Origin of the sequence: Bacillus sp. FSL R9-9492 (assembly GCF_038007365.1) — a bacterium.
GTDB classification, from domain to species: domain Bacteria; phylum Bacillota; class Bacilli; order Bacillales; family Bacillaceae_G; genus Bacillus_A; species Bacillus_A mycoides.
In genome coordinates this window covers 90001-147671 of the sequence record NZ_JBBOXC010000001.1, presented here as the reverse complement: position 1 = coordinate 147671, position 57671 = coordinate 90001, and the positions used below count along the sequence as shown (strand labels likewise).

Genomic DNA, 57671 nt, shown 5'->3' with positions numbered 1-57671 from the left:
GTCCAATACTAAGTAATCTAAATCACCCCACTCTACTTCTGTGAAAAAGTGATTTAACATTTTCCCAAGCATCGGTCCTCTCCAAATAACAGGTGCGTTATCTTCTACAAAGAATCCCATTGAGATTACTTTCACGCCTAGACGCTCCACTGGTATTATCTTATCACCTCTTACGATTGGACGTTTTTCTATACCCATCATATCCGGTACACTAAAACCGTAAATATCCGCGTCAATGATACCAACCTTTTTGCCTAAACGAGCTAAAGCAATTGCAAGGTTAACAGAAACAGTTGATTTCCCTACTCCACCTTTTCCACTTGCCACTGCTAAAAATGTTGTATTTGAGTTCGGTGATAATAAGGATTCACTTTTCTCTTCCTCTTGCGGTGGTGCAAACTGAGCTAATTCCTCTTCTGTAAATTCTGCAAAACGAAGTCCAACTGTTGTTGCTCCAAGTTCTTTTACTAACTTTACAATTCCAGACTGCAACTGCATTTGTTCCGCTGTACCCGTCTTTACAATTGCAATTTTAACACTTACATGTTCCTTCTCAGGCTTGACTGTCACCTCTTTAATTGCATTTGTTTCTTTTAACGTTTTATGTATAAACGGATCTACAATCCCTTCCAATGCTTCCACTACCTGCTCTTTTGTTACCATAATTAGCCCAGCCCCCTGTATGAAAAATAACGTATTGTTAATTAAATTTATCTCTCTTTATTTTTGAAATAAATGCGTTTACATTTCCAGTATAACATATTTTCGGAAAACTTCGTTAACGAGAGAAACTCGAAAAATCCTCCTTATTCTGGAGGATTTCCTTTTTCCGTAAAATAACGTAATATACCACGATATATTGCAGCAGCTACTTTTTGTTGGTATTTCTCCGAATTTAACATATATCTTTCATTCACATTCGATAAAAAGCCAGCCTCAATTAAAACACCTGGTGTTTTGGCATACTTCAATAAATACACGTGAGGAATTGTTTTAGCAGAACGATTCGTATTTTCTAAGCTTGTTCTCAATTCAGCTTGTATAAATTTCGCAGCCCGTTCATTTTCAATCGAAGAACGATAGTAGAACGTTTGTGCGCCCTTAGATCCACTACTAGTTAGGGCATTTAAATGAATACTCGCAAAAAAGTCTACATCAGGCTTATTAATGATCTCAACACGCTTTTTTAAATCCTCTGCTTTACGTCTACTATATGACTTTGTATCTTTATTAGCTAAATCATAATCTCCTTCACGCGTTAAAATAACTAAAGCACCTTGTTCTTGTAAATAATCTTGTACCTTTTTTGTAATCTCAAGTGTAATATCTTTTTCTACAATATCCTTTCCACCAACAGCCCCTCCGTCTGGCCCACCATGCCCAGCATCTAGTACAATCACTTTCCCTGATAAGGGTAAATTCCAAGCTCGCCACGATTTTGTAATTTGAAATTCTTGTTTAACTAAAAAAAACAAAACAACCGCAGCGAGCGCAAAAGAGATAATTCGAATTCTCTTCATACCTTTCCTCCTCCAGCTAGTCCCTCTAATTACTTATATGGGACAAGAGGAAAGTTTATGCTTGTCTTAGTGTAGCTTTAATCGATATCTTCTTTCGCCTTTTTCATAGCCTTCCTGCCACCACAAGCCGATAAACTGCTGGCAAGATTCAAAAAGCAATTCCTCGTCTTGCAACTTAATTTCACGTATAGTCATACTCGTTAAAAATTGAAATAACGTTTCAGTTAATTGTTGTTCTTCTTCTAAAGCCCTATATTTCACATCAAAGAATGATTCGCCATGATAACCAAATTTACTGTATCTCGCTCCTAATAAATAAGATTCTATCCCTAGTTCAATGCAATAATCTTCATACTGACGATGAAGTTCTTGCATTTGAAAGGCATCACGAATATTTAAACGCAATGTTTTTAATGATAATTCTCGCAGCATCTTCCGCTCGTATTTTAACTGCTTTTCTTTTTGTTTTTCTTGTAAGCTGACAATGACATTCATAGTACTTATAAACCTCCCTAATACGTATTAGTCTAAACTTCTAAAGAAGAAGCATACGTAGGACGGTAGCACTAAAATATTCCAAGCTAAAAAAATTACAATAGAGGAATTAAACATAAAAAAACCCCAACCAAAATGGTTGGGGTTTGTAGTTCGCAAAAATTAACGTTTTGAGAACTGAGGTGCACGACGTGCGCCTTTAAGACCGTATTTTTTACGCTCTTTCATACGTGCGTCACGAGTTAATAGACCCGCACGTTTTAATGTTAGACGGTATTCTGGATCAGCTTTTAATAAAGCGCGAGAAATACCGTGACGAATAGCACCAGCTTGACCAGTGTATCCACCACCATTTACGTTTACAAGTACATTGTAGTTACCTAAAGTTTCTGTTGCAACTAGAGGTTGTTTCACTACTTCACGTAATGCAGCAAATGGGATATAGTTTTCAAAATCACGACCGTTAATAATAACGCGTCCTTCGCCTGGAACTAGGCGTACGCGCGCTACTGAACTCTTACGACGTCCAGTGCCATAGTATTGAACCTGTGCCAAAGTAAGCCCTCCTTTAATTAATTATCCGCGAAGTTCGTAAACTTCTGGTTGTTGTGCTTGGTGTGGATGCTCTGCTCCAGCATACACGTTTAATTTCTTAGACACTTGACGTCCTAAACGTCCTTTTGGAAGCATGCCTTTAATTGCAAGCTCTAACATTTGTACAGGGTAGTTTGTACGCATTTCTAGAGCTGTTCTTTGCTTAAGTCCACCTGGGTGGTTAGTGTGACGGTAGTAAATTTTATCGTTTAATTTATTACCTGTTAAATGAATTTTCTCAGCGTTAATAATAATTACATGATCACCCGTGTCAACGTGTGGTGTAAATGTTGGTTTGTGTTTACCACGTAAAATGGATGCTACTTCAGTAGATAGGCGACCTAAAGTTTGACCTTCAGCATCAACCACATACCATTTACGCTCAACTTCGTTAGCTTTTGCCATAAAAGTCGTACGCATGTGTTTCCCTCCTCGTTATCTTTTCCATAGAAAAAATCTATTGTTTATCTTAAACACGATTTCCTTCCGGGGCTAATCGTGGTTTTAGAAACAATACCATATGTTATGATATACTTTTGAGTTTCTAATGTCAAGCAAATGTTACACCAGGATTAGTTGTTATAGTTTACCTGCCATAAGTAAAGTCCATGACCTGGAGCCATCTTTCCAGCAAACTGGCGATTTTGTTTCGCTAAAATCTCTGGAATACTATCCGGATCAAGCTTTCCTTGACCTACGCTAAGTAACGTACCAACAATAATTCTGACCATATTATATAAAAATCCATTACCTACAAAGCGAAAAATTAATTCATCGTCTTGCTCAATTAATTCGATTTCATAAATTGTTCGTACTTTATCTTTTTTGTCAGTTTTTGCCGAACAAAAAGAAGTAAAGTCATGCGTTCCAATAAAATAAGGAATCGCTTTTCTTATAGAGTTTATTTCGAGTGGATATGGATATTGATATACGTAATTTCTACGGAATACATCCGCAGTCTTTGATAATAATACACGATAGCGATATTCTTTTTTCTCGACACCGTAACGTGCATGAAATTCTTCTGTTTTCTTCTCTACCTGCCTGATAATAATATCATCCGGCAACATTGTATTTAAAGCATTACTCCATTGCCACTCTTCAAGAGACAAAGGTGTATCAAAGTGTATCACTTGTCCTTTGGCGTGAACGGTAGAATCCGTTCTGCCTGATGCCTGCACACGAACAAGTTCTCCTTTATGCAACTTCTGCAATGCTTTCTCTATTTCTTGTTGAACAGTCCGATGCTGTGGTTGAATTTGGTAACCACAAAAATGAATGCCATCATATGCAACTGTACATTTTATTCTTTCCATTTCTCTATTCTCCATTACGACCGCACCCATGCCAAAATACAAGCTAAACAAAGTAAGCTTACAATTGTTACTGTATCACTTATTTTCCAGCGTAGTTGCCTAAATTTAGTACGTCCTTCGCCACTTTTATATCCACGAGATTCCATCGCAATCGCTAAGTCCTCTGCACGCTTAAAAGCACTGATAAATAATGGAACGAGTAGTGAGATAATAGCTTTCATCCTATCTTTTATCGGTCCCCCGACGAAATCAATGCCACGTGACGCTTGTGCTTTCATAATTTTACTCGTTTCATCCATTAATGTCGGGATAAAACGTAGTGAAATTGACATCATTAATGCGATTTCATGAACAGGAACTTTTATACGCTTGAACGGCTTTAATAACGTCTCCAACCCATCTGTAATTTCAATAGGTGTCGTCGTTAACGTTAATAATGTCGTCATTAAAATAATAACGAAGAATCGTATAGAAATGTATATCCCTTGCTCTAATCCTTTTTCATGTATCGAAAACCAACCAAGCTGGAATAGTACTTCCCCTTCTTTATTTGTAAAAATATGCAGGAAAAATGTAAAAAGAAAAATCCACAGAATTGGTTTTAAGCCCGAAAGTACATAACGAATCGGCACTTTTGCAAAAAATAAAGCAATGAGTGCATATAAAAATAAAAATCCATATGAAATCGCATTATTTGCTAAGAAAACAACAAATACATATAAAAAGACAATCAACAGCTTCGTACGAGGATCAAGTTGATGAATGAGTGACTGACCTGGAATATATCTCCCAATAATCAACTGCTGCATGATTCATGACCACCTTTTCGTAACACCTGTACAACTTCATGAGTAAGATCCTCTAAAGATAAGGTAGCCTTCGAAATTGAAATACCAAACTTCTCTTCAATTGCACGTTTATACTTTAAAGACATTGGAAGATCCACACCGATTTGTTCTAATTCATCAGCATATGAAAATACTTCCTCTGCTCTTCCTTGCAAAAAGACCGTTCCTTTATGCATGACCACTATTTGATCTGCATACTTAGCGGCATCCTCCATATTATGGGTAACAAGAATGACTGTAAGCCCCTGTTCCTTATGCAAATTGTAAAACATCTCCATGAGCTCGTGCTGTCCTTTTGGATCAAGCCCTGCTGTAGGTTCATCTAATACAAGCACTTCGGGTTCCATCGCAAGTACGCCTGCTATTGCAACACGCCTCATTTGCCCACCGCTTAATTCAAACGGAGAACGTGCTAATAACTCTATGTCCAATCCAACAAGCTGGATTGCATCTTTCGCCTTTTGTTTTGCCTCTTCTTCAGATACACCAAAATTAGTCGGTCCAAAACAAATGTCCTTTTCAACTGTCTCTTCAAATAGTTGATGTTCTGGAAACTGAAAGACAACCCCTACTTTTTTTCGTAGCGGCTTAAGCTTTTTCTCTTTCTTCCCTGCTGAAATTAAATGTTCACCAATTTGAACCGTACCATTTGTCGGCTGCAATAAACCATTTAAATGTTGAATCATCGTCGACTTACCTGAACCAGTATGACCGATAATGGCATAATAGCCCCCACTTGGAAACGACACGTCTACATCATAAAGTGCGCGTCTTTCAAATGGAGTTTTATATTGATAACGATGTTCTACTTTTTGGAATGTAATCTCCAAAGTTCGTTCACCAAGCTTTCCATTGTAAGATGCGTATTTTGCAAGTGAATTTCATTTCTTTTTAATAATTCTGCTATTTTCACCGAAAAAGGTACATCTAATCCAATCTCTTGGAGCATATGAGAGGATTTGAAAATTTGCTCTGGAGTACCTTCCTCTAGTATTTCTCCCTTGTTCAAAATAATAATACGGTCTGACTGTGCCGCTTCTTCTAAATCGTGCGTAATCGATAATACCGTAATACCCTTTTGATCAACAAGTTGTCTGACCGTTTCTACTACTTCACGTCTCCCCTGAGGGTCTAACATTGAAGTTGCTTCATCTAGTATTAAAATAGATGGTTGAAGTGCTAGAACACCTGCTATTGCGACTCGCTGCTTTTGTCCACCAGATAACGAATGGGGTTCTTCATTTAAAAAATCTTCCATACGGACAAGTTGCAGAGCTTGTTCTAGTCTTTCTATCATCTGCTCCCTTGGCATTCCGATGTTCTCTAGGCCGAATACAACGTCATCTTGTACTGTCGTTCCAACAAATTGATTATCTGGATTTTGAAATACCATGCCAATTTGCTTTCGAACATCCCATACTGTTTCCTCTGATAAAATCATTGTATCATTTAAAGTAATTTTCCCTGATTCCGGTAAAAATAAGCCATTCAATAATTTTGCAAGTGTAGACTTCCCTGAACCATTTTGTCCAATAACAGATACCCATTCTCCTTCATATAAGGAAAACGAAACATCTTTTAATGCATAAGAGGCTGCCCCAGGATATTGAAATGATATATTTTCTGTCCGAAGTTTCTCTTTTTTCAATACAAGGCACCCTTTCTTTCGTCAAGTTAGCCTATTTTTATACTTAAAAAAAAAGGGCCATGACCAGTTACTTGAAAAGAACTGTCCTGCCCTTTTAATCATCATTATACTAACTCGATAATTACCATTGGTGCTGCGTCTCCGCGACGTGGACCAATTTTTGCAATACGAGTGTATCCGCCTTGGCGCTCAGCATAGCGTGGAGCTACATCAGCGAATAATTTTTGAAGTGCATCTTGACCAGTCTCAGCGTTAGCAACCTCATTACGGATGAAAGCTGCTGCTTGACGACGAGCATGAAGATCTCCGCGTTTACCTAAAGTGATCATTTTTTCCACTACAGAACGAAGTTCTTTTGCACGAGTTTCTGTCGTTTGGATGCGCTCGTTGATAATTAAATCAGTAGCTAAATCACGTAACATAGCTTTACGTTGCGCACTTGTACGGCCTAATTTTCTGTATGCCATTCGTAGTTCCCTCCTTTGTTGATGGGTTTAAATCCTCAGTCGTCTTTACGTAAACCTAAACCTAATTCCTCAAGTTTATGTTTAACTTCTTCTAAGGATTTACGTCCTAAGTTACGAACTTTCATCATATCTTCTTCTGTTTTGTTCGCAAGCTCTTGTACAGTATTAATTCCTGCACGTTTTAGGCAATTATAAGAACGAACAGAAAGATCTAGTTCTTCGATAGTCATCTCAAGAACTTTTTCTTTTTGATCTTCTTCCTTCTCGACCATAATCTCAGCATTTTGTGCTTCGTCAGTTAAACCAACAAAGATATTTAAATGCTCAGTTAAGATTTTGGCACCTAAAGAGATAGCTTCTTTTGGCCCGATGCTTCCATCCGTCCATACATCAAGCGTAAGCTTATCATAATTAGCCACTTGTCCGACACGTGTCTTTTCCACTTGGTAAGTCACACGTGATACTGGAGTATAAATAGAATCAATAGGAATTACTCCTATTGGTTGATCTTCGCTTTTATTTGCATCAGCTGGCGTATACCCACGGCCACGCTTTGCAGTTAAACGCATGCGGAAATGCGCATTTTTTGCTAACGTCGCAATGTGTAAATCTGGATTTAAGATTTCAACATCACTATCGTGAGTAATATCAGCAGCTGTGACAATACCTTCGCCCTGTACATCGATTTCCAACGTCTTCTCTTCTTCAGAGTAGATTTTAAGAGCTAACTTTTTCAAGTTTAAGATCATCGTCGTAACGTCTTCTACTACGCCCTCAACTGTTGAAAATTCGTGTAAAACGCCATCGATTTGGATAGCAGTTACAGCGGCACCAGGGAGTGAGGATAAAAGAATACGACGTAAGGAGTTACCCAAAGTAGTACCATATCCACGCTCAAGCGGTTCAATCACGAATTTGCCATACTTAGCATCTTCGTTAAGTTCAACCGTTTCGATTTTCGGTTTTTCGATTTCAATCATTAACTAAACCCTCCTTCAAAACGTCGAAACCCCGGTTAAACAAAGGAAGAACCTCTGTTTAACCGAAAGTCCCCCTTAGGCAGTTCCCGATTGTGCACAACAAGCGATGTTTCTGTACGAAATTTCTCGATAATGCATCATATCCATTATAGACAAAAGGGAAAATTCTATACAGAAAAATTACACACGACGACGTTTTGGTGGACGACATCCATTATGAGGAACTGGAGTAACATCTCTAATTGCTGTTACTTCTAGACCTGCCGCTTGAAGAGCACGAATTGCAGCTTCACGACCAGCACCAGGACCTTTAACAGTAACCTCTAAAGTTTTTAAACCATGCTCCATTGCAACTTTAGAAGCAGCTTCAGCAGCCATTTGCGCAGCGAATGGAGTAGATTTACGAGATCCACGGAAACCAAGTGCACCAGCACTAGACCAAGAAAGTGCGTTACCATGAGTATCTGTAAGTGTTACGATTGTGTTGTTGAAAGTAGAACGAATATGAGCTATACCAGCTTCAATATTCTTTTTCACACGTTTTTTACGAGTGTTTGTTTTACGTGCCATTGTTAGTTCAACCTCCTTTACTTATTATTTCTTTTTATTTGCTACTGTACGACGTGGACCTTTACGTGTACGAGCATTGTTTTTAGAGTTTTGACCACGAACTGGTAAACCACGACGGTGACGAAGACCACGGTAAGAACCGATCTCCATTAGACGTTTAATGTTAAGAGATACTTCACGACGAAGGTCTCCCTCAACTTTAATACGATCGATGATATCACGGATACGTCCTAATTCATCTTCCGATAAATCACGAACTCGTGTTTCCGAAGAAATACCAGCTTCTGTAAGAATTTTTTCAGCAGTTGTGCGACCAATGCCGAATACGTAAGTTAAAGAAATAACAACGCGCTTGTCACGAGGAATATCTACACCTGCGATACGTGCCATTTTGAATGCACCTCCTTCTGATTAACCTTGTTTTTGTTTATGTTTAGGGTTTTCACAAATAACCATTACTTTTCCACGTCTACGAATAACTTTACATTTTTCGCAGATTGGTTTAACTGACGGTCTTACTTTCATGTCTCGAACCTCCTTAAAGATTACGGAGTGCTATATTATTTAAAACGGTACGTAATACGACCACGATTTAAATCGTACGGAGATAATTCTACCGTAACTTTGTCTCCTGGTAAAATACGAATGAAGTTCATACGGATTTTACCAGAAACGTGAGCCAATACGACATGCCCATTCTCTAATTCTACTTTGAACATAGCATTTGGCAACGTTTCAAGAACGGTACCTTCGACTTCAATTACATCATCTTTAGCCATTCAATAGTTCTCCCTTCTTCAAATCAGTAACATTTTACACTGCTCTGAAATCCCGGAGAGCCAGCTACTTATAAAGTGGTAAGGATTTCGTATCCTGCTTCTGTAAGAGCAATCGTGTGCTCAAAATGGGCACACCATTTACCATCTACCGTTACCACTGTCCAGTCATCAGATAGTGTTTTTACATATCGTCTTCCTTGATTCACCATCGGCTCAACACAGATGACCATTCCCGGCTTTAATCTAGGGCCTCTATTTGGTGGACCATAGTGCGGGATTTGAGGGTCCTCATGTAAGTCTTGCCCGATTCCGTGACCAACATACTCCCTAACGATCGAGAACCCATTCTCTTCAGCATGTGTTTGAACCGCATGCGAGATATTTGATAATCTTTCGCCTGGTTTTACTTGTTCTAGACCAAGATACAACGATTTTTCTGTGACATCAAGTAGCTTTTGAACAGATTCAGAAATGTTTCCAACTGGATACGTCCATGCAGAATCACCATGGTACCCATTGTATTTCGCACCAATATCGATACTGATGATATCGCCCTCTTCGAGCTTACGCTTCCCTGGAATCCCGTGTACAAGCTCTTCATTTACAGAAGCACAAATGCTCCCCGGAAATCCGTTGTATCCTTTAAAAGATGGCGTAGCACCATATTTTCGAATCGTCTTTTCCGCTATTTGATCGAGCTCTTTCGTTGTAATTCCTGGAGTAATATGTTGTTTCAACTCTTGATGAGTTAAAGCAACGATCCTGCCAGCTTCTCGCATGATTTCTATCTCGCGAGGAGTTTTGCAGATGATCATTACGCTAAGTCTCCGATGAGAACATCGATATCAGCAAATACTTTATTGATATCTTGCTCACCATTAATGCTTTTTAAGTAGCCAAGCTCCTCGTAGAAATCAAGCAAAGGTTTTGTTTGCTTAATATTTACATCTAAACGATTTGCTACAGTTTCTTCATTGTCATCAGAGCGTTGATATAATTCGCCACCACATTTATCGCACACATCAGCTTTTGCTGGCGGATTGAATTCTAAGTGGTAAGTCGCACCGCATTCTTTACAAATGCGACGGCCTGTAAGGCGTTTTAATAACAACCCTGAATCCACATTAATGTTTAAAACATAGTCGATTTTTTTGCCAAGATCTTTCATAATCTCTTCAAGAGCTGATGCTTGTGCAACAGTTCGTGGGAAACCATCTAATAAGAAGCCTTTAATACAGTCTTCTTGGCTTAAACGTTCACGAACAATTCCAATTGTAACTTCATCTGGAACAAGCGCACCTTTATCAATAAAAGATTTTGCTTGTAAACCAAGTTCAGTTTCAGCCTTCATAGCTGCACGGAACATATCTCCTGTTGAGATGTGAGGGATGTTATACTTGGCAATAATCTGTTCGGCTTGTGTACCTTTACCAGCACCAGGAAGCCCCATTAAAATCAAGTTCATCCTTGTTCCCCCTCAGTACATGAGCATGTAGGGAAGACAGTTCTTCCCACTTACTCACTGCTTGATAAACCCTTTGTAATGGCGTTTTACCAATTGGCTTTCTAGCTGCTTCATTGTTTCTAAAGCAACGCCGACAACGATTAGCATACTCGTTCCACCAATCTGTGCAGATGGAGGAAGATTTCCCAATTTCGTAAAGATAACTGGTAAGATTGCAATCGCTGCTAGGAAAATTGATCCCACAAAGGTCAAACGATACAAGATTTTTGTTAGATATTGTTCTGTATTCTTACCCGGACGAATACCTGGAACATATCCACCTTGCTTGTTTAGATTCTCTGACATTTGCTCTGGATTAACCTGAACAAATGCATAGAAATATGTGAAGGCTACAATGAGCGCAACATATATGATCATTCCCACTGGGTGAGAATAGTTAAAGTTTGCAATAATCCACTGCGACACATCATGTTTCGGGAAGAACTGTGCAATAGTTGGAGGCGTAATTAAGAATGAAACAGCAAAAATGACTGGAATAACACCCGCACTATTTACCTTAAGTGGTAAATGAGTGTTTTGTGCTCCAGCATGATTCCCATTCCCTCCTGTTACACGCTTCGCGTATTGAATTGGGATCTTTCTAACAGCCTGTTGAATGAAAATAACACCAACAATAACCGCTAGCACAGCTAGTAAAATCAATGCAACTTTAACGATACTCATGAACAATTGATCTCCGATATTTTGAAACTGTTGTTGATACACTTGAGATATAACACTTGGGATCGCTGCGGCAATACCGCCAAAGATAAGAATGGAAATACCATTACCTACACCTTTAGCTGTAATCTGTTCACCTAACCACATTAAAAATGCAGTACCAGCAGTCAGTACCGTAGCAATGTATAAATAAGTGCTCCAACCTGGATTCAAAATTAATTGCCCACCTACCATACCGTTAAAACCGATTGACATACCAAACCCCTGAATAAACGCAAGAACAATTGTAAAGTAACGCGTGAATTGCGTTAGTTTACGACGGCCCATTTCGCCTTGCTTCGACCATTCCGAAAATTTAGGAACAACATCCATCTGCAATAATTGCACGATGATGGATGCTGTAATATACGGCATGATTCCCATCGCGAAGATGGAGAAGTTCTTCAAGGCGCCACCGCCAAATGTATTTAGGATACCTAAGGCATTTAATTGATCTTGTGCTTTCAGTACGTCTCCATTTGTAAATGGCACTGGGATAAACGTGCCAATCCTGAATACGACTAACATCGCTAAAGTGAATAATATTTTACGTCTTATCTCAGCAACGCGCATAAAGTTGGAGATTGTACGAAACATTAGATCACCTCAACTGATCCGCCAGCTGCTTCAATTGCTTCTTTAGCACTTGAAGAGAACTTGTGCGCTTTAACAGTTAATTTTTTCTCTACTGCTCCGCTTGCAAGAATTTTAACACCGTCGTTTAACTTGCTGATAACGCCAGTTTCCAGCAATAATTCAGGTGTTACTTCTGTACCATCTTCAAAACGATTTAACGTTGATAAGTTTACAATAGTAAACTCTTTACGGTTAATGTTTGTGAAGCCGCGTTTTGGTAAACGACGGAATAGTGGAGTTTGACCACCTTCGAAGCCAAGACGAACACCGCCGCCAGAACGTGCGTTTTGTCCTTTATGACCTCTACCAGCAGTTTTACCGTTACCAGAACCGATACCACGACCGACACGGTTACGTACTTTACGAGAACCTTCTGCAGGTTTTAATTCATGAAGTTTCATTCCCAGGCACCTCCTTATATTAATGAGTTATCCTTAAGCTTCTTTTACAGAGATAAGGTGAGAAACTTTGTTGATCATACCAAGAATAGCAGGAGTTTCTTCCTTAACTACAGTTGAATTCAACTTTTTAAGACCTAAAGCTTCTACCGTCGCACGTTGATCTTGTGGACGACCAATTACACTACGAGTGAGGGTAATTTCTAACTTTTTCGCCATTTGTTTTCCCTCCTTAACCTAGTAGCTCTTCTACAGATTTACCGCGTAATTTTGCAACATCTTCAGCGCGCTTAAGTTCGCTTAATCCGTTCACAGTAGCGCGAATCATGTTGATTGGTGTGTTAGAACCAAGAGATTTCGAAAGAATATCTTGTACACCAGCTAATTCTAGTACCGCACGAACAGGTCCACCAGCAATAACACCAGTACCCTCAGCAGCAGGTTTTAAGAATACTTCACCAGCTCCAAAATGACCGTTGATTGTATGAGGAATTGTTGTACCAACTAATGGTACAGCGATTAGGTTTTTCTTAGCGTCTTCGATAGCTTTACGGATTGCGTCTGGTACCTCTTGTGCTTTACCAGTACCGAATCCAACATGACCGTTTTTATCGCCAACTACAACTAGTGCAGCAAAGCGGAAACGACGACCACCCTTAACAACTTTCGCGACACGATTTATCGTAACTACACGTTCTTCAAGTTCTAATTTACTTGGGTCAATGCGTTGCATCAATTTTCCCTCCTTTGACCATTAAAATTGTAATCCAGCCTCACGAGCAGCTTCAGCTAGAGCTTTAACACGGCCATGGTATAAGTAACCACCGCGATCAAATACTACTTCTTTAACGCCTTTCTCTACAGCACGCTTAGCAACTGATTCTCCAACTTTCGTAGCAGCTTCAGTATTGCTAGTACCGTTAAGAGCAAGGTCTTTATCAAGAGTAGATGCACTTACTAATGTTACACCATTTACATCATCAATAACTTGAGCGTAAATATGTTGGTTAGAACGGTACACGTTTAAACGTGGACGTTCTGCAGTACCAGTAAGTTTAGCACGTACACGTGCATGTCTTTTCTTACGAGTCGCATTTTTAGCAGCTTTAGTGATCATTCTTGTCACTCCTTTCTTTCACCTAACGGGTTTACTTAGCAGTTTTACCTTCTTTACGACGAACAACTTCGCCTTCGTAACGAATACCTTTACCTTTATATGGTTCAGGAGCACGTACAGCGCGGATGTTAGCAGCAAATTCGCCAACACGTTGCTTGTCGATACCTTTAATTACGATTTTAGTTGGTACAGGTACTTCAACTTCAAGTCCTGCTTCTGGAGTCATTTCTACTGGATGAGAATAACCTACGCTTAAAACAAGTTTATCTCCTTGTTTTTGAGCACGGTAACCAACACCGACTAATTCAAGTCCGCGTACGAAACCTGTAGTTACACCTTCAACCATGTTTCCGATTAAAGCACGAGTTGTACCGTGTAATGCACGGTGTTCCTTCTGTTCAGATGGACGCTCAACTGTTAGTGTATTTTCTTCAATTTTGATAGACATATCAGTTTTGAAAGTACGAGTTAATTCACCTTTAGGGCCTTTTACTGTTACAGTATTGTCTTCTGCAACTGTAATAGTAACACCTGCAGGGATTTCAAGAATCTTTTTACCAATACGAGACATGTGGTCACACCTCCGTTCGTTTTAAATATATATTACCAAACGTATGCTACTACTTCTCCACCAGTTTGTAATTGACGAGCGTCTTTGTCTGTCATTACTCCCTTAGATGTAGAAACAAGAGCGATACCTAATCCGTTAAGTACACGTGGTACTTCATCAGCTTTTGCGTAAACGCGTAAGCCAGGTTTACTGATACGTTTTAATCCAGTGATTACACGTTCATTGTTTGCACCATATTTCAGGAAAATACGAAGGATACCTTGTTTGTTATCCCCAATGTATTCTACATCACGAATGAAACCTTCACGTTTTAAAAGTTCAGCGATCTCTTTTTTGATTTTAGAAGCAGGAACCTCTAATTTCTCATGACGTACCATGTTCGCATTACGGATGCGAGTAAGCATGTCTGCAATTGGATCTGTCATCACCATGTGTTTTACCTCCTTCCCATTTGTGGGTTTTACCAACTAGCTTTTTTAACACCAGGAATTTGACCTTTATATGCAAGTTCACGGAAACAAATACGGCAAAGCTTAAATTTGCGGTATACAGAATGCGGACGACCGCAGCGTTCGCAACGTGTATACTCTTGTACTTTAAACTTAGGAGTACGCTTTTGTTTCGCGATCATAGATTTTTTAGCCACGTTTTCGCCTCCTCTACTTAGCGTTGGCTTCCATTATTTTTGGAATGGCATACCGAATTGTGTTAAAAGTTCACGAGCTTCTTCATCAGTTTTCGCTGTAGTAACGATTACGATGTCCATACCGCGGACTTTACTTACTTTATCATAATCAATCTCAGGGAAAATTAGTTGCTCTTTAACACCTAATGTGTAGTTCCCACGACCATCGAATGATTTCTTAGAAACACCACGGAAATCACGTACACGTGGTAAAGAAACTGATACTAATTTGTCGAAGAACTCATACATTTGTTGTCCGCGTAAAGTTACTTTCGCACCGATTGGCATACCTTCACGAAGACGGAAACCAGCGATTGATTTTTTAGCGCGAGTTACAACAGGTTTTTGACCTGCGATTTGCGTTAATTCTTCTACTGCATTGTCTAAAGCTTTTGAGTTAGATACCGCGTCACCAACACCAGTGTTGATTACGATCTTTTCGATTTTCGGTACTTCCATCACAGATTTATAGTTAAACTTGCTCATTAGAGCAGGAGTAATTTCCTTTTGGAACTTCTCTTTAAGGCGATTCAATGAAGTGACCTCCTTTCTTAAGAAAATTATTTATCTAATAATTCACCAGATTTTTTTGCAATACGAACTTTTTTACCATCTTCTACTTTGAAGCCTACGCGAGTAGGTTCGCCTGTTTTCGGATCTAATACCATAACATTAGAAACGTGAATAGGTGCTTCTTTCGTAATAATTCCACCTTGTGGATTTAATTGAGATGGCTTAGAGTGTTTTTTAACGATGTTAACACCCTCAACGATAACACGGTTTTGCTTTGGGAAAGCCACAAGGATAACGCCTTGTTTTCCTTTGTCTTTACCAGTGATTACCTGAACTTTATCACCTTTTTTTACATGCATCTTAATTCTGCACCTCCTTAGCAAGGCAATACCTTAAATTATAGAACTTCTGGAGCTAAAGAAACGATCTTCATGAAGTTGCTATCACGTAATTCACGAGCTACTGGTCCGAAGATACGAGTACCACGTGGGCTCTTATCGTCTTTGATGATAACCGCTGCGTTTTCATCAAATTTAATATAAGAACCGTCCGGACGACGAGCTCCGCTCTTCGTACGTACCACTACTGCCTTAACAACGTCACCTTTTTTAACAACGCCACCTGGTGTTGCTTGTTTTACCGTAGCAACGATAATATCACCAATATTAGCATATTTACGACCAGAGCCGCCTAATACTTTAATTGTTAAAAGTTCACGTGCACCAGAGTTGTCAGCAACTTTCAAACGAGATTCTTGTTGGATCATGTTATGAAACCTCCCTTCGGACTAAAAATTCCGATTCGTCTATTTAGATAACAACCGCTTCTTCAACGATTTCAACTAAACGGAAACGCTTAGTAGCAGAAAGCGGGCGAGTTTCCATGATTTTAACGATATCGCCAAGTTTTGCTTGGTTTTGCTCATCATGGGCTTTGTACTTTTTAGAATACTTAACACGTTTTCCGTACAAGGAATGAGTTTTGTAAGTTTCAACTAAAACTGTAATCGTTTTGTCCATTTTATCAGACACAACACGACCAGTATAAACTTTGCGTTGGTTACGTTCGCTCACTATGCAAACCTCCCCTCAATTTATCGATTAATTCCGATCTCTCTTTCACAAACTACAGTTTTCATACGAGCAATCGCTTTACGCACTTCACGGATGCGAGTTGGATTCTCTAATTGTCCTGTAGCAAGTTGGAAGCGAAGATTGAACAATTCTTCCTTTAAAGCTTTAACTTTTGTTTCGATTTCGGCAGTGGTTAATTCACGAATATCATTAGTTTTCATTAGATTCACCACCATTTTCTTCACGTTTTACGAACTTACATTTCACAGGTAGTTTGTGAGCTGCAAGACGTAATGCTTCGCGTGCTACCTCTTCAGATACACCCGCGATTTCAAACATAATTTTCCCAGGTTTTACTACTGCTACCCAGCCTTCTGGTGCCCCTTTACCGGAACCCATACGTACTTCTAGAGGTTTTGCAGTGTAAGGTTTAGAAGGGAAAATTTTAATCCATACTTTACCGCCACGTTTCATGTAACGAGTCATTGCACGACGAGCAGCTTCGATTTGACGGTTTGTAATCCATGAAGCAGCTTGTGCTTGTAAACCGAATTCACCGAAAGCAATTTCAGTTCCACCTTTTGCACGACCACGCATTTTACCACGATGCTCTCTACGATATTTTACGCGTTTTGGCATTAACATATTATTTTCCTCCTTCCTCAGAAGCTTTCTTTTTTGTAGGAAGGACTTCTCCACGGTAGATCCATACTTTTACGCCTAATTTACCGTATGTTGTATCAGCTTCAACTGCTGCATAGTCAATATCAGCGCGAAGTGTATGAAGTGGAACAGTTCCTTCACTGTAAGATTCTGCACGAGCGATATCAGCCCCGCCAAGACGACCAGAAACCTGTGTTTTAATACCTTTTGCTCCTGCACGCATAGCACGTTGAATAACTTGCTTTTGTGCACGACGGAATGATACACGGTTTTCTAATTGACGAGCGATGTTTTCGCCCACTAATTTAGCGTTAAGATCAGCTCTCTTAACTTCTAAAATGTTAATGTGTACACGCTTGCCTGTTAATTGGTTAAGAGCTTTACGAAGTGCTTCAACTTCAGTACCACCTTTACCAATTACCATACCAGGTTTTGCAGTGTGAATTGTAACATTTACACGATTTGCTGCACGTTCGATTTCTACTTTAGCAACAGCAGAATCTTTTAAGCGTACAGTAATGTACTCACGGATTTTGATGTCTTCATGTAATAACGTAGCATAATCTTTCTCAGCGAACCAACGAGATTCCCAGTCGCGGATAATACCGACACGAAGACCAATTGGATTAACCTTCTGACCCATCGATTATCCCTCCTTCTTTTCTGATACCACAACTGTGATGTGGCTTGTGCGTTTGTTAATTTGGCTTGCACGACCCATTGCACGTGGACGGAAACGTTTCAACGTTGGACCTTCGTCAACGAAGACTTTTTCAACAACTAGGTTGTTAATATCCATCTCATAATTGTGCTCTGCATTTGCGATTGCAGATTTTAAAACTTTTTCTACAACTGGAGAAGCAGTTTTTGGTGTGTGGTTAAGGATAGCAATCGCTTCACCCACTTGCTTACCTCGGATTAAGTCTACTACTAAACGAACCTTACGAGGAGCAATACGAACTGTTCTCACTACTGCTTTAGCTTGCATTGAAGTGCCTCCTCTCATTATCTTCTAGTTTTCTTATCGTCAGCAAGGTGACCTTTATACGTACGAGTTGGTGCGAATTCACCTAACTTATGGCCAACCATATCCTCAGTGATGTACACAGGTACGTGTTTACGACCATCATATACAGCAATTGTATGTCCGATGAACTGAGGGAAGATTGTTGAACGGCGAGACCAAGTTTTAACAACTTGTTTTTGCTCAGATGCAACTAATTTTTCCATTTTGTTCATTAAGTGATCATCGACAAATGGTCCTTTTTTTAAGCTACGAGCCATTTTGGTGCCTCCCTTCGTGATTGGCGTACGGTTCTTGAAATGAACCGTACTACAATCCCATTATTTTTTACGACGACGAACGATAAATTTATCAGACGCTTTGTTTTTCTTACGAGTCTTGAATCCAAGAGTTGGTTTACCCCATGGAGACATTGGAGACTTACGTCCGATTGGAGAGCGTCCTTCACCACCACCGTGTGGGTGATCAACCGGGTTCATTACAGAACCACGAACTGTTGGGCGCTTGCCTAACCAGCGAGAGCGACCTGCTTTACCGATTTTGATAAGTTCGTGTTGTTCGTTACCAACTTGACCGATTGAAGCGCGACAAGCAGATAATACTAAACGTACTTCACCAGAAGTTAAACGTACAAGTACGTATTTTCCTTCTTTACCAAGTACTTGAGCAGAAGTACCAGCAGAACGGACTAATTGTCCTCCACGACCAGGCTTAAGCTCGATATTATGAACAACAGTACCTACTGGAATGTTGATTAATGGTAATGCGTTACCGATTTTAATGTCAGCTTCAGGGCCAGACATAACTTCCATACCTACTTCTAAAGTTTTAGGAGCAAGAATGTAACGTTTTTCACCGTCAACGTAGTTAATTAATGCGATATTCGCAGAGCGGTTTGGATCGTATTCGATCGTAGCAACGCGTCCTGGAATTCCATCTTTGTTACGCTTAAAGTCGATGATACGGTATTGACGCTTATGTCCGCCACCTTGATGACGTACAGTAATTTTACCTTGGTTATTACGACCAGCCTTTTTGCTTAAAGGAGCAAGTAAAGACTTTTCTGGTCTGTCGGTCGTGATTTCAGCGAAATCATTCGTAGTCATGTTACGACGACCGTTAGTAGTTGGATTATACTTTTTAATTCCCATCTCAATTTCCCTCCTTCTTTAGTAAGAATTAAACGCCTTGGAAGATTTCGATTTCTTTGCTGTCAGCAGTTAGCTTAACGATTGCTTTACGACGACGGCTAGTAAAACCAGCGTGACGACCAACACGTTTTGCTTTCGGCTTGTAGTTCATGATATTTACTTTGTCTACATTAACACCAAAGATCGCTTCTATAGCGTCTTTAACCTCTGTTTTATTAGATTTAACGTCCACGTCGAACGTGTATTTTTTTTCAGCCATCATTTCCATAGAACGTTCAGTGATAACTGGGCGCTTAATGATATCACGAGGATCTCTCATTATGCAAGCACCTCCTCTACTTTTTCCACTGCCGCTTTTGTCATGATTAGCTTATCATGATGAAGCACATCTAGCACGTTTACGCCATCAGCAGTGATTACTGTTACTCCAGGGATATTGCGAGCAGATAACTCTACAGATTCGTTTGCATCAGCAGTTACGATAAGAGCTTTCTTCTCAACAGTTAATCCTTTAAGTACTGCTACCATGTCTTTTGTTTTTGGTGCATTTAACACTAGGTCCTCAAGAACTACAATGTTGTTCTCAACTACTTTAGTAGCTAATGCAGATTTGATTGCTAAACGACGAACTTTCTTAGGAAGTTTGTACGCATAGCTTCTTGGTGTAGGTCCGAATACCGTACCACCACCACGCCATTGAGGAGAGCGGATAGAACCTTGACGAGCACGTCCAGTTCCTTTTTGACGCCATGGTTTACGACCACCACCACGAACTTCAGAACGAGTTTTTACTTTGTGTGTACCTTGACGTAAAGATGCACGTTGCATCATTACAGCTTCAAATAGTACAGCTTCATTTGGTTCGATACCGAAAATAGCTTCAGCTAATTCGATTTCACCAACCTGTGAACCAGTTTGGTTATATACAGTAACTTTTGGCATTGGAATTCCTCCTTCCTATTGTGAATTATTTGCTAACCTTCACAGCGCCTTGAACAACTACAAGAGATTTCTTAGCACCTGGAACGTTACCTTTTACTAGTAATAAGTTGCGCTCAGTGTCAACTTGAACGATTTCTAAGTTTTGGATAGTAACTTGGTCTCCACCCATACGTCCAGCAAGTTTTTTGCCTTTGAATACACGGTTCGGAGCAACTGGCCCCATTGAACCTGGACGACGGTGATAGCGAGAACCATGAGACATAGGTCCGCGAGATTGTCCGTGGCGTTTAATAACACCTTGGAAACCTTTACCTTTAGAAATTCCTGTTACGTCAACGATTTCACCTGCAGCGAAAACTTCAACTTTTACCTCTTGACCAACCTCTAATCCGTCCACGTCTGCATCGCGGATTTCGCGAATGAAGCGCTTAGGAGTTGTAGATGCTTTAGCAGTGTGGCCTTGTTCAGGTTTGTTAGTTAACTTTTCACGTTTATCTTCAAATCCTAACTGAATTGCGTTGTAGCCATCAGTTTCAGTTGTTTTCTTTTGAAGAACAACGTTTGGATTAGCAGCGATTACCGTTACTGGGATTAACTCACCGTTCTCAGCAAATACTTGAGTCATACCGATCTTTCTTCCTAAGATTCCTTTGGTCATGAGTTACACCTCCTACATTTTTAAGTTATATGAATTATAGTTTGATTTCGATATCTACACCAGATGGTAAATCTAAACGCATTAATGAATCTACTGTTTGCGGAGTAGGACTCACGATGTCGATTAGACGTTTGTGTGTGCGCATTTCGAATTGTTCACGAGAATCTTTGTACTTATGAACAGCACGAAGAATTGTGTAAATAGTCTTCTCAGTTGGTAATGGGATCGGACCAGAAACTGTTGCCCCAGAACGCTTAGCTGTTTCTACAATTTTCTCAGCTGATTGATCAAGAATACGGTGATCATAAGCTTTTAAACGGATACGAATTTTTTCTTTTGCCATTATTTTCCCTCCTTCGTTCGCCTATTTCTAAAATAGACCTTCTCCATGGAAATTTCCCCACACCATGCCATGGCAAAGCGGCCGGGTGTGTCAGCAACCTTCCACTTCATCGCAGTCAAAGACCAACATTGTCTATTATACAATGTTATTCGTCTAGATGCAAGCATCTTTTTGTTCGCATCTGCTTTTCTCTACTTTTGCTATTATACATGGCACTTTAAAGAATATCAAGTTTTCATCTACTCTTATTCAACTTACAGTTTTTGGGTGTTATTTTCGTTTTATATACTATAGAAGAAACTCATCCAAAAATAGAAAATACACCTCTTTCTTCTATAGTAATAAGCAATAAAAAAACTCAAGGGAGAATCCCTTGAGTTTTTAATAATCTAATTAAAGACTACTCAGCAACGATTGTAGCAACTACACCGTAACCTACTGTACGTCCACCTTCACGAATAGAGAATTTAGTTCCCTCTTCGATAGCGATTGGAGCGATAAGTTCGATAGTCATTTCGATGTTGTCACCAGGCATTACCATTTCAGTACCTTCTGGTAATTGGATGATTCCAGTTACGTCAGTTGTACGGAAGTAGAACTGTGGACGGTAGTTAGCGAAGAATGGAGTATGACGTCCACCTTCTTCTTTAGATAATACGAAAACCTCAGCTTTGAATTTAGCGTGTGCTTTTACAGAGCCAGTTTTAGCAAGAACTTGTCCACGTTGGATGTCTTCACGAGCAACCCCACGAAGTAGAGCACCGATGTTGTCTCCAGCTTGAGCTTGGTCAAGAAGCTTACGGAACATTTCTACACCAGTTACAGTTGTAGTAGCATTCTCTTCAGCAAGACCGATGATTTCTACTACGTCACCAACTTTAACGATTCCACGCTCAACACGACCAGTTGCAACTGTACCACGACCTGTGATAGAGAATACATCCTCGATAGGCATTAAGAATGGTTTGTCAGTTTCACGTTCTGGAGTTGGGATGTAAGCATCAACTTCAGTCATTAATTCGATGATTTTTTCTTCCCACTCAGCTTCTCCTTGAAGAGCTTTAAGAGCAGAACCTTTAATTACAGGAATATCGTCGCCTGGGAATCCGTATTCAGATAATAGGTCGCGAACTTCCATTTCTACTAATTCTAATAATTCTTCGTCATCTACCATGTCGCATTTGTTTAAGAATACAACGATGTAAGGAACACCTACTTGACGAGAAAGAAGGATGTGCTCACGTGTTTGAGGCATTGGACCATCAGCAGCAGATACTACTAAGATACCGCCGTCCATTTGAGCAGCACCAGTGATCATGTTTTTAACATAGTCAGCATGACCTGGGCAGTCAACGTGTGCATAGTGACGAGTTTCAGTTTCGTACTCAACGTGTGCAGTTGAGATTGTGATTCCGCGCTCTCTTTCTTCTGGAGCAGCGTCGATTTGATCGTATCCGCGTGCTTCAGCACCACCAGCTTTTGCAAGAACTGTAGTGATCGCAGCAGTTAATGTAGTTTTACCATGGTCAACGTGGCCGATTGTACCGATGTTAACATGGGGTTTAGAACGTTCGAATTTAGCTTTAGCCATTCTAAATTCCTCCTTAGTTTATATGGGTTATTTTATATTTAGACTAGAAAGTGAAACTTGCGTCTCACTTTCTAAGCTTACATAAGTAGTTATACTTGAACAATCGATAAAAATCAATTATTCACCTTTATTTTTTTTAATAATTTCTTCAGAAACAGACTTCGGTACTTCTTCATAATGATCAAATGTCATTGAGAATGTTCCGCGTCCTTGAGTGTTAGAACGTAATGCCGTTGCATAACCGAACATTTCAGAAAGTGGAACCATAGCGCGAACAACTTGAGCGTTACCGCGAGCTTCCATACCTTCTACACGTCCACGACGAGATGTTACGTCGCCCATAATGTCACCCATGTACTCTTCAGGAATTACAACTTCAACTTTCATCATTGGCTCAAGAATTACTGGGCTACATTTAGAAACCGCAGCTTTAAGCGCCATAGATGCAGCGATTTTGAACGCCATCTCAGATGAATCGACATCATGGTAAGATCCGTCAACTAACGCAGCTTTGATGTCAACTAGTGGGTAACCAGCTAGTACACCATTTTTAAGTGAGTCTTCAAGACCCGCTCCAACAGCTGGGATGTATTCACGTGGAACTACACCGCCGACGATTTTGTTTTGGAATTCAAAACCTTTACCTTCTTCATTAGGTTCAAACTCAATCCAAACGTGACCGAATTGTCCACGACCACCAGATTGACGAGCGAACTTACCTTCAACTTTCGCAGCAGCGCGGAAAGTCTCACGGTATGCTACCTGAGGAGCACCAACGTTTGCTTCCACTTTGAATTCACGGCGCATACGGTCAACGATGATATCAAGGTGAAGTTCACCCATACCAGCGATGATTGTTTGGCCAGTTTCTTGGTCAGTGTGAGCACGGAATGTTGGATCTTCTTCAGAAAGCTTAGATAATGCTGTACCCATTTTATCTTGGTCAGCTTTAGATTTTGGTTCGATAGCTACAGAGATAACTGGTTCTGGGAATTCCATAGACTCAAGGATAACAAGGCTCTTCTCGTCACAAAGAGTATCACCAGTAGTAGTATCTTTTAAACCTACAGCAGCAGCGATATCACCAGCGTAAACTGTTGAAATCTCTTCACGGCTGTTAGCGTGCATTTGTAGGATACGACCTACACGCTCACGCTTACCTTTAGTTGAGTTTTTCACGTATGATCCAGAGTTTAACACACCAGAGTACACACGGAAGAACGTTAACTTACCAACATAAGGATCAGTCATGATTTTGAATGCTAAAGCTGCGAATGGTTCTTCATCGCTAGACTTACGCTCGATAGCTTCATCTGTATCCGGAAGAGTACCTTTAATAGCAGGTACATCTAATGGAGATGGTAGGTAGTCGATAACTGCGTCTAACAGAATTTGAACACCTTTATTTTTGAATGCAGAACCACAGATTACTGGGAAGAATTCTACAGAAGTTGTAGCCTTACGGATACCAGCTTTAAGCTCTTCTACAGTGATTTCTTCACCTTCTAGGTACTTCATCATCATTTCTTCATCAAGCTCAGCTACCGCTTCAATAAGTTTTCCACGGTATTCTTCAGCTAATTCTTTATGCTCTTCAGGAATTTCGACACGCTCGATGTCTGTTCCTAAATCGTTAGCGTACATGTAAGCACACTCTTCAACAAGGTCAATGATACCATTGAACTCATCTTCAGCACCGATTGGTAACTGAATTGGATGTGCGTTTGCTTGTAAACGATCGTGGATTGTTCCTACAGAGTATAAGAAATCTGCACCAATCTTATCCATTTTGTTAACGAATACGATACGAGGTACACCATAAGTAGTAGCCTGACGCCAAACAGTTTCTGTTTGTGGTTCTACACCAGATTGTGCATCAAGTACTGCTACTGCGCCATCAAGTACGCGTAAAGAACGTTCTACTTCTACTGTGAAATCTACGTGTCCTGGAGTGTCAATGATATTTACACGGTGACCTTTCCATTGTGCTGTAGTTGCAGCAGAAGTAATTGTGATACCACGTTCTTGCTCTTGCTCCATCCAGTCCATCTGAGATGCACCTTCATGAGTTTCACCGATTTTATGAATACGTCCTGTGTAATACAGAATACGCTCAGTTGCTGTTGTTTTACCAGCATCGATGTGAGCCATGATACCAATATTACGAGTGTTTTCTAAAGAGAACTCTCTAGTCATTTGGTGTCTTGCTCCTTCCATATATGGATTGGATTATTTTATTTTAAGTAGCAAAAAAGCCACTTTATATTGTTACATATGCCAGTGTCCAGTACCCTCATTATGTAAAACGAGCGCCCAACGAAAGGGAGAGGCATTCTCCCTCTCCACACTTCCATAAGCGACAAATAAAGCGGTTTATGCTTACATTTATTTTACGTTGAATCCTACCAACGGTAATGAGCAAATGCTTTGTTAGCTTCTGCCATTTTATGAGTGTCTTCACGTTTCTTAACAGATGCACCAGCGTTGTTAGCTGCATCTAAGATTTCGTAAGCTAGACGCTCTTCCATAGTTTTTTCACCACGAAGACGAGCATAGTTTACTAACCAGCGAAGACCTAAAGTTGTACGGCGTTCTGGACGAACCTCAACTGGAACTTGGTAGTTAGCACCACCAACACGACGAGCGCGTACTTCAAGAACAGGCATGATGTTCTTAAGAGCTTGCTCGAATACTTCCATTGGTTCTTTATCTGAACGTTCACGAACGATATCGAAAGCGTTATAAAGAATTGTTTGAGATTTACCTTTTTTACCGTCAACCATCATTTTGTTGATTAGGCGTGTTACAAGTTTAGAATTGTACATTGGATCTGGTAACACGTCACGTTTCGCAACAGGTCCTTTACGAGGCATATTGAGTTCCTCCTTTCATTATAAGTTTATTATTTTTTAGCAGGTTTTGGTCGCTTAGTACCATATTTAGAACGTCCTTGCATACGTTTGTCAACACCAGCTGTATCAAGCGCACCACGAACGATGTGGTAACGTACCCCTGGTAAATCCTTTACTCGACCACCGCGAATTAATACTACGCTATGCTCTTGTAGGTTATGACCGATACCTGGGATGTAAGCTGTAACTTCAATACCGTTTGTTAAACGTACACGAGCGTATTTACGTAACGCTGAGTTCGGTTTCTTCGGAGTCATTGTACCAACACGAGTACACACACCACGTTTTTGAGGTGCAGAGATATCAGTTGATTTTTTCTTTAAAGAATTAAAACCTTTGTTTAACGCAGGTGATTTAGACTTCCATACTTTATCAGTACGACCATTTCTCACTAATTGGTTAATAGTAGGCATTTGATTATCCTCCCTTCGCATGTTTGTATGACCACATATCCAGGTGGTTCATTATTAGTTGAAAACAAAGTTTTTGCAAGGAAGAGCAAATGCTCTCTCCTCACAAAAACAGTTTTAACTTATTATTCCTATTGCTGAAGCTCCCACTTGAATCCCCGAAACTTTTCCAAGCTTACGAACTGATTCAACTTTGGTTATGGGTATGTTATGTTGCAAGGCAGTACGAATGATAACATGGGTTAACCGCACATCAGCATCTTCCGCAATAACAACTTCTTTAACTATACCATTTTTGATTGCTTCCAATGTTCGTTTATGACCAACGACTACATTTTCAGCATTTGACACTTTTTGATAAGACATTTAAATATCCTCCAAAGCATCATTCAGGAGCAACCTTGATTATAGTAACATTTTGTCTCATACAATGTCAACTAGGATCAGCTGTTTTTATACAAAATTTACGACGGAAAATTTTACTGTTCCACATAAACTTCATCGTTTTCTACATTCGTGTTATCTTGTGTTGTTTTTACAAGATCCACTTTGCGATAACGATTCATACCTGTTCCAGCAGGAACAAGCTTACCGATAATAACATTCTCTTTCAATCCTAGAAGCTCATCGCGTTTACCCTTAATTGCTGCATCTGTTAGAACACGAGTTGTTTCTTGGAATGACGCCGCAGATAAGAACGAATCTGTCTCAAGTGAAGCTTTTGTAATACCAAGTAGAACCGGTCTAGCCGTTGCTGGTTGTTTACCTTTCAGTAACACCTTCGCATTCGCATCAGTAAACTGATGGATATCTAGTAATGTTCCTGGTAATACATCTGTTTCACCCGCATCACTTACACGAACTTTACGTAGCATTTGACGTACCATTACTTCTACGTGTTTGTCACCAATTTCTACCCCTTGCATACGGTATACTTTTTGAACTTCACGTAATAAGTATTCTTGAACTGCTGTAATGTCCGTTACTTTTAGTAATTCCTTCGGATCAATAGAACCTTCTGTTAACTCTTTACCGTGGCTAATTGGCTGTCCTAGAGTTACTTTCAGACGAGCACCGTAAGGAATAGCATACGTACGAGCTTCAACTTCACCCTGTACAACTACTTCTTGGCGATCTTTAACATCGTTGATCGCTGCGATAACACCGTCAATTTCACTGATAACTGCCTGACCCTTCGGATTACGAGCTTCGAAGATCTCTTGGATACGAGGTAAACCTTGTGTGATATCATCCCCGGCAACCCCACCTGTATGGAACGTACGCATCGTTAACTGTGTACCTGGCTCACCGATAGATTGAGCTGCGATAATACCTACCGCTTCTCCTACTTCTACGTCTGTACCAGTTGCTAAGTTACGACCGTAACACTTCTTACATACACCATGGCGAGTATTACACGTAAACGCTGAACGAATGTTTACAGTTTCAACACCCGACTTTTCAACGATATGAGCAATATCTTCAGTAATTAATTGATTTTCAACAACTAATACTTCACCTGTTTCAGGATGTTTTACAGTTTTTCTTGCAAAACGTCCAACAAGACGATCATATAGTGACTCAATAACTTCATTACCCTCTTTAATCGCACCAATTAGTAAACCGCGATCTGTTCCACAATCATCTTGACGTACAATTACATCTTGTGCAACGTCTACAAGACGACGTGTTAAGTAACCAGAATCGGCAGTTTTAAGTGCTGTATCGGCAAGACCTTTACGCGCACCATGCGTAGAGATGAAGTACTCAAGTACTGTTAAACCTTCACGGAAACTCGATTTGATCGGAAGCTCAATGATACGACCAGATGGATTGGCCATCAGACCACGCATACCAGCAAGCTGAGTAAAGTTCGATGCGTTACCACGGGCACCGGAATCACTCATCATGAAGATTGGGTTGCGTTTATTCAAGGATTTCATCAGCTTTCCTTGGATAACATCTTTTGCATTACTCCAAATAGAGATAACGCGATCGTAACGTTCTTCTTCCGTGATTAAACCGCGACGGAATTGTTTAATTACATTATCTACTTTTGCTTGTGCTTCATGGAGAATTTCATCTTTTTCACCTAATACAAGAATATCTGATACCCCAACTGTAATACCAGCTTTTGTAGAGTATTTAAATCCTAAGTTTTTCATACGGTCAAGCATGCGAGACGTTTCTGTAATTTGGAAACGTTTGAATACTTCCGCAATAATATTACCAAGGATTTTCTTGCTAAATGGTGCCACTTCTTCGCGACTAGCAATAATTTCTTTAATGTTCGCACCTTTTTCAACGAAATATTCCGCTGGTGTTTCTTTTTCAAGGTTTGAGTTTGTTGGTTCATTAATATAAGGGAACGACTCTGGTAAGATTTCGTTAAATATTAATTTACCAACTGTTGTTAATAGAAGCTTACTCTTTTGCTCTTCAGTAAACGTTACATTATTTACCGAACTCGCAGCAACTGCAACACGTGTGTGCAGATGTACATATCCATTTTGGTATGCAAGTATTGCTTCGTTTGCATCTTTGAAGACCATACCTTCACCGATTGCACCCTCGCGCTCAAGTGTTAAGTAATAGTTACCTAATACCATATCCTGAGATGGAGTAACAACTGGTTTTCCGTCTTTTGGATTCAAGATGTTTTGTGCCGCTAACATAAGGATACGAGCTTCTGCTTGTGCCTCTGATGATAACGGAACGTGAACCGCCATTTGGTCACCGTCAAAGTCCGCGTTGTATGCAGTACATACAAGTGGGTGAAGACGGATTGCACGACCTTCTACTAGTGTAGGTTCAAACGCCTGGATACCAAGACGGTGAAGTGTTGGTGCGCGGTTTAGAAGTACTGGATGCTCTTTGATCACAGATTCTAAAACGTCCCAAACTTCAGGGTGTACACGCTCGATTTTACGTTTAGCACTCTTAATGTTGTGTGCTAATCCTTTTCCAACTAACTCTTTCATAACGAAAGGTTTAAACAATTCAAGTGCCATTTCTTTCGGCAATCCACATTGGTACATCTTTAAGTTCGGTCCTACAACGATTACAGAACGGCCAGAGTAGTCAACACGTTTACCTAATAAGTTTTGACGGAAACGTCCTTGTTTACCTTTAAGCATGTGAGATAGTGATTTTAATGGACGGTTACCTGGTCCAGTAACTGGACGGCCACGGCGACCATTATCGATTAATGCGTCTACAGCTTCTTGTAACATACGTTTTTCGTTTTGAACGATAATGCTTGGTGCACCTAAGTCCAATAGACGTTTTAAACGGTTGTTACGGTTAATTACACGACGATATAAGTCGTTTAAGTCAGAAGTAGCAAAACGTCCACCATCTAACTGTACCATTGGGCGTAGTTCTGGTGGGATAACTGGAAGAACCTCTAAGATCATCCAAGATGGGTGATTTCCAGAGTTACGGAATGCTTCTAATACTTCTAGACGTTTAATAGCACGAGTACGGCGTTGTCCTTGTGCTGTTTTTAATTCTTCTTTTAAGAAGTCTACTTCTTTATCTAAATCGATGTCTTGCAGTAATTTTTTAATCGCTTCTGCACCCATAGCAGCATGGAATGTACTGCCATATCGATCACGATATGCACGGTATTCTTTTTCAGAAAGTAATTGCTTCTTATCAAGTGGTGTATCTCCACTTTCTGTTACAACATAAGAAGCGAAATAAATTACTTCTTCAAGCGCGCGAGGGGACATGTCTAAGACAAGTCCCATGCGGCTCGGGATACCTTTGAAATACCAAATATGAGATACAGGAGCAGCTAATTCGATATGACCCATACGTTCACGACGAACTTTTGCACGCGTTACTTCAACGCCACATCGATCACAAACTACACCTTTATAACGTACACGTTTATATTTCCCGCAATGACATTCCCAGTCCTTTTGTGGTCCGAAAATACGCTCACAGAACAAGCCATCTTTTTCAGGCTTTAACGTACGATAGTTAATTGTTTCTGGTTTCTTAACTTCACCGTATGACCAAGAACGAATCTTGTCAGGTGAAGCAAGTCCAATCTTCATATATTCAAAGTTATTTACATCTATCAAGGGGCCTACCTCCCTTTTAGTCTACAGGTTATCCCAATTATTCCTTAGTTGTCTCAACTTCAACATTCAATTTATCTGCTGATTGATGATCATCGTCATCTTCCGTATCACGCATTTCAATTTCTGTATCGTTGATAGACATCATTTTAACGTCCATACCTAAACTTTGCAGTTCTTTAATCAATACTTTGAATGATTCAGGAACGCCTGGTTCTGGAACATTTTCACCTTTAACAATTGCTTCATACGTCTTAACACGTCCAATAACATCATCAGACTTCACTGTTAAGATTTCTTGAAGAGTATAAGCAGCACCATAAGCTTCAAGTGCCCAAACCTCCATCTCACCGAAACGCTGTCCACCGAACTGAGCTTTACCTCCAAGAGGTTGCTGCGTTACAAGTGAGTATGGTCCAGTAGAACGAGCATGAAGTTTATCGTCAACCATGTGCGCAAGTTTGATCATATACATGACACCAACAGATACACGGTTATCGAATGGCTCACCAGTACGTCCGTCATACAGGATTGTTTTCGCGTCATTTGCCATACCAGCTTCTTCAATTGTGCCCCATACATCTTCCTCACGAGCACCATCGAATACCGGTGTTGCAATGTGAATACCAAGGTATCTTGCTGCCATACCAAGATGAAGCTCTAATACCTGACCGATATTCATACGAGATGGTACCCCTAATGGGTTTAACATGATATCGATTGGCGTACCATCTGGTAAGTAAGGCATATCTTCTTCCGGTAAAATACGGGAGATAACACCTTTGTTACCATGACGACCGGCCATTTTGTCACCTTCAGAAATTTTACGCTTTTGAACGATATATGCACGTACAAGTTGATTCACGCCTGGTGGCAATTCATCGCCATCTTCACGGTTAAACACTTTTACGTCTAAGATAATACCGCCACCACCGTGTGGTACACGTAGTGATGTATCGCGTACTTCACGTGCTTTTTCACCGAAGATTGCATGTAATAGACGTTCTTCTGCCGTTAATTCTGTTACACCTTTTGGCGTTACTTTACCAACAAGTAGATCTCCATCTTTTACTTCAGCACCGACGCGAATAATACCGCGCTCGTCAAGGTTACGAAGTGCATCTTCTCCAACATTCGGGATATCACGTGTAATTTCTTCTGGTCCAAGCTTCGTATCACGAGCTTCTGATTCATATTCTTCAATATGGATAGAAGTGTACACATCATCTTTTACAAGGCGCTCACTCATGATGATCGCATCCTCATAGTTATAACCGTCCCATGTCATAAAGCCAACAAGCACGTTACGTCCAAGCGCCAGTTCACCTAGTTCCATAGAAGGACCATCCGCAAGGATTTCACCTTTTACAACTTGGTCTCCAACACTTACGATTGGACGTTGGTTGTAGCAAGTTCCTTGGTTAGAACGAATGAATTTTTGCATTTTGTAGCGATCTAAGTCGCCTTTTACTGTTTGACCGTCAACGTCTACATAGCGACGTACCCAAACTTCACGTGCTTCTACGCGTTCAACAACACCAGGCTGTTTACAGATTACTGCAGCACCTGAGTCTTTTGCTGATACGTACTCCATACCTGTACCTACAATCGGAGATTCCGGATTTATTAACGGAACCGCCTGACGTTGCATGTTCGCTCCCATAAGTGCGCGGTTAGAGTCATCGTTTTCTAAGAACGGAATACAAGCTGTCGCTGCCGACACTACTTGTTTTGGAGATACATCCATGTAGTCGATGCGTTCTTTATTTGTGACAATGTTTTCACCACGGAAACGAGCTACGATATCTTCATCAAGGAATTCCCCTACTTCAGATAATTTCATATTCGCTTGGGCTACAACATAGTTATCTTCTTCATCTGCTGTTAAATAATCAACCTGCCCTGTTACAAGACCAGTTTCTGGGTCAACACGACGGTATGGCGTTTCAATGAAACCAAACTCATTTACTTTCGCAAACGAAGATAATGAGTTAATCAAACCGATGTTTGGTCCCTCTGGCGTTTCAATTGGACACATACGACCATAGTGAGAGTAGTGAACGTCACGTACTTCAAAGCCTGCGCGCTCACGCGTTAAACCACCGGGTCCTAATGCAGATAGTCTTCGTTTGTGAGTTAACTCTGCTAATGGGTTTGTTTGATCCATGAACTGAGATAACTGAGAACTTCCGAAGAACTCTTTAATAGATGCAATAACCGGGCGAATGTTAATTAACGCTTGTGGTGTAATTGCATTTGTATCTTGAATCGACATTCTCTCACGAACAACACGTTCCATACGAGAAAGACCGATACGGAATTGGTTTTGTAGTAACTCTCCTACAGAACGCAGACGACGATTTCCTAAGTGGTCAATATCATCTGTATCCCCTACTTTATATAGCAAGTTAAAGAAGTAGCTAATAGAAGCAAGAATATCACCTGGTGTGATGTGTTTTATATCACGAGTAATATTTGCATTCCCAATTACGTTTATAGATCGTTCGCCTTCTGATTCTGGAGCATAAATCTTAATAGATTGCAGCTCAACATCGCCTGCTACCACTCCACCCATTGGTTTCGCTGTTTTGAATCCAATGTTTTTCTCTAAGTAAGGTAGAACGCGATCCAGTGTACGACGATCTAAGACTGTTCCTTCTGCCGCTAAAATTTCACCAGTTTCTGGATCCACCAGTGTTTCAGCTAAACGTTGGTTAAACAATCTGTTTTTAATGTGTAGCTTTTTGTTGATCTTATAGCGACCTACATTTGCTAAATCGTAGCGCTTCGGATCAAAGAAACGAGACACAAGTAAGCTCTTTGCATTTTCTACTGTTGGTGGTTCACCAGGGCGTAGACGCTCATAAATTTCAAGCAATGCTTTCTCTGTGCTATCTGTGTTGTCTTTTTCTAACGTATTGCTTAAGTATTCGTTATCACCTAAAAGCTCGGTGATTTCTTGATCAGAGCCAAACCCTAATGCGCGTAACAAAACAGTTACAGGAAGTTTACGCGTACGGTCAATACGCACATATACAACATCCTTAGCATCTGTTTCATACTCTAACCAAGCTCCGCGGTTTGGAATTACAGTAGCAGTAAAACCACGTTTTCCGTTTTTATCCACTTTGCCACTATAGTATACGCTTGGAGAGCGAACTAACTGGGAAACGATAACACGTTCTGCACCGTTAATTACGAATGTTCCAGTCTCTGTCATGAGTGGGAAATCTCCCATGAACACATCTTGTTCTTTTACTTCACCAGTTTCCTTGTTGATTAGACGCACTTTTACACGAAGTGGTGCTGCATACGTCACATCACGCTCTTTGCATTCTTCTACAGAGTATTTAGGTTCACCCAAGCTGTAGTCGATAAATTCAAGCGATAGATTTCCCGTAAAGTCTTCGATCGGAGAAATGTCTTGGAACATTTCTCGCAAACCCTCATCAAGAAACCACTGATAAGAAGAGGTTTGAATTTCGATAAGATTTGGTAACTCTAATACTTCACTAATACGGGCATAACTTCTTCGTTGGCGGTGGCGTCCGTATTGAACTAGTTGACCTGTCAACTGCTTCACCCCTCAAATCATGAGTATTATAAATGCACAAAAAAATTTGTGCAAAATCACAAATAAATACAACTACTGCTATTAGCGTAGTTTTTTTCTCTTAAAGATAGATACGTTGAGTCTTTCTACCTGCTCAAAAAAGAAAAATGGCTTCTATAAGAAAACCATCATTCTGTTTCATAATCTGCTGATTTTACTATCTTTTCCAAGAGAAGCAAAAATATACATCTTTCTCAACGCAGAAAATCATATATTGGCATTGTATAATGTTAACATAGCCAAAAATAACCGTCAACGCTTTTTTGATTTTATGATATAATATCCTTTTTTCTTTTCTACAACTTCAACTTCAGAAAATACTTCTTCTAGTTTTTTCATCGCAGATGGCGCACCTTGTTTCTTTTGAATAACAATCCACAATTCTCCACCTGAAACTAAATACTCCACAGCCTTTTCTAAAATCTCATGCACGATATCTTTACCAGCACGAATTGGAGGATTAGATAGAATAACAGCATACTTGCCATCTACATTTTCATAGACACTACTTTGCAAAATACGTATATTTTCAATTCTGTTATTAGCGGCATTTTCTTTTGCAAGTCCCAAGGCCCTTTCATTCACATCCACCATGTGAATTTCACGATTTTGAAACTCTTTCGCTAACGACAAACCGATTGGACCGTACCCACATCCTACGTCTAACACATTACCTTTAACATCTGGCATTTGAAACGCTTCAATTAAAAGACGAGAACCAAAGTCCACTTCGTTTTTCGAGAACACCCCATGGTCAGATAAAAAAGTAAATCGAGATTCACGAAGTGTAACTTCCCATCGTTTACGATCACTTTTACTAGAAGGGTCGTTAGAAAAATAATGGTCTGCCATATGGCCACCTCTTTTCTTTACAGTTAAAAAAAAAGCTCGCATAAGAGCGAGCTTTTTTTAAAGCACCAAAAGTTAATTACTTAACTTCTACAGCAGCGCCAACTTCTTCAAGTTTAGCTTTCATTTCTTCAGCTTCCTCTTTAGTAACGCCTTCTTTGATTGCTTTTGGAGTGTTGTCAACTAATTCTTTAGCTTCTTTTAAGCCAAGACCAGTGATTTCACGTACAGCTTTGATAACTTTGATTTTTTGAGCGCCAGCACTTGCAAGTACTACGTCAAATTCAGTTTGCTCAGCAGCAGCTTCACCAGCGCCACCAGCTACAGCTACAGGAGCAGCAGCAGTTACGCCGAATTCTTCCTCGATAGCTTTTACTAAGTCGTTAAGTTCTAATACAGTCATAGATTTAACTGCTTCAATGATTTGTTCTTTAGTCATTGTAAATATCCTCCCTTAAATAGGTTTGTATTGTTTTATAGATAACAAGTAATTATCTTTTAAAAAATTAAGCGCCTTGCTCTTCCTTTTGATCTGCAACTGCTTTAGTAGCAAGTGCAAGGTTACGGATTGGAGCTTGAAGAACGCTAAGAAGCATAGAAAGTAAGCCTTCACGTGATGGAAGAGTAGCGATAGCTTTAACCTCATCAAGTGTTACAAGTTTACCTTCGATTACGCCCGCTTTAATTTCTAAAGCTTCATGATTTTTAGCGAAGTCGTTTAATACTTTCGCAGGAGCAACTACATCCTCGTTACTGAACGCGATTGCGTTTGGTCCTGTTAAGAATTCGTTTAACTCAGCCATTTCAGCAGACTCTGCAGCACGACGAGTTAAAGAGTTTTTGTAAACTTTGAACTCAACGCCAGCTTCACGTAAGTTTTTACGTAATTCTGTTGCTTCAGATACTGTTAAACCACGGTAGTCAACAACAATTGTAGATTTACTCGCGCGAAGTTTTTCAGCGATTTCAGTTACAACTTGTTGTTTAGTTTCGATTACTTTGCTCATGTTATTACACCTCCTGTAGATTATATAGAAGATGTACCGAAAGTGCACTAAAAACCTCCATGCCCAACTTGTAGACATGGAGGCATATAGTCACAGAAAAAAGATTCCGCTTCGTATATTAACACCTAGGTAGGAAATTAAGTCGAATCGACTCCTACTGTCTACGGTACACTATTAAAATTCACAACATAAATGATTATATTAAAACTTCTTTATGAAGTCAACTTCCAATTTTTACGCAAGTGTAGAAACGTCTACGCGTACGCCAGGTCCCATTGTAGAAGCAACAGTTGCGTTCTTCATGTAAGTACCTTTTGCAGCAGCTGGCTTAGCTTTTTGTAGCGTGTCAGCAATTGTTTTGAAGTTTTCTACTAATTTAGCATCTTCGAAAGATACTTTACCGATTGGAACGTGGATGTTACCAGCTTTATCAACGCGGTATTCAACTTTACCAGCTTTGATTTCGTTAACAGCTTTAGTTACATCGAAAGTAACTGTTCCAGTTTTAGGGTTTGGCATTAAACCTTTAGGTCCTAATACACGACCAAGTTTACCAACTTCACCCATCATATCAGGAGTTGCTACTACTACATCGAAATCAAACCAACCTTTTTGGATTTTACCGATGTAATCAGCATCGCCTACGAATTCAGCGCCAGCAGCTTCAGCTTCTTTTGCTTTTTCGCCTTTAGCGAATACTAATACACGTTGTACTTTACCAGTACCGTGTGGAAGAACAACTGCACCACGAATTTGTTGGTCAGCTTTCTTAGGGTCAACACCTAAACGGAATGCAGCTTCTACAGTTGCATCAAATTTAGCTGTGTTTGTTTTCTTTACTAATTCTACTGCTTCTGTTGCAGAGTAAGCAGATGCACGATCAACAAGCTTCGCAGCTTCAACGTACTTTTTACCTCTTTTAGCCATGTTTGTTTCCTCCTTGAATGTGGTTTTAGCGGAATAACCTCCCACGTTTACGCCTTCATTCCGGGAACCCCCGAGGATGTGCGCCCATCCATTTATTTAAAAATGATGATCATTTACGATAATAAAGGTTGCGAATTGGAATTCCAGACCCGCAACCTTTTTTACAAAAAACAAATCGAATTAGTCTTCGATAACGATGCCCATACTGCGCGCAGTACCTTCAACCATACGCATTGCAGCTTCTACGCTAGCAGCGTTTAGGTCAGGCATTTTAGTTTCAGCGATTTCGCGTACTTTATCACGCTTAACAGTTGCCACTTTATTACGGTTTGGTTCACCAGAACCAGACTCAATACCAGCTACTTTCTTAAGAAGAACAGCAGCAGGAGGAGTTTTAGTAATGAAAGTGAATGAACGGTCCTCAAATACCGTAATTTCAACAGGGATGATAAGACCAGCTTGATCAGCTGTACGAGCGTTAAACTCTTTACAGAAGCCCATGATGTTAACACCTGCTTGTCCTAATGCTGGACCAACCGGCGGAGCTGGATTAGCTTTACCTGCAGGAATCTGAAGTTTTACCATTTTAATTACCTTTTTAGCCACGAGACACACCTCCTTAAGTCCGTGATGTGGTCAATTGGGCAGTGATTTGCCCTCCCACTTCATATTTTATCATAATGATAAAATCTTTTTCAAAAAACGTCTCCGTTACCGAAGACGTACTGACTTAAAAGATATTATCACTTTTTACAATTCATTTCAAGTTTCATTTTATAATTTTTCAATTTGATGGAAATCAAGTTCAACCGGAGTCTCGCGACCGAACATGTCTACAAGCACGCTAACTTTTTTCTTTTCCACATCAATTTCTTCAATCGCACCTGTATAATCCGCGAATGGCCCCTCATTTACACGCACTGTTTCATGAAGTTCAAATTCGAAATCAACCACTTCATTGTCCATTCCCATATGCTTCATGATGGTAACAACTTCCTCTTCTAATAGAGGCGATGGTTTAGATCCTGAACCAGAAGAACCGACAAAGCCTGTTACACCTGGCGTATTACGAACAACATACCAAGAATCATCAGTCATGATTAGTTCTACTAATACGTAACCTGGGAACACTTTTCTTTTCGTTATTTTTTCTTTACCATTTTTCATTTCTACTTCTACTTCTTCCGGGACAACAACACGGAAAATTTTATCTTGCATACCCATTGATTCTACACGTTTCTCTAGGTTTGCTTTTACTTTATTTTCATATCCAGAATAAGTATGGACAACATACCAACTTTTTTCCATTCATTTAGGACGAGCGTCCTTCCCTCCCTGACGTACATTTTTTTGCGCAAATGAAAAAACCCGTTCACCGGGCTTTTACACAGTTCTTATAAATAACATTATATCATGGATAAGTGCTTCTTATTCAAGAATTAACCAAGAATTAACCGAATTAAAGAAGAAATGCCCATATCAACCACTGCGAAGAAAATCGCAAAGAACACAACTGTCGCGATAACAGTCGTTGTTGATCGGAGTAATTCATCTTTTTTAGGCCAACTTACTTTTTTCATTTCGCGACCTACATCGCCGAAAAAGTTCGTTAAACGCATCTACGGGACCTCCAGTTTATTATTTCAATTATTTATTTTGTTTCTTTGTGAACTGTATGCTTATTGCATGTTTTACAAAACTTCTTTATCTCAAGTCGCTCTACTGAGCTCGTATCTTTCATCGTAGAGTAGTTTCGATTTTTACACTCTTCACATGAGAGTACAACTTTTTTCCTCATTAGTTACACCAACCTTGTAACATTGTCCCTAAAAATGTATCATACAACAAAAGACAATGTCAATGTCATGACTTTCACTCTCTTAACAAAAAGAAAACAGGTGAATTATTTTACACCTGCGGCACTTGCTATGAATTTAAAGTCGTGCTCTCTCTCATCTCCATATATCTTTCTAATTTCCTTTTTACACGCTGCAATGCGTTATCAATAGATTTCACGTGCCTGTTTAACTGTTCTGAAATTTCTTGATAGGAACGACCATCTAAGTATAAAGAGAGCACTTTTCTTTCTAAATCGCTTAATAATTCAGATATTTTAGATTCTATGTCTGTATATTCTTCCTGACTTATAATCATCTCTTCTGGATCAGTTACTTTCGATTCCGAAATAACATCTAATAATGTTCGATCAGATTCCTCATCGTAAATTGGCTTATCTAAAGACACATACGAATTTAACGGAATATGTTTTTGCCTTGTTGCTGTTTTAATAGCGGTAATAATTTGTCGAGTGATACACAGTTCAGCAAATGCTTTGAACGAAGACAGCTTGTCCCCTTTATAATCACGAATAGCTTTAAACAATCCAATCATGCCTTCTTGAACAATATCTTCTCGATCGGCACCCACTAAGAAATAAGATCTTGATTTCGCGCGAACAAAGTTCTTATATTTGTGAATTAAATATTCTAGAGCGTCAGTATTACCTTTTCGAACTAACTCAACGATTGCCTCATCCTCTAAATCACGAAACGTAACGTCGCCTACACTTACGAAGCCTGCTTCCACCCTGATCCCTCCGACCGCTATATATTTAGCAATATTATACAGTAAAAAGATAAAGAGCGTCAATGCTTCAACGCTCTCCTCTTCTTAATTTTTCTAATTTTTCTGTAATATCTTCACTAAATATCTTTCGCATGGCGGGTTGATTTTCTTTCGTGTCTTTTGTACACCTTCTTACTTGTTGTTCCATCGCTTGCACTTCTAACTCTAATTCACGCGCAGATTTTCGAAGTGCACCTTGCGCAAATATAATCCATTGCTCCGTATAATCCGAAGTTGCAACGTATATTTGTGTATTTATATTTCTAAGCTCAATCGCAAGTTGTTCTATCTTTTCATCTGCAGTTTGATTTTTTCTCGTGAATATTACTTCCACCCGTGATTGTTTCATCTTTTTTTCAATACCATAGACTGTATAGGCATCAAAGACAATCATTACCTTTGTGCCTGTATACCCTTGATAATCCGCCATCTTATCAATAAGTGCGTCTCTTGATGACTGTAAATCTACATCCCGCAGTTTCTTCAAGTCTCCCCAAGCCCCGATAATGTTGTAACCGTCAACGATTAAAATATCGTTCATTTTTTATTTACCAATTTCGTGACGTTTACGATATACCTCATACATTAACAAACTTGCGGCTACTGAAGCATTTAAGGATGTAACTTTACCGACCATCGGTAAAGTAATTAGGAAATCACACTTTTCACCAATAATACGACTCATACCTTTTCCTTCACTACCAATTACTAGTCCGATTGGCATATTACCATCTAAATTACGGTAATCTGTTTTCCCTTTGGCATCTGTACCAGCAATCCAAAGTCCACGTTCTTTTAATTCATCAATTGTACGCGATAAATTTGTTACACGTGCAACAGGAATATATTCAATTGCCCCAGTCGACGCTTTCGCAACTGACGCTGTAAGCCCCACAGCTCTTCTTTTTGGAATAATAACCCCATGAGCCCCTGTTGCATCCGCAGTACGCATAATAGAGCCTAAGTTATGCGGGTCTTCAATTTCATCTAAAATTAAGAAGAACGGATCTTCATTGCGTTTTTCTGCTAATTTAAACAAATCCTCTAACTCAGCATATTGATATGCAGCTACTTGAGCAATTACACCTTGATGATTACCCTCAACCAATTGATCTAATTTCTTCTTTGGTGCGTGTTGCAAAATAACCTTATTCTCTTTTGCTAATGCTAGTACAATTTGCACTTGTCCTTTGGCAGCACCTTCCGCTACCAAAATTTTATTAATATCTCTCCCCGCTCTTAAAGCTTCAATTACAGGGTTACGTCCGATAATATATTCACTACTCATGATGATGTGCTCCCTTCCTTTTCTTCCAAAACGTCAATCGCCTTATATACAATCTCGTCCAATCTTTCACGATTATTCAACAAGTGATGATAACCGATTAGCGCTTCAAAGGCTGTACTGTGTCGATATGTTTGTACATCTGTATTTTTTGGAACAGTACCCGAATTCGCATTACGCCCTCTTCTTAATACCGCCTCTTCCTCTTCTGTCAAAAATGCCGTTTCTAATAAATGATAAACAACTTTCGCCTGTGCTTTTGCCGAAACAAAGCCCGTCCCTAAGCGATGTAATTGATTAGGGCGAACTGTCCCCTTTTGCAGGAGGTGATAGCGGATATATTGCTCATATACCGCATCACCCATATATGCTAAAGCTAAGCTGTTTAATTGCTTTGCATCAATCATTCTTATCCTCTTTTCCATCTTGTACCTTGAGCGGTATCTTCTAAAATAATATTACGTCCTTTTAAATCATCGCGAATTTGATCAGATAATGCGAAGTCACGATTTTGACGAGCTTCAATACGCTTTTGGATTAGTGCTTCAATTTCTTCATCAAGCAACTCTTCTTGCGCTAATTCTAATCCTAAAATACTAAATAATGTTTCAAGTTGTTTTACATACGCTTCAATTACAACTTTAGAAGTATGTTCTTCTAACAAATATTGATTTGCGTGATTTGCTACGTTATATAATTCAGTAATCGCATTAGCCGTATTGAAATCATCATCCATCGCTTCTTCGAATGCAACCTGGAACTTTTCCATTTCAGCTAACCATTTTTCATTATGGTCCGTTAAATCCGTACTACTTTCCATACGATGCTTTAAGTTACCGTAAGCTGTTTTAATTCTTTCTAGTCCATTATTAGTACTTTGCAATAAATCCTCGCTAAAGTTAATTGGGTGACGGTAATGTACCGATAGCATAAAGAACCTGATTAACTGTGGATCATATTGTTTAATGATATCGTGAACTAAAATGAAGTTTCCAAGCGACTTAGACATCTTCTCGTTATTAATATTAATATATCCGTTATGCATCCAATAACGTGCAAATGTTTTTCCTGTCAACGCCTCAGACTGCGCAATTTCATTTTCATGATGAGGAAATGCTAAATCTTGACCACCAGCATGAATATCAATTGTATCCCCTAAATATTTACGCGCCATTGCTGAGCATTCAATATGCCACCCTGGGCGTCCTTTCCCCCAAGGGCTTTCCCAGAAGATTTCTCCTTCTTTCGCAGCTTTCCATAAAGCAAAATCAAGAGGGTCTTGTTTCTTTTCTCCTACTTCAATACGTGCACCGTGACGTAAGTCTGCAATCGGTTGATGTGATAATTTACCGTAACCTTCGAATTCTTTCGTTTTAAAGTACACATCACCTTCTGATTCATATGCATACCCTTTATTCACAAGTTCTTGAATAAATTCAATAATGATATCCATATTTTCCGTTACACGTGGATGAACCGTTGCATGTTTGCAACCTAGTGCCGTTACATCTTCAAAGTAAGCTTCAACAAAACGATCTGCAATTGTTGGCACATCTTCACCTAATTCGTTTGCCGCCTTAATTAATTTATCATCCACGTCAGTAAAGTTAGATACATACTGCACATCATATCCTTTATATTCTAAGTAACGGCGTACTGTATCAAACACCATAGGTGGTCTTGCATTCCCAATGTGAATGTAGTTATACACTGTAGGTCCGCACACATACATCTTTACCTTATTTTCTTCTAATGGCATAAACTCTTCTTTTTGACGCGTTAACGTATTATAAATGTGAATAGTCATTTTTATCCTTCCTTCCTACCTTTACTTCAAGTTGCTTTCTCAATTTATCAAGTTCTACTTCCATAACCTTTAATTTATCAAAAATCGGATCCGGAAGATCAGAATGATTTAATTCTTGACCAATTTTTACTCCATTTTGAATAACGACTCGGCCAGGTATACCTACAACTGTAGAATGCGCAGGAACTTCCTTTAACACGACAGATCCTGCTCCAATTTTAGAATTCTCTCCAATAGTAATAGAACCTAGTACTTTAGCACCTGTTGCAATTAATACATTATCCTGAATTGTAGGGTGCCTCTTTCCTTTTTCTTTACCTGTACCACCTAATGTGACACCTTGATAAATTGTTACGTTTTCGCCAATTTCACACGTTTCTCCAATCACAACCCCCATTCCATGATCAATGAAAAAACGACGACCAATAGTTGCTCCTGGATGAATCTCAATGCCAGTAAAAAAACGACTAACTTGCGAAATCCAACGTGCCATAAAGAAAAAATTCCTTTTATAAAAAGCATGTGCAATTCGATGGGCCCAAACTGCATGTAATCCAGAGTAAGTTAAAATGACTTCGAAATAACTTCTTGCCGCTGGATCCTGTTCAAAAACGACTTCAATATCTTCCCGAAGCCTCTTAAACATCGATGTTCCCTCCCCTTTATGGGCTGCTTTTTTCGAGTGAACTAACTCCCCACTTCCCCCTAAATCTTTATACAAGGGGATAAAACTTATACTCACACCATTTACATGGTATAAAAAAAAGACGCCTCTGTCATATAGACAGAGACGCCTTTTAAGCGCGGTTCCACTCTGTTTAGGCTAAAGAAGCCTCAAACTCATCCATGATAACGGTTTACACCGCTTCTGTTTACTTTGCGCCCTAAGACGTTCCGCGAAATACTTCGCTGTTCAACAGAAGACTCGAAGGGGCATTTCAAAAATCCGCTTATAAACCACTTCCAGCCTAAGGGTGGTTCTCTCTGTAAAAAGCCTGATTTTCTACTTCTCCTTCTCGTCGCTTTTCCTTATTAGATTTTAGATATACTTATTATATTGCTAAACCTAGAAAATGTTAACCAATTACTTTTTGAATACGATTTAAAACTTTTTCTTTTCCAAGAAGAGCAATAGCGTTAGGAAGCTCTGGACCATGTGTTTGTCCAGTAGTAGCAACACGGATTGGCATAAATAGGTTTTTACCTTTATGTCCTGTTTCTTTTTGAACTGCTTTAATAGCCGCCTTAACTGCCGCTGGCTCCATTGCTTCTAAAGCTTCTAATTGATCGGCAAATGCACGAAGTACTTCAGGTACTTGTTCACCTTTCAATACTTCTTGTCCCTCTTCTTCATGATCAACATGATCTTTAAAGAACATTTCAGAAAGCTCTACAATTTCAGCTCCAAAGCTCATTTGGTCATGATATAAAGCAATTACATCACGAACCCACGCTTGTTCTTGTTCGCTTAAGTTTTCACCTACGCGACCCGCTTTCACTAAATGCGGTAAGCTTAGTTCAACAACCGTATCTAAATCTTGTTTTTTCATATATTGGTTGTTCATCCATTTTAGTTTTTGGGAATCAAATAATGCAGGTGATTTTGATAAACGAGCTGCATCAAACATTTTGATGAACTCATCTTGAGAGAAGACTTCTTCTTCACCTACTGGTGACCAACCTAGTAATGCAATAAAGTTAAAGATTGCTTCTGGAAGATATCCAAGCTCTTTATATTGCTCAATAAATTGAATAATAGATTCGTCACGCTTACTTAGCTTTTTACGGCTTTCGTTTACAATTAAAGTCATATGACCGAACTTCGGGATATCCCAACCGAAAGCTTCGTAAATCATCATTTGTTTTGGCGTGTTTGAAATATGATCATCACCACGAAGTACGTGTGTAATCTCCATTAAGTGATCATCTACCGCTACCGCAAAGTTATAAGTTGGAATTCCATCTTTTTTCACGATAACGAAATCACCAAAATCATTTGAATGGAATGCAACTTTATCTTTTACGAGATCTTTAAACGTGTAGTCGCTATCAGCCGGCACACGGAAGCGAATACTTGGAATACGGCCTTCAGCCTCAAATCCTTTAATTTGCTCCTCAGTTAAATCACGGTGGTTTCCTGCATAACGCGGTGTTTCACCACGAGCGATTTGACCTTCACGCTCTGCTTCTAGCTCTTCTTCTGTCATATAACATTTGTAAGCTAAATCACGCTCTAATAAATCTTTATATAATTTTTTATAAATATCTAAACGCTCTGTTTGACGATATGGTCCAAATTCACCACCAACATCAACACCTTCATCCCAGTCCATACCGAGCCATTTCAAGTATTTTAATTGGCTTTCTTCTCCACCAGCAACATTACGTTTCACATCAGTATCTTCAATACGAATAATAAACTTACCATCTTGATGACGAGCAAATAAATAATTAAATAATGCCGTACGCGCATTTCCGATATGTAAGTGTCCTGTTGGACTTGGCGCATAGCGCACTCTCACTTGCTTTTCCATAGTTGGTACACCTTCCAATCTTAATGTCAACACATTCTATAATTGTACACCAAAAAAACGTGATTATCCATCTTACGAATTAAAAACCACTATTTTTTCTGTAATAAAACAACCGCTTGAGAAGCAATCCCTTCTTCTCTACCTGTAAATCCTAATTTTTCTGTTGTTGTTGCCTTTACATTAATATTATCAATAGACGTTTCTAATAGTTCACTAATGCGTTTACGCATGCTTTCAATATGCGGTGCCATTTTTGGCTTTTGGGCAATAATTGTACAATCTAGGTTCCCTAGCTCATAACCTTGTTCACGCACAAATTCCCAAACCTTTTGTAACAATACAGCTGAATCCGCATCTTTGAAGGCAGGATCTGTATCGGGAAAATGTTTTCCAATATCTCCTGCTGCAATTGCTCCTAGACATGCGTCAGCAATCGTATGTAACAATACATCTGCATCCGAGTGACCGATTAATCCTTTTTCATGAGGAATTGTAATTCCACCGATAATTAACGGTCTACCTTCCGCAAATTCATGTACATCAAAACCTTGTCCAATTCGAAACATTCTTTACATCCTCCTCAATCTAAACTACTTTATGAATTCTATATTATATTGCTATCTCTATAAAGAAAAGCCCGGCAACTGCCGAGCTTTTCTTTACTATAATACCATCACTTCTATTTCTTCTGAACATGAAGGAAACTTTCAGCAATTAGTAAATCCTCTGGAGTCGTCACTTTAATATTATAGTAACTCCCCTCTACTACGCCTACTTTCTTCCCTACACGTTCTACGAGACTTGCGTCATCTGTACCAAGAAAACAACTTTGCTTTGCACTTCTATGAGCTTCTAATAAAAGAGGAACAGAAAATCCTTGCGGTGTTTGAACCGCTTTAAGCTGAGAACGTTCTACCGTTTCGACAACAACACCCTGTTCTACTTTCTTAATGGTATCCTTCACTGGCACCGCACAAATGGAAGCACCATATTTCTCTGCTGCAGTTAATACATCTTGCATCATCTTATTCGTTACGAACGGGCGCGCACCATCGTGTACGAGAACATATTCAACACCACTCACGTACTGAAGCGCATTATACACACTATCTTGTCTTTCGGCCCCGCCTTGAATAAATTGCACCTGCTTTTCAACCGGGTACTTCTGCATTAACTCCTCAAAATAAGGGCGTTCCTCTTCGTTAATTGCCATGATAATACGTTTACATGCTTTATCTTTTTCAAAAGCACGTAATGTATGCACAATGATAGGTACTCCATTTATAAGTAAGAACAACTTGTTTTTGCCAGCACCCATCCGTTTCCCTTGACCCGCTGCTGGAATAATTAACGTATACATATTAATAATCCTCTACTTATAATGCTTTTTCTAATAATTTACGTTTTGCGAAAATCATACGACCAGCCGATGTTTGCAACACACTTGTAACTAGTACATTAAGTTGCGAACCGACATATTCTCTACCGTCTTCTACTACAATCATCGTGCCATCATCTAAATATGCCACACCTTGATTTTGTTCTTTACCATCTTTCACAACATAAACACTTAATTCTTCGCCAGGGAGTACGACTGGTTTAATTGCATTTGCTAAATCGTTAATGTTTAATACTGTTACTCCTTGTAATTCAGAAACTTTGTTTAAGTTGAAATCATTTGTTACAACAGTTCCACCAGTGATTTTAGCTAACTTTACAAGCTTGCTATCCACCTCTTGGATATCCTCAAAATCGCCTTCATAAATTTCCACCGGAATTGGTAGCTCTTTTTGAATACGATTTAAAATGTCTAATCCTCTGCGACCACGATTACGCTTTAAAGCATCAGAAGAATCGGCAATATGCTGAAGCTCTTCTAATACGAATTGTGGAATCACAATTGTTCCTTCTAAAAACTTCGTTTGGCAAATATCCGCAATACGTCCATCAATAATTACGCTTGTATCGAGAATTTTCCAATGAGTTGTAGATTTTTCTACCTCTACCTCTTCGTTCTCGCTATTGTTTTTCTTCTTACCTCCACGCTGGGGTAATGTAAATAATCCTAGCAATTCATTTCTCTTTTTAAATCCTACTTGGAATCCTAAATAACCAAGTAAAAGAGTAAAGAACACTTGTAATACTGTACTAATGACTGGAATCGTGAATTCACGAATTGGTATCAAAATTAAATATGCAACAATAAGACCAGAGATCAACCCTAATGTACCAAATAAAACATCCGCTACCGGTGCCTTTACAAGGGCTTCTTCGATATGTTTAATCAGTTGAACAATATAATCCACAAGCCAAAATGTTGTTAAAAATAAAATAATTGCACCAATAATTGCACGAACGTACGATCCCTCAAGCAAAGGAACAGCACCAACGTCCAATACATTAATAACTTTTGGGATTAGAAAAATCCCTAACGCTCCCCCGATCACTAAAAAGAAGAGCTGTACGATCCTTTTTAACATCCAACCACCTCCTACTCATTATTAACCATTGTTTTGCTAATCAAAACGCCGAATGCAAAAGCGGACGTGTTTTTTTGTAAATAGTTTTATTTACCAATATACCATATCATATAACAAAAATGTTCTAGTGTCGTTATATTATGGAATCAATGTAATATTCTTAATTGTGTCTACTCATATAGAGATGCTCTTGAATTCTTTTTAGGCCCTCTCGTATTTTCTTCGCCCTAACTTCCCCAATTCCTTCCACATCATCCAATTCATTAATAGTTGCACGACAAACACCTTGCAATGTTTTAAATCGATTAATTAAATTTTCAATGATAAGTGGTGGAACACGAGAAATTTTGCTTGCGATTCGGTATCCCCTCGGTGTCACGCTTTCTTCTAAGCTCATTTGCCCTGGATAGCCGAGCAATTTAACTAAATCGCTATCCTCTAAAAGCTGTGTATTTGCAAGATCTTGTAACTTTTTCAAAATTTGATGGTGATCCTGCGTTTTTTCTTGATAATAATCCTTAATTAATAACGCTGCCTCTGCTTCTAAGTCGGCTAGTAATTCTGTAAGTTGTAAACGAATTAACCTTCCTTCCGTTCCTAACTCATGAATGTAGCTCACTATTTCATTTTTAATACGCAGTACCATTTCAACACTATGTAAAACGTGGACTACCTCGGACATTGTAACGACCTCTTCAAATTCTAGAATGCCCAAATTCGTAATCCCATCATTCCATACAGCTTTATATTTTTCTAACGTTTGAATAGCTTGGTTTGCCTTTGTTAAAATTACACCTATATCTTTTAGTGTATAACGTAAGTTCCCTTGATATAGTGTAATTACGTTACGTCTTTGTGAAATAGCCACAACAAGGCTAGCCGTCTGCTTTGCTACACGCTCTGCCGTTCGGTGACGCATACCTGTTTCAATAGAATCAATGGATGGATCTGGAACTAATTGTGCATTTGCAATTAAAATTTTGCTCCCAGTTTCATTTAAAATAAGTGCCCCATCCATTTTTGCTAATTCATATAAACTAGCCGGTGAGAATGCACAATTAATGTGAAATCCTCCATCAACAATACTTTTAATCTGCTCATTATACCCAAGAACAATTAGCCCTCCAGTTTGCGCACGAAGTACGTTATCTATCCCTTCGCGTAGTGGTGTTCCTGGGGCAACAAGCTGTAGAATATTAATCATACTTTTGACACGTTGCTTGTTTTCCTCCATAGCCTAGCCTCCTAATGTCAAACGAAGCGCTTCTCCTAAATTAGAAACACCTACTACCTCAATCCCATCTGGAATTGTCCATCCTCCCAAATTTTTTCTAGGAATAATAGCACGTTGAAATCCTAATTTCGCTGCTTCTTGTACACGTTGTTCAATTCTTGATACTCTTCTTATTTCTCCAGTTAGGCCTACTTCTCCTATTACCGCATCGGCTGGTGCAGTAGCTTTATCTCTGAAGCTTGAAGCAATACTTAAGGCGACAGCTAAATCGATTGCTGGTTCATCTAATTTCAAGCCACCCGCAACTTTTAAATATGCGTCTTGATTTTGCAACAATAAACCTGTTCTTTTTTCTAGCACTGCCATAATAAGTGAAACGCGGTTATGATCAATTCCCGTCGCCATTCTTCGAGGATTTCCAAAACTAGTAGGGGAGATTAATGCTTGTATTTCTACTAAAACCGGTCTTGTTCCTTCCATTGAAGCAACCACTGTGGATCCTGCAACTCCAACTGGACGTTCCTCAAGGAAAATTTCAGAAGGATTTAGTACTTCTGCAAGACCTAGTTCCTTCATTTCAAAGATACCCATTTCATTTGTGGAACCAAAACGGTTCTTCACAGCTCGCAAAATACGATATGTATGGTGACGATCTCCTTCAAAGTAAAGAACTGCATCAACCATATGTTCTAGCATACGTGGTCCTGCAATTGCACCTTCTTTTGTCACATGTCCGACGATAAAAATAGGAATCCCTTTCGTCTTTGCAAGTTTCATTAATTCCGCTGTACATTCACGTACTTGCGTTACACTCCCTGGGGCTGACGTCACTTCAGGTAAATGTATCGTCTGAATGGAGTCAATAACAACAAAAGCTGGATTCATCTCTTCAATGTGCGCTGCAATTCTCTGTAAATCAGTCTCTGCTACAACAAATAGATTACTACCCTTTACATGCAAACGATCTGCACGAAGTTTGATCTGCTTTGCTGACTCCTCACCTGATATGTATAGTACATCATATGAAGAATCTGCTAATTGCGATGAAATTTGTAATAACAATGTTGATTTCCCAATCCCAGGGTCTCCACCAATAAGTACTAAAGATCCATCTACAATCCCGCCACCAAGTACACGGTTAAACTCTTGAAATTTCGTTTCAATACGCGCCTCAGACTTTGTTTCTACCTCTGTTAAGCGTCTTGGTTTTGTTACTTCTGATTGAATTGCATTGGCATAATTAAGGCGTCTTGATGATACAACTGGTTCCATCTCTTCAACAAGCGTATTCCATTGACCACATCCAGGACATTTCCCCATATATTTTGGCGACTGATAACCACATTCTTGACATGTAAATTTTGTTTTCTTTTTAGCCATATCTTTTATAGTTCACTTCACTTTCATCTACAAACGTTTATCCTTCTCGTACAAGAAAGAGGGCTATCGCGTAGCCCTCTTTGTTTGTCTATACTTATTTTACCTTTTCCGCACTATGAATGACAAATGATTCTCCTTCTATATCAAAGATAACTTTTTGTCCTTTCTCAATAGCACCTTTTAACAGTTCTTCTGATAGTCTATCTTCTACATGTTTTTGAATTGCTCTACGAAGCGGACGAGCACCGTACTCTCGATCAAATCCTTTATCAGCAATTGCTGAAATTGCTCCTTCTGTTAAGTGCAATTCAATCTCTTGTTCTTTTAAGCGTTTCACTAACTGATTCACCATAAGAGTTACAATTTCTTGAATATGTTTTTTCTCAAGCATATGGAACACGATAATTTCATCAATACGGTTTAAGAATTCTGGACGAAATGCTTTTTTCAATTCATCCATTACTTTACCTTTCATATCTGAATAATCGCGGCTCTCATCTTGTACGTTAAATCCAAGATGTTTATTACGTTTTAATGCGTCTGCACCAACATTAGACGTCATAATAACAATTGTATTACGGAAATCAACTGTACGTCCTTTAGAATCTGTTAAACGGCCATCTTCTAATACTTGTAGTAAAATATTAAACACATCAGGATGAGCTTTCTCTACTTCATCTAATAAGACAACTGAATATGGCTTACGACGAACTTTCTCTGTTAATTGTCCACCTTCTTCATATCCAACATATCCTGGAGGAGATCCAACTAAACGAGAAGTAGAATGCTTTTCCATGTACTCAGACATATCGATGCGGATCATTGCATCCTCATCACCGAACATAGATTCTGCTAATGCCCTTGCTAGTTCTGTTTTACCTACACCAGTAGGTCCTAGGAAAATAAATGAGCCAATTGGACGTTTCGGATCTTTTAATCCCGCTCTCGCACGACGAACAGCTTTTGCCACAGCTACAACTGCTTCATCCTGCCCAATTAAACGATCATGTAAAATTGATTCCAAGTTTAATAATTTATCTGTCTCTGTTTGTGCAAGTTTAGAAACTGGAATACGTGTCCATGTGGAAACGACATTTGCAATATCTTCTACTGTTACTTCTGAGTTTTCTTGTCCTTGTTTCTCTTTCCACTGACGCTTTGTATCTTCTAACTTTTCACGTAAACGTTGTTCCATATCACGTAAGGAAGCAGCTTTTTCAAATTCTTGGCTTTGTACAGCTGCATCTTTTTCTTTTCTAATTTCCTCAAGCTTCACTTCAAGCTCTTTTAAGTTTGGCGGTGTTGTATAAGAACGTAAGCGCACTTTTGATGCAGCCTCATCAATTAAATCGATTGCTTTATCAGGTAAAAAACGGTCTGTAATGTAACGATCTGAAAGTTTTACAGCCGCATCGATTGCATCATCTGTAATAGATACGCGGTGATGCGCCTCATAACGGTCACGTAAACCTTTTAAAATTTGAACTGATTCTTCTAAGTTTGGTTCATCAACATGAATTGGTTGGAAACGTCTTTCTAATGCCGCATCCTTTTCAATATATTTACGATATTCGTCTAAAGTTGTTGCACCAATACATTGTAATTCACCACGTGCTAAAGATGGTTTTAAAATATTCGATGCATCAATTGCACCTTCCGCCCCTCCTGCACCAATTAACGTATGAAGCTCATCAATAAATAGAATGATGTTACCAGCTTGGCGAATCTCATCCATCACTTTCTTTAAACGATCCTCAAATTCACCACGATATTTTGTTCCAGCAACAACTGTACCCATATCTAATGTCATAACACGCTTATCTCTTAAAGTTTCAGGAACTTCATTATTTACAATTTGCTGTGCTAATCCTTCCGCAATTGCTGTCTTACCTACACCAGGTTCTCCAATTAATACTGGATTGTTTTTTGTTCTACGGCTTAACACTTCAATTACACGTTGAATTTCTTTACTACGTCCAATAACAGGATCTAAACGATTTTCACGTGCAACAACTGTTAAATCACGTGCTAGACTGTCAAGTGTAGGTGTATTCGCATTTGTTGATGAACCACCCTGGTGACCTGAACTAGCTTCATTACTTCCAAGGAGTTGTAACACTTGTTGTCTTGCTTTATTTAGGCTTACACCTAAATTATTTAAAACGCGTGCTGCTACACCTTCACCTTCACGGATTAAACCAAGTAAAATATGCTCTGTTCCAACGTAGGAATGGCCTAGCTTACGAGCTTCGTCCATAGACAACTCAATAACTTTTTTAGCACGAGGTGTGTAATGTACTGTTTGAGAAGCTTCCGTTCCACGTCCAATTAATGCTTCTACCTCTTTTTGAACTTTCTCTGGACTTAATCCAAGAGCAATTAACGCTTTTGCTGCAATTCCTTCACCTTCGCGTACAAGCCCAAGTAAAATATGTTCTGTTCCAATATTATTATGCCCAATGCGAATTGCTTCCTCTTGAGATAAAGCTAATACTTTCTGTGCTCGTTCTGTAAATCTTCCAAACATCATAGAAATCGCCTCCTACTTGCGCTTAATTTTGTTCAATTCGTAATCGCTCACGGATTAAGGTTGCTCTTCGATAATCTCTTTCTTCTGGTCCTAAAGGTCCTCCTGCATATTGTTGCAAAATGCCTGGCTGAGTAAGAACCATTAACTCAGTTAAAATATTTCTCGATATACCTTGTATATATCCTAAGTCAATACCAAGCCGTACATCTGATAAGCAAGTGGCTGCTTCTGCAGATTGAATTAAACGACTGTTAGCTAGTATTCCGTAAGAACGATATACTTTATCTTCAAGCTCAATGCTTGAATTTTGTACAATTAATTCTCTAGCCGTTTTTTCTTGATGGATGATTTGTTGAATGACACTCTTTAAATCTGCAATAATATCTTCTTCTGATTTCCCTAGTGTCATTTGATTTGACACTTGAAATATATTACCTAACGCTTCGCTACCTTCACCGTATATTCCTCTTACTACTAACCCTAATTTTTGAATTACTTGTATAATACGGTTAATTCTTTTCGTTAAAACCAGTCCCGGCAAATGAATCATTACCGAAGCCCTTAATCCTGTACCGACGTTAGTGGGGCAACTCGTAATATATCCAAGCGATTCATCAAAAGCATATTCAACCTGCTCCTCGATCCAATTATCTATTTGATTGGCACTTTGAAGCGCCTCTGATAACTGTAAACCTGAAAATAGGCACTGAATCCTAACATGATCCTCTTCATTAAGCATGATACTTATATGTTCACTTTCTGATAGTAGGCATGCTCCGTATTCTGTTCCTGCAAGATTTGGACTAATTAAATGCTTCTCAACTAAAACTCTCCTTTGAAGAGGATTTAATTCATTCATTTTTAATAGTTCAAACTCCCCAAAAGGTTCTACAGGTTTTTTTATAAACTTCTTCTTAAATAACTCATGAATCTGCTTAGCTTCTTCCTCGTTTTGCATAGTAGAGAATTGATATTTTTTAAAATTACGAGCCAAACGAATTCGACTACTTAAAACAATATCAGAATCAGGGCCATCTCCCTTCATCCATGGACTAATCGCTTCATTCATGATTCTGTCCAGTGACATAGAACTATTCCCCCTCTCTATGCTCACTAAGCTGATTTACAAGACCTCGAATTTTATCTCGTACTTCAGCCGCTTTCTCAAATTCCTCTTTCTGTACATATTGTTTCAGATTGAGTTTTAGTTCATCTAATTCTTTCTTTAAGTAGATATTTCCTTCTATACGTTCAGGAATTTTTCCACAATGATCCGTATGCCCACCGTGAAGACGTTTTAACAATGGTTTTAAGTGCCCCTTAAATGTATCGTAACAAGAAGCACATCCAAAGCGTCCCACTTTTGTAAATTGTTCATATGTCATCTTACAATTCGGACATCTTGATATATTTGTATTTGAAAATGCATCTTGCCCTTCTTCAAACATTGCCGGTTCACTATGCAATAATCCGGCTAATAGGTCATGGAATGAAAAATTAGACTGCGGTGATTGAAAGAAAGACGTATAGCCACTTTGTTCTGCACATTGCTCGCAAAGATGAACTTCCGCCTTTTTTCCGTTGATTACTTTTGTATAATGTAAAGTTGCTGGTCTTATATTACAGTTTTGACAAGTCATCGCTATCCCCCACCTTTACAACAGGAACGATCTATCTCATGATACTTTTCATACATTACTAGATTGTTCTCTTTCCTTAATCCATTTAGTAAAAGCACATGTCATCTTTCAAAATCCCTACAATATTAAACTGCATTATCTTAGCTATCATTCTTAACAAAAGTTATATTTATTTATATTTCAGTGTTCTTAACATTGCGCATAATATTCGAGCCCTAAGTTCATCTCGAGAAGGAACATCCATTAATAATACAGAACGATCTAGTACGCTTAACATAAGTTTAGCTTCACGATTTGTTATAATACCCTCTTCTATTAAACGTATAATCATGCTTTCTGCATTTCCTTGTGCAACGCTATGATCAATCATATGAAGCATTTGATCAATAATGTCTATATCATCATGCAGTTTGACTTTTATAATGCGAATGTAACCTCCTCCACCTCGTTTACTTTCTACTACGAATCCTCTTTCTAACGTAAAACGGGTATTGATTACATAGTTGATTTGAGACGGCACACAATCGAATCGATCAGCGACCTCATTCCTCTTGATTTCAATCGCATTATTATTGCTTAAGTCAATAACTTGCTTTAGATATTTCTCAATGATATCAGATATATTTCTCATTTATCCGCCACCTTTATTGACTTTGACTATCTTTGACTTTAATTATATACGTATTAAAAAAATTTGCAACTCTTTTGCTTATTCACTATCCTAGCCACATTTCCCTGTCTTTAATCAAAAGGACGATTCTTTAAGTAAAGATTTTTTAAATTACTATGAATTGTAAAAAGAAACACGAAAAAACACAAGTCAAAAGACTTGTGTTTTTATTTTGCTTGGCGACGTCCTACTCTCACAGGGACAAGGTCCCAACTACCATCGGCGCTAGAGAGCTTAACTTCCGTGTTCGGTATGGGAACGGGTGTGACCTCTCTGCCATCATCACCAAACTGATGAAGGTATATTCCTTCAAAACTAGATAACATTAGCTTCATATTATATGGTTAAGTCCTCGATCTATTAGTATTCGTCAGCTCCACATGTCACCATGCTTCCACCTCGAACCTATCAACCTGATCATCTTTCAGGGATCTTACTAGCTTACGCTATGGGAAATCTCATCTTGAGGGGGGCTTCATGCTTAGATGCTTTCAGCACTTATCCCTTCCGCACATAGCTACCCAGCTATGCCCTTGGCAGAACAACTGGTACACCAGCGGTGCGTCCATCCCGGTCCTCTCGTACTAAGGACAGCTCCTCTCAAATTTCCTGCGCCCACGACGGATAGGGACCGAACTGTCTCACGACGTTCTGAACCCAGCTCGCGTACCGCTTTAATGGGCGAACAGCCCAACCCTTGGGACCGACTACAGCCCCAGGATGCGATGAGCCGACATCGAGGTGCCAAACCTCCCCGTCGATGTGGACTCTTGGGGGAGATAAGCCTGTTATCCCCGGGGTAGCTTTTATCCGTTGAGCGATGGCCCTTCCATGCGGAACCACCGGATCACTAAGCCCGACTTTCGTCCCTGCTCGACTTGTAGGTCTCGCAGTCAAGCTCCCTTATGCCTTTGCACTCTACGAATGATTTCCAACCATTCTGAGGGAACCTTTGGGCGCCTCCGTTACACTTTAGGAGGCGACCGCCCCAGTCAAACTGCCCACCTGACACTGTCTCCCGGGTCGATAAGACCCGTAGGTTAGAATTTCAATACAGTCAGGGCGGTATCCCACCAGCGCCTCCACCGAAGCTAGCGCTCCGGTTTCAATGGCTCCCGCCTATCCTGTACAAACTGTACCAAAATTCAATATCAGGCTACAGTAAAGCTCCACGGGGTCTTTCCGTCCTGTCGCGGGTAACCTGCATCTTCACAGGTACTATAATTTCACCGAGTCTCTGGTTGAGACAGTGCCCAAATCGTTACACCTTTCGTGCGGGTCGGAACTTACCCGACAAGGAATTTCGCTACCTTAGGACCGTTATAGTTACGGCCGCCGTTTACTGGGGCTTCAGTTCAGAGCTTCGCTTACGCTAACCCCTCTCCTTAACCTTCCAGCACCGGGCAGGTGTCAGCCCCTATACTTCGCCTTACGGCTTCGCAGAGACCTGTGTTTTTGCTAAACAGTCGCTTGGGCCTATTCACTGCGGCTTTCCGTTAAGAAAGCACCCCTTCTCCCGAAGTTACGGGGTCATTTTGCCGAGTTCCTTAACCAGAGTTCTCTCGCACACCTTAGGATTCTCTCCTCGCCTACCTGTGTCGGTTTGCGGTACAGGCACCTTTTATCTCGCTAGAAGCTTTTCTTGGCAGCGGGGAATCAAAGACTTCGCTCCATAAGGAGCTTCCCCATCACAGCTCAGCCTTCACGATAAGCGGATTTGCCTACTTATCAGCCTAACTGCTTGGACGTGCACAACCAATCGCACGCTTCTTCTATCCTTCTGCGTCCCTCCATTGCTCAAACGATAAAGAGGTGGTACAGGAATATCAACCTGTTGTCCATCGCCTACGCCTGTCGGCCTCGGCTTAGGTCCTGACTAACCCTGAGCGGACGAGCCTTCCTCAGGAAACCTTAGGCATTCGGTGGACGGGATTCTCACCCGTCTTTCGCTACTCATACCGGCATTCTCACTTCTAAGCGCTCCACCAGTCCTTCCGGTCTGACTTCACTGCACTTAGAACGCTCCCCTACCACTGATACCATTGGTATCAATTCGCAGCTTCGGTGGTGTATTTAGCCCCGGTACATTTTCGGCGCAGAGTCACTCGACTAGTGAGCTATTACGCACTCTTTAAATGGTGGCTGCTTCTGAGCCAACATCCTAGTTGTCTAAGCAACTCCACATCCTTTTCCACTTAATACACACTTTGGGACCTTAGCTGGCGATCTGGGCTGTTTCCCTCTTGACTACGGATCTTATCACTCGCAGTCTGACTCCTAAGGATAAGTCATTGGCATTCGGAGTTTGACTGAATTCGGTAATCCGATGAGGACCCCTAGTTCAATCAGTGCTCTACCTCCAAGACTCTTACACTTAAGGCTAGCCCTAAAGCTATTTCGGGGAGAACCAGCTATCTCCAGGTTCGATTGGAATTTCTCCGCTACCCACACCTCATCCCCGCACTTTTCAACGTGCGTGGGTTCGGGCCTCCATTCAGTGTTACCTGAACTTCACCCTGGACATGGGTAGATCACCTGGTTTCGGGTCTACGACCACGTACTAAACGCCCTATTCAGACTCGCTTTCGCTGCGGCTCCGCCTCTTCAGCTTAACCTCGCACGGGATCGTAACTCGCCGGTTCATTCTACAAAAGGCACGCCATCACCCATTAACGGGCTCTGACTATTTGTAGGCACACGGTTTCAGGATCTCTTTCACTCCCCTTCCGGGGTGCTTTTCACCTTTCCCTCACGGTACTGGTTCACTATCGATCACTAGGGAGTATTTAGCCTTGGGAGATGGTCCTCCCAGATTCCGACGGAATTTCACGTGTTCCGCCGTACTCAGGATACATTCAAGAGAGAACGAAGTTT

General features: G+C 39.8%; 70 protein-coding genes, 2 rRNA genes and 2 other annotated features (2 of these 74 only partly in view). All 72 genes read right to left on the bottom strand.

Annotated features, from left to right (window positions below; genetic code table 11):
- Positions 1-663: the 5' portion of an Mrp/NBP35 family ATP-binding protein gene (locus MKY70_RS00855; protein ID WP_060750893.1), read on the bottom strand. Its footprint begins 405 nt before the window's first position; only the first 663 of its 1068 coding nucleotides appear in the window; it begins with the start codon at positions 661-663; its stop codon lies off the left edge, out of view.
- Positions 664-806: 143 nt separating this feature from the next.
- A complete protein-coding gene (gene cwlD / locus MKY70_RS00850) occupies positions 807-1520 on the bottom strand; it encodes an N-acetylmuramoyl-L-alanine amidase CwlD (protein WP_088030729.1) in 714 nt (237 codons plus the stop codon).
- A gap of 66 nt (positions 1521-1586) precedes the next feature.
- Entirely contained in the window at positions 1587-2015 is a 429-nt protein-coding gene (locus tag MKY70_RS00845; RefSeq protein ID WP_002029335.1) for a DUF2521 family protein, read from the bottom strand.
- A 162-nt stretch (positions 2016-2177) separates the two neighbouring features.
- Positions 2178-2570 carry a 30S ribosomal protein S9 gene (gene rpsI / locus MKY70_RS00840; protein ID WP_002009728.1) on the bottom strand — a complete coding sequence of 131 codons (393 nt, stop codon included), beginning with the start codon at positions 2568-2570 and terminating at the stop codon, positions 2178-2180.
- A 21-nt stretch (positions 2571-2591) separates the two neighbouring features.
- Positions 2592-3029 (bottom strand): 50S ribosomal protein L13, encoded by a 438-nt coding sequence (gene rplM, locus MKY70_RS00835; protein WP_002029337.1) that lies wholly within the window; start codon positions 3027-3029, stop codon positions 2592-2594.
- Positions 3030-3181: 152 nt separating this feature from the next.
- The gene (gene truA, locus MKY70_RS00830; protein ID WP_002124694.1) at positions 3182-3925 is read right to left on the bottom strand and encodes a tRNA pseudouridine(38-40) synthase TruA; all 744 of its coding nucleotides are present in this window, start codon (positions 3923-3925) and stop codon (positions 3182-3184) included.
- A gap of 14 nt (positions 3926-3939) precedes the next feature.
- The gene (locus tag MKY70_RS00825) at positions 3940-4734 is read right to left on the bottom strand and encodes an energy-coupling factor transporter transmembrane component T family protein (protein ID WP_016095189.1); all 795 of its coding nucleotides are present in this window, start codon (positions 4732-4734) and stop codon (positions 3940-3942) included.
- On the bottom strand, positions 4722-5603 hold the full coding sequence (locus MKY70_RS00820; protein ID WP_002124690.1) for an energy-coupling factor ABC transporter ATP-binding protein: 882 nt from the start codon (positions 5601-5603) through the stop codon (positions 4722-4724). The genes MKY70_RS00825 and MKY70_RS00820 overlap by 13 nt, the downstream gene beginning before the upstream one ends.
- Positions 5579-6421 carry an energy-coupling factor ABC transporter ATP-binding protein gene (locus MKY70_RS00815; RefSeq protein WP_002009740.1) on the bottom strand — a complete coding sequence of 281 codons (843 nt, stop codon included), beginning with the start codon at positions 6419-6421 and terminating at the stop codon, positions 5579-5581. Before MKY70_RS00815 ends, MKY70_RS00820 begins: the two co-directional genes overlap by 25 nt.
- Before the next feature lie 104 nt (positions 6422-6525).
- A complete protein-coding gene (gene rplQ / locus MKY70_RS00810) occupies positions 6526-6888 on the bottom strand; it encodes a 50S ribosomal protein L17 (RefSeq protein ID WP_000331490.1) in 363 nt (120 codons plus the stop codon).
- A gap of 35 nt (positions 6889-6923) precedes the next feature.
- A complete protein-coding gene (locus MKY70_RS00805) occupies positions 6924-7868 on the bottom strand; it encodes a DNA-directed RNA polymerase subunit alpha (protein WP_002009743.1) in 945 nt (314 codons plus the stop codon).
- Between the two features lie 180 nt (positions 7869-8048).
- Entirely contained in the window at positions 8049-8438 is a 390-nt protein-coding gene (gene rpsK, locus MKY70_RS00800) for a 30S ribosomal protein S11 (protein ID WP_002009745.1), read from the bottom strand.
- Positions 8439-8462: 24 nt separating this feature from the next.
- Entirely contained in the window at positions 8463-8828 is a 366-nt protein-coding gene (rpsM, locus tag MKY70_RS00795) for a 30S ribosomal protein S13 (RefSeq protein ID WP_002009746.1), read from the bottom strand.
- Between the two features lie 21 nt (positions 8829-8849).
- A complete protein-coding gene (gene rpmJ / locus MKY70_RS00790) occupies positions 8850-8963 on the bottom strand; it encodes a 50S ribosomal protein L36 (RefSeq protein WP_000868344.1) in 114 nt (37 codons plus the stop codon).
- Positions 8964-8998: 35 nt separating this feature from the next.
- Positions 8999-9217, bottom strand: a complete 219-nt coding sequence (infA, locus tag MKY70_RS00785; protein WP_001029884.1) for a translation initiation factor IF-1 — start codon at positions 9215-9217, stop codon at positions 8999-9001.
- A 68-nt stretch (positions 9218-9285) separates the two neighbouring features.
- The gene (gene map / locus MKY70_RS00780) at positions 9286-10032 is read right to left on the bottom strand and encodes a type I methionyl aminopeptidase (RefSeq protein ID WP_000582542.1); all 747 of its coding nucleotides are present in this window, start codon (positions 10030-10032) and stop codon (positions 9286-9288) included.
- On the bottom strand, positions 10032-10682 hold the full coding sequence (locus MKY70_RS00775) for an adenylate kinase (protein WP_088030730.1): 651 nt from the start codon (positions 10680-10682) through the stop codon (positions 10032-10034). Before MKY70_RS00775 ends, map begins: the two co-directional genes overlap by 1 nt.
- A gap of 54 nt (positions 10683-10736) precedes the next feature.
- Positions 10737-12038, bottom strand: coding sequence for a preprotein translocase subunit SecY (gene secY, locus MKY70_RS00770; protein ID WP_002124688.1), 1302 nt, complete (start codon positions 12036-12038; stop codon positions 10737-10739).
- Positions 12038-12478, bottom strand: coding sequence for a 50S ribosomal protein L15 (rplO, locus tag MKY70_RS00765; RefSeq protein ID WP_002009754.1), 441 nt, complete (start codon positions 12476-12478; stop codon positions 12038-12040). The genes secY and rplO overlap by 1 nt, the downstream gene beginning before the upstream one ends.
- 33 nt (positions 12479-12511) lie before the next feature.
- Positions 12512-12694 carry a 50S ribosomal protein L30 gene (gene rpmD, locus MKY70_RS00760; protein ID WP_002009757.1) on the bottom strand — a complete coding sequence of 61 codons (183 nt, stop codon included), beginning with the start codon at positions 12692-12694 and terminating at the stop codon, positions 12512-12514.
- A 13-nt stretch (positions 12695-12707) separates the two neighbouring features.
- Entirely contained in the window at positions 12708-13208 is a 501-nt protein-coding gene (rpsE, locus tag MKY70_RS00755) for a 30S ribosomal protein S5 (RefSeq protein ID WP_002009759.1), read from the bottom strand.
- Between the two features lie 21 nt (positions 13209-13229).
- Positions 13230-13592, bottom strand: coding sequence for a 50S ribosomal protein L18 (rplR, locus tag MKY70_RS00750; protein WP_002009761.1), 363 nt, complete (start codon positions 13590-13592; stop codon positions 13230-13232).
- Between the two features lie 31 nt (positions 13593-13623).
- Entirely contained in the window at positions 13624-14163 is a 540-nt protein-coding gene (gene rplF / locus MKY70_RS00745; RefSeq protein ID WP_002009762.1) for a 50S ribosomal protein L6, read from the bottom strand.
- A 32-nt stretch (positions 14164-14195) separates the two neighbouring features.
- Entirely contained in the window at positions 14196-14594 is a 399-nt protein-coding gene (gene rpsH, locus MKY70_RS00740) for a 30S ribosomal protein S8 (protein ID WP_002009764.1), read from the bottom strand.
- 29 nt (positions 14595-14623) lie between these two features.
- Positions 14624-14809 carry a 30S ribosomal protein S14 gene (gene rpsN / locus MKY70_RS00735; RefSeq protein WP_001085700.1) on the bottom strand — a complete coding sequence of 62 codons (186 nt, stop codon included), beginning with the start codon at positions 14807-14809 and terminating at the stop codon, positions 14624-14626.
- A 33-nt stretch (positions 14810-14842) separates the two neighbouring features.
- Entirely contained in the window at positions 14843-15382 is a 540-nt protein-coding gene (rplE, locus tag MKY70_RS00730; protein WP_002091528.1) for a 50S ribosomal protein L5, read from the bottom strand.
- Between the two features lie 26 nt (positions 15383-15408).
- A complete protein-coding gene (gene rplX, locus MKY70_RS00725; protein ID WP_000558201.1) occupies positions 15409-15720 on the bottom strand; it encodes a 50S ribosomal protein L24 in 312 nt (103 codons plus the stop codon).
- 38 nt (positions 15721-15758) lie between these two features.
- Positions 15759-16127 carry a 50S ribosomal protein L14 gene (gene rplN, locus MKY70_RS00720; protein ID WP_000615912.1) on the bottom strand — a complete coding sequence of 123 codons (369 nt, stop codon included), beginning with the start codon at positions 16125-16127 and terminating at the stop codon, positions 15759-15761.
- Positions 16128-16170: 43 nt separating this feature from the next.
- Positions 16171-16434 (bottom strand): 30S ribosomal protein S17, encoded by a 264-nt coding sequence (rpsQ, locus tag MKY70_RS00715; protein ID WP_002091526.1) that lies wholly within the window; start codon positions 16432-16434, stop codon positions 16171-16173.
- A gap of 20 nt (positions 16435-16454) precedes the next feature.
- A complete protein-coding gene (rpmC, locus tag MKY70_RS00710; RefSeq protein WP_002091523.1) occupies positions 16455-16655 on the bottom strand; it encodes a 50S ribosomal protein L29 in 201 nt (66 codons plus the stop codon).
- A complete protein-coding gene (rplP, locus tag MKY70_RS00705; protein WP_000928969.1) occupies positions 16645-17079 on the bottom strand; it encodes a 50S ribosomal protein L16 in 435 nt (144 codons plus the stop codon). Before rplP ends, rpmC begins: the two co-directional genes overlap by 11 nt.
- A 1-nt stretch (position 17080) precedes the next feature.
- Positions 17081-17740 (bottom strand): 30S ribosomal protein S3, encoded by a 660-nt coding sequence (gene rpsC / locus MKY70_RS00700; RefSeq protein WP_002009771.1) that lies wholly within the window; start codon positions 17738-17740, stop codon positions 17081-17083.
- Between the two features lie 3 nt (positions 17741-17743).
- Positions 17744-18085 carry a 50S ribosomal protein L22 gene (gene rplV / locus MKY70_RS00695; protein WP_002009773.1) on the bottom strand — a complete coding sequence of 114 codons (342 nt, stop codon included), beginning with the start codon at positions 18083-18085 and terminating at the stop codon, positions 17744-17746.
- A gap of 17 nt (positions 18086-18102) precedes the next feature.
- Positions 18103-18381 carry a 30S ribosomal protein S19 gene (gene rpsS, locus MKY70_RS00690; protein WP_000124452.1) on the bottom strand — a complete coding sequence of 93 codons (279 nt, stop codon included), beginning with the start codon at positions 18379-18381 and terminating at the stop codon, positions 18103-18105.
- A 60-nt stretch (positions 18382-18441) separates the two neighbouring features.
- The gene (gene rplB / locus MKY70_RS00685; RefSeq protein WP_000511584.1) at positions 18442-19272 is read right to left on the bottom strand and encodes a 50S ribosomal protein L2; all 831 of its coding nucleotides are present in this window, start codon (positions 19270-19272) and stop codon (positions 18442-18444) included.
- A 28-nt stretch (positions 19273-19300) separates the two neighbouring features.
- On the bottom strand, positions 19301-19591 hold the full coding sequence (gene rplW, locus MKY70_RS00680) for a 50S ribosomal protein L23 (protein WP_001205557.1): 291 nt from the start codon (positions 19589-19591) through the stop codon (positions 19301-19303).
- Positions 19591-20214 (bottom strand): 50S ribosomal protein L4, encoded by a 624-nt coding sequence (rplD, locus tag MKY70_RS00675; RefSeq protein ID WP_001127261.1) that lies wholly within the window; start codon positions 20212-20214, stop codon positions 19591-19593. Before rplD ends, rplW begins: the two co-directional genes overlap by 1 nt.
- Positions 20215-20239: 25 nt before the next feature.
- Positions 20240-20872 (bottom strand): 50S ribosomal protein L3, encoded by a 633-nt coding sequence (rplC, locus tag MKY70_RS00670; RefSeq protein WP_000160209.1) that lies wholly within the window; start codon positions 20870-20872, stop codon positions 20240-20242.
- 34 nt (positions 20873-20906) lie between these two features.
- Positions 20907-21215, bottom strand: a complete 309-nt coding sequence (gene rpsJ / locus MKY70_RS00665) for a 30S ribosomal protein S10 (RefSeq protein ID WP_001040595.1) — start codon at positions 21213-21215, stop codon at positions 20907-20909.
- A gap of 400 nt (positions 21216-21615) precedes the next feature.
- Complete coding sequence (gene tuf / locus MKY70_RS00660; protein ID WP_002009778.1) at positions 21616-22806, bottom strand: elongation factor Tu; 1191 nt, start codon at positions 22804-22806, stop codon at positions 21616-21618.
- 117 nt (positions 22807-22923) lie between these two features.
- Entirely contained in the window at positions 22924-25002 is a 2079-nt protein-coding gene (fusA, locus tag MKY70_RS00655; protein WP_002113318.1) for an elongation factor G, read from the bottom strand.
- Between the two features lie 206 nt (positions 25003-25208).
- Positions 25209-25679, bottom strand: a complete 471-nt coding sequence (gene rpsG / locus MKY70_RS00650) for a 30S ribosomal protein S7 (protein ID WP_001137492.1) — start codon at positions 25677-25679, stop codon at positions 25209-25211.
- A 29-nt stretch (positions 25680-25708) separates the two neighbouring features.
- Positions 25709-26131 (bottom strand): 30S ribosomal protein S12, encoded by a 423-nt coding sequence (gene rpsL, locus MKY70_RS00645; RefSeq protein ID WP_001142341.1) that lies wholly within the window; start codon positions 26129-26131, stop codon positions 25709-25711.
- 114 nt (positions 26132-26245) lie between these two features.
- Positions 26246-26494, bottom strand: coding sequence for a 50S ribosomal protein L7ae-like protein (locus MKY70_RS00640; protein WP_000121833.1), 249 nt, complete (start codon positions 26492-26494; stop codon positions 26246-26248).
- Between the two features lie 113 nt (positions 26495-26607).
- Complete coding sequence (rpoC, locus tag MKY70_RS00635) at positions 26608-30219, bottom strand: DNA-directed RNA polymerase subunit beta' (protein WP_088030731.1); 3612 nt, start codon at positions 30217-30219, stop codon at positions 26608-26610.
- A gap of 37 nt (positions 30220-30256) precedes the next feature.
- Positions 30257-33790 carry a DNA-directed RNA polymerase subunit beta gene (rpoB, locus tag MKY70_RS00630; protein ID WP_088030732.1) on the bottom strand — a complete coding sequence of 1178 codons (3534 nt, stop codon included), beginning with the start codon at positions 33788-33790 and terminating at the stop codon, positions 30257-30259.
- Positions 33791-34081: 291 nt separating this feature from the next.
- Positions 34082-34681 (bottom strand): class I SAM-dependent methyltransferase, encoded by a 600-nt coding sequence (locus MKY70_RS00625; protein WP_002124684.1) that lies wholly within the window; start codon positions 34679-34681, stop codon positions 34082-34084.
- 76 nt (positions 34682-34757) lie between these two features.
- Complete coding sequence (rplL, locus tag MKY70_RS00620) at positions 34758-35117, bottom strand: 50S ribosomal protein L7/L12 (RefSeq protein ID WP_002009788.1); 360 nt, start codon at positions 35115-35117, stop codon at positions 34758-34760.
- Positions 35118-35184: 67 nt separating this feature from the next.
- The gene (gene rplJ, locus MKY70_RS00615; RefSeq protein ID WP_002009790.1) at positions 35185-35685 is read right to left on the bottom strand and encodes a 50S ribosomal protein L10; all 501 of its coding nucleotides are present in this window, start codon (positions 35683-35685) and stop codon (positions 35185-35187) included.
- Between the two features lie 39 nt (positions 35686-35724).
- Positions 35725-35870, bottom strand: a sequence feature (ribosomal protein L10 leader region).
- A 49-nt stretch (positions 35871-35919) separates the two neighbouring features.
- A complete protein-coding gene (gene rplA / locus MKY70_RS00610; RefSeq protein ID WP_002009792.1) occupies positions 35920-36612 on the bottom strand; it encodes a 50S ribosomal protein L1 in 693 nt (230 codons plus the stop codon).
- A gap of 180 nt (positions 36613-36792) precedes the next feature.
- Complete coding sequence (rplK, locus tag MKY70_RS00605) at positions 36793-37218, bottom strand: 50S ribosomal protein L11 (protein ID WP_001085872.1); 426 nt, start codon at positions 37216-37218, stop codon at positions 36793-36795.
- 168 nt (positions 37219-37386) lie between these two features.
- Positions 37387-37920, bottom strand: coding sequence for a transcription termination/antitermination protein NusG (nusG, locus tag MKY70_RS00600; protein WP_002009795.1), 534 nt, complete (start codon positions 37918-37920; stop codon positions 37387-37389).
- A gap of 131 nt (positions 37921-38051) precedes the next feature.
- Entirely contained in the window at positions 38052-38231 is a 180-nt protein-coding gene (gene secE / locus MKY70_RS00595; RefSeq protein WP_002009797.1) for a preprotein translocase subunit SecE, read from the bottom strand.
- A 32-nt stretch (positions 38232-38263) separates the two neighbouring features.
- The gene (rpmG, locus tag MKY70_RS00590) at positions 38264-38410 is read right to left on the bottom strand and encodes a 50S ribosomal protein L33 (RefSeq protein WP_012260172.1); all 147 of its coding nucleotides are present in this window, start codon (positions 38408-38410) and stop codon (positions 38264-38266) included.
- 128 nt (positions 38411-38538) lie between these two features.
- Positions 38539-39198, bottom strand: coding sequence for an RNA polymerase sporulation sigma factor SigH (locus MKY70_RS00585; protein WP_002009799.1), 660 nt, complete (start codon positions 39196-39198; stop codon positions 38539-38541).
- A 67-nt stretch (positions 39199-39265) separates the two neighbouring features.
- Positions 39266-39778, bottom strand: coding sequence for an NYN domain-containing protein (locus MKY70_RS00580; RefSeq protein WP_088030733.1), 513 nt, complete (start codon positions 39776-39778; stop codon positions 39266-39268).
- Between the two features lie 3 nt (positions 39779-39781).
- Positions 39782-40525: a 23S rRNA (guanosine(2251)-2'-O)-methyltransferase RlmB gene (gene rlmB, locus MKY70_RS00575; RefSeq protein WP_002091503.1), complete on the bottom strand. Its 744-nt coding sequence runs from the start codon at positions 40523-40525 to the stop codon at positions 39782-39784.
- On the bottom strand, positions 40522-40929 hold the full coding sequence (locus MKY70_RS00570; protein WP_002009804.1) for a Mini-ribonuclease 3: 408 nt from the start codon (positions 40927-40929) through the stop codon (positions 40522-40524). Before MKY70_RS00570 ends, rlmB begins: the two co-directional genes overlap by 4 nt.
- A gap of 2 nt (positions 40930-40931) precedes the next feature.
- Positions 40932-42329 carry a cysteine--tRNA ligase gene (gene cysS / locus MKY70_RS00565; RefSeq protein WP_002091500.1) on the bottom strand — a complete coding sequence of 466 codons (1398 nt, stop codon included), beginning with the start codon at positions 42327-42329 and terminating at the stop codon, positions 40932-40934.
- Positions 42310-42975 (bottom strand): serine O-acetyltransferase, encoded by a 666-nt coding sequence (gene cysE, locus MKY70_RS00560; protein WP_002091498.1) that lies wholly within the window; start codon positions 42973-42975, stop codon positions 42310-42312. Before cysE ends, cysS begins: the two co-directional genes overlap by 20 nt.
- Before the next feature lie 137 nt (positions 42976-43112).
- Positions 43113-43358, bottom strand: a binding site (T-box leader).
- 47 nt (positions 43359-43405) lie between these two features.
- On the bottom strand, positions 43406-44863 hold the full coding sequence (gene gltX, locus MKY70_RS00555; RefSeq protein ID WP_088030734.1) for a glutamate--tRNA ligase: 1458 nt from the start codon (positions 44861-44863) through the stop codon (positions 43406-43408).
- An 89-nt stretch (positions 44864-44952) separates the two neighbouring features.
- The gene (gene ispF / locus MKY70_RS00550; protein ID WP_000488386.1) at positions 44953-45429 is read right to left on the bottom strand and encodes a 2-C-methyl-D-erythritol 2,4-cyclodiphosphate synthase; all 477 of its coding nucleotides are present in this window, start codon (positions 45427-45429) and stop codon (positions 44953-44955) included.
- 113 nt (positions 45430-45542) lie between these two features.
- Positions 45543-46223: a 2-C-methyl-D-erythritol 4-phosphate cytidylyltransferase gene (gene ispD, locus MKY70_RS00545; RefSeq protein ID WP_002009811.1), complete on the bottom strand. Its 681-nt coding sequence runs from the start codon at positions 46221-46223 to the stop codon at positions 45543-45545.
- Positions 46224-46239: 16 nt separating this feature from the next.
- Positions 46240-47343 carry a PIN/TRAM domain-containing protein gene (locus MKY70_RS00540; RefSeq protein WP_002063406.1) on the bottom strand — a complete coding sequence of 368 codons (1104 nt, stop codon included), beginning with the start codon at positions 47341-47343 and terminating at the stop codon, positions 46240-46242.
- Positions 47344-47503: 160 nt separating this feature from the next.
- Positions 47504-48577, bottom strand: coding sequence for a DNA integrity scanning diadenylate cyclase DisA (disA, locus tag MKY70_RS00535; protein ID WP_000392162.1), 1074 nt, complete (start codon positions 48575-48577; stop codon positions 47504-47506).
- 3 nt (positions 48578-48580) lie between these two features.
- The gene (gene radA, locus MKY70_RS00530) at positions 48581-49957 is read right to left on the bottom strand and encodes a DNA repair protein RadA (protein WP_002009817.1); all 1377 of its coding nucleotides are present in this window, start codon (positions 49955-49957) and stop codon (positions 48581-48583) included.
- Positions 49958-50051: 94 nt separating this feature from the next.
- Complete coding sequence (clpC, locus tag MKY70_RS00525; protein WP_002009819.1) at positions 50052-52487, bottom strand: ATP-dependent protease ATP-binding subunit ClpC; 2436 nt, start codon at positions 52485-52487, stop codon at positions 50052-50054.
- A gap of 22 nt (positions 52488-52509) precedes the next feature.
- Positions 52510-53574, bottom strand: a complete 1065-nt coding sequence (locus MKY70_RS00520) for a protein arginine kinase (protein WP_002169332.1) — start codon at positions 53572-53574, stop codon at positions 52510-52512.
- A 4-nt stretch (positions 53575-53578) separates the two neighbouring features.
- Positions 53579-54127 (bottom strand): UvrB/UvrC motif-containing protein, encoded by a 549-nt coding sequence (locus MKY70_RS00515; protein ID WP_002009823.1) that lies wholly within the window; start codon positions 54125-54127, stop codon positions 53579-53581.
- Positions 54128-54296: 169 nt separating this feature from the next.
- Complete coding sequence (gene ctsR, locus MKY70_RS00510; protein WP_002029353.1) at positions 54297-54758, bottom strand: transcriptional regulator CtsR; 462 nt, start codon at positions 54756-54758, stop codon at positions 54297-54299.
- A 213-nt stretch (positions 54759-54971) separates the two neighbouring features.
- A 5S ribosomal RNA gene (rrf, locus tag MKY70_RS00505) occupies positions 54972-55087 on the bottom strand.
- A 50-nt stretch (positions 55088-55137) separates the two neighbouring features.
- A 23S ribosomal RNA gene (locus MKY70_RS00500) occupies positions 55138-57671 on the bottom strand; it runs 388 nt beyond the window's last position.

Excerpts from the sequence above, each read along its gene's own strand:
- cwlD (WP_088030729.1), bottom strand. The coding sequence starts at position 1,520 with ATGAAGAGAATTCGAATTATCTCTTTTGCGCTCGCTGCGGTTGTTTTG.
- MKY70_RS00845 (WP_002029335.1), bottom strand. The coding sequence starts at position 2,015 with ATGAATGTCATTGTCAGCTTACAAGAAAAACAAAAAGAAAAGCAGTTA.
- rplM (WP_002029337.1), bottom strand. The coding sequence starts at position 3,029 with ATGCGTACGACTTTTATGGCAAAAGCTAACGAAGTTGAGCGTAAATGG.
- truA (WP_002124694.1), bottom strand. The coding sequence starts at position 3,925 with ATGGAAAGAATAAAATGTACAGTTGCATATGATGGCATTCATTTTTGT.
- MKY70_RS00825 (WP_016095189.1), bottom strand. The coding sequence starts at position 4,734 with ATGCAGCAGTTGATTATTGGGAGATATATTCCAGGTCAGTCACTCATT.
- rplQ (WP_000331490.1), bottom strand. The coding sequence starts at position 6,888 with ATGGCATACAGAAAATTAGGCCGTACAAGTGCGCAACGTAAAGCTATG.
- MKY70_RS00805 (WP_002009743.1), bottom strand. The coding sequence starts at position 7,868 with ATGATTGAAATCGAAAAACCGAAAATCGAAACGGTTGAACTTAACGAA.
- rpsK (WP_002009745.1), bottom strand. The coding sequence starts at position 8,438 with ATGGCACGTAAAACAAACACTCGTAAAAAACGTGTGAAAAAGAATATT.
- rpsM (WP_002009746.1), bottom strand. The coding sequence starts at position 8,828 with ATGGCACGTATCGCAGGTGTAGATATTCCTCGTGACAAGCGCGTTGTT.
- rpmJ (WP_000868344.1), bottom strand. The coding sequence starts at position 8,963 with ATGAAAGTAAGACCGTCAGTTAAACCAATCTGCGAAAAATGTAAAGTT.
- infA (WP_001029884.1), bottom strand. The coding sequence starts at position 9,217 with ATGGCTAAAGATGATGTAATTGAAGTCGAAGGTACCGTTCTTGAAACG.
- map (WP_000582542.1), bottom strand. The coding sequence starts at position 10,032 with ATGATCATCTGCAAAACTCCTCGCGAGATAGAAATCATGCGAGAAGCT.
- MKY70_RS00775 (WP_088030730.1), bottom strand. The coding sequence starts at position 10,682 with ATGAACTTGATTTTAATGGGGCTTCCTGGTGCTGGTAAAGGTACACAA.
- secY (WP_002124688.1), bottom strand. The coding sequence starts at position 12,038 with ATGTTTCGTACAATCTCCAACTTTATGCGCGTTGCTGAGATAAGACGT.
- rplO (WP_002009754.1), bottom strand. The coding sequence starts at position 12,478 with ATGAAACTTCATGAATTAAAACCTGCAGAAGGTTCTCGTAAAGTACGT.
- rpmD (WP_002009757.1), bottom strand. The coding sequence starts at position 12,694 with ATGGCGAAAAAGTTAGAAATTACCCTCACTCGTAGTGTAATTGGTCGT.
- rpsE (WP_002009759.1), bottom strand. The coding sequence starts at position 13,208 with ATGCAACGCATTGACCCAAGTAAATTAGAACTTGAAGAACGTGTAGTT.
- rplR (WP_002009761.1), bottom strand. The coding sequence starts at position 13,592 with ATGATCACTAAAGCTGCTAAAAATGCGACTCGTAAGAAAAGACATGCA.
- rplF (WP_002009762.1), bottom strand. The coding sequence starts at position 14,163 with ATGTCTCGTATTGGTAAAAAGATTCTTGAAATCCCTGCAGGTGTTACT.
- rpsH (WP_002009764.1), bottom strand. The coding sequence starts at position 14,594 with ATGGTGATGACAGATCCAATTGCAGACATGCTTACTCGCATCCGTAAT.
- rplX (WP_000558201.1), bottom strand. The coding sequence starts at position 15,720 with ATGCATGTAAAAAAAGGTGATAAAGTTCAGGTAATCACTGGTAAAGAC.
- rplN (WP_000615912.1), bottom strand. The coding sequence starts at position 16,127 with ATGATCCAACAAGAATCTCGTTTGAAAGTTGCTGACAACTCTGGTGCA.
- rpmC (WP_002091523.1), bottom strand. The coding sequence starts at position 16,655 with ATGAAAACTAATGATATTCGTGAATTAACCACTGCCGAAATCGAAACA.
- rplP (WP_000928969.1), bottom strand. The coding sequence starts at position 17,079 with ATGTTAATGCCAAAACGCGTAAAATATCGTAGAGAGCATCGTGGTAAA.
- rpsC (WP_002009771.1), bottom strand. The coding sequence starts at position 17,740 with ATGGGTCAGAAGGTTAATCCAATTGGTCTTCGTGTCGGTATTATCCGC.
- rplV (WP_002009773.1), bottom strand. The coding sequence starts at position 18,085 with ATGCAAGCTAAAGCAGTAGTGAGAACAGTTCGTATTGCTCCTCGTAAG.
- rpsS (WP_000124452.1), bottom strand. The coding sequence starts at position 18,381 with ATGGCTCGTAGCTTAAAAAAAGGACCATTTGTCGATGATCACTTAATG.
- rplB (WP_000511584.1), bottom strand. The coding sequence starts at position 19,272 with ATGGGAATTAAAAAGTATAATCCAACTACTAACGGTCGTCGTAACATG.
- rplW (WP_001205557.1), bottom strand. The coding sequence starts at position 19,591 with ATGAGAGATCCTCGTGATATCATTAAGCGCCCAGTTATCACTGAACGT.
- rplD (WP_001127261.1), bottom strand. The coding sequence starts at position 20,214 with ATGCCAAAAGTTACTGTATATAACCAAACTGGTTCACAGGTTGGTGAA.
- rplC (WP_000160209.1), bottom strand. The coding sequence starts at position 20,872 with ATGACCAAAGGAATCTTAGGAAGAAAGATCGGTATGACTCAAGTATTT.
- rpsJ (WP_001040595.1), bottom strand. The coding sequence starts at position 21,215 with ATGGCAAAAGAAAAAATTCGTATCCGTTTAAAAGCTTATGATCACCGT.
- tuf (WP_002009778.1), bottom strand. The coding sequence starts at position 22,806 with ATGGCTAAAGCTAAATTCGAACGTTCTAAACCCCATGTTAACATCGGT.
- fusA (WP_002113318.1), bottom strand. The coding sequence starts at position 25,002 with ATGACTAGAGAGTTCTCTTTAGAAAACACTCGTAATATTGGTATCATG.
- rpsG (WP_001137492.1), bottom strand. The coding sequence starts at position 25,679 with ATGCCTCGTAAAGGACCTGTTGCGAAACGTGACGTGTTACCAGATCCA.
- rpsL (WP_001142341.1), bottom strand. The coding sequence starts at position 26,131 with ATGCCTACTATTAACCAATTAGTGAGAAATGGTCGTACTGATAAAGTA.
- MKY70_RS00640 (WP_000121833.1), bottom strand. The coding sequence starts at position 26,494 with ATGTCTTATCAAAAAGTGTCAAATGCTGAAAATGTAGTCGTTGGTCAT.
- MKY70_RS00625 (WP_002124684.1), bottom strand. The coding sequence starts at position 34,681 with ATGGCAGACCATTATTTTTCTAACGACCCTTCTAGTAAAAGTGATCGT.
- rplL (WP_002009788.1), bottom strand. The coding sequence starts at position 35,117 with ATGACTAAAGAACAAATCATTGAAGCAGTTAAATCTATGACTGTATTA.
- rplJ (WP_002009790.1), bottom strand. The coding sequence starts at position 35,685 with ATGAGCAAAGTAATCGAAACTAAACAACAAGTTGTAACTGAAATCGCT.
- rplA (WP_002009792.1), bottom strand. The coding sequence starts at position 36,612 with ATGGCTAAAAGAGGTAAAAAGTACGTTGAAGCTGCGAAGCTTGTTGAT.
- nusG (WP_002009795.1), bottom strand. The coding sequence starts at position 37,920 with ATGGAAAAAAGTTGGTATGTTGTCCATACTTATTCTGGATATGAAAAT.
- secE (WP_002009797.1), bottom strand. The coding sequence starts at position 38,231 with ATGCGTTTAACGAACTTTTTCGGCGATGTAGGTCGCGAAATGAAAAAA.
- rpmG (WP_012260172.1), bottom strand. The coding sequence starts at position 38,410 with ATGAGGAAAAAAGTTGTACTCTCATGTGAAGAGTGTAAAAATCGAAAC.
- MKY70_RS00580 (WP_088030733.1), bottom strand. The coding sequence starts at position 39,778 with ATGAACGATATTTTAATCGTTGACGGTTACAACATTATCGGGGCTTGG.
- rlmB (WP_002091503.1), bottom strand. The coding sequence starts at position 40,525 with ATGAGTAGTGAATATATTATCGGACGTAACCCTGTAATTGAAGCTTTA.
- MKY70_RS00570 (WP_002009804.1), bottom strand. The coding sequence starts at position 40,929 with ATGATTGATGCAAAGCAATTAAACAGCTTAGCTTTAGCATATATGGGT.
- cysS (WP_002091500.1), bottom strand. The coding sequence starts at position 42,329 with ATGACTATTCACATTTATAATACGTTAACGCGTCAAAAAGAAGAGTTT.
- cysE (WP_002091498.1), bottom strand. The coding sequence starts at position 42,975 with ATGTTTAAGAGGCTTCGGGAAGATATTGAAGTCGTTTTTGAACAGGAT.
- gltX (WP_088030734.1), bottom strand. The coding sequence starts at position 44,863 with ATGGAAAAGCAAGTGAGAGTGCGCTATGCGCCAAGTCCAACAGGACAC.
- ispF (WP_000488386.1), bottom strand. The coding sequence starts at position 45,429 with ATGTTTCGAATTGGACAAGGTTTTGATGTACATGAATTTGCGGAAGGT.
- ispD (WP_002009811.1), bottom strand. The coding sequence starts at position 46,223 with ATGTATACGTTAATTATTCCAGCAGCGGGTCAAGGGAAACGGATGGGT.
- MKY70_RS00540 (WP_002063406.1), bottom strand. The coding sequence starts at position 47,343 with ATGTTAAAAAGGATCGTACAGCTCTTCTTTTTAGTGATCGGGGGAGCG.
- disA (WP_000392162.1), bottom strand. The coding sequence starts at position 48,577 with ATGGAGGAAAACAAGCAACGTGTCAAAAGTATGATTAATATTCTACAG.
- radA (WP_002009817.1), bottom strand. The coding sequence starts at position 49,957 with ATGGCTAAAAAGAAAACAAAATTTACATGTCAAGAATGTGGTTATCAG.
- clpC (WP_002009819.1), bottom strand. The coding sequence starts at position 52,487 with ATGATGTTTGGAAGATTTACAGAACGAGCACAGAAAGTATTAGCTTTA.
- MKY70_RS00520 (WP_002169332.1), bottom strand. The coding sequence starts at position 53,574 with ATGTCACTGGACAGAATCATGAATGAAGCGATTAGTCCATGGATGAAG.
- MKY70_RS00515 (WP_002009823.1), bottom strand. The coding sequence starts at position 54,127 with ATGACTTGTCAAAACTGTAATATAAGACCAGCAACTTTACATTATACA.
- ctsR (WP_002029353.1), bottom strand. The coding sequence starts at position 54,758 with ATGAGAAATATATCTGATATCATTGAGAAATATCTAAAGCAAGTTATT.